This window comes from Burkholderia sp. Cy-637 (assembly GCF_011753175.1).
GTDB lineage: Bacteria > Pseudomonadota > Gammaproteobacteria > Burkholderiales > Burkholderiaceae > Burkholderia > Burkholderia gladioli.
Map to the genome: position 1 here is coordinate 1 of NZ_VWWC01000016.1, position 57,671 is coordinate 57,671.

At 69.9% G+C, this 57,671-nt stretch carries 35 protein-coding genes (1 of these 35 running past the window's edge); 17 read left to right on the forward strand and 18 right to left on the reverse strand.

From position 1 onward, the window contains the following. A partial coding sequence (locus F3J10_RS07435; protein WP_167241788.1) for an MFS transporter occupies positions 1 to 1,204 on the reverse strand: 1,204 nt, incomplete at its 3' end. Between the two features lie 79 nt (positions 1,205 to 1,283). Next, complete coding sequence (locus F3J10_RS07440; RefSeq protein ID WP_167241789.1) at positions 1,284 to 2,255, reverse strand: LysR family transcriptional regulator; 972 nt, start codon at positions 2,253 to 2,255, stop codon at positions 1,284 to 1,286. Between the two features lie 307 nt (positions 2,256 to 2,562). Here F3J10_RS07440 and madL point away from each other — a divergent pair, with 307 nt between their 5' ends. From madL to F3J10_RS07460, 4 genes are all read left to right on the forward strand, one after another. Then, positions 2,563 to 2,946: a malonate transporter subunit MadL gene (gene madL, locus F3J10_RS07445; RefSeq protein ID WP_013691177.1), complete on the forward strand. Its 384-nt coding sequence runs from the start codon at positions 2,563 to 2,565 to the stop codon at positions 2,944 to 2,946. 12 nt (positions 2,947 to 2,958) lie between these two features. After that, positions 2,959 to 3,726, forward strand: coding sequence for a malonate transporter subunit MadM (madM, locus tag F3J10_RS07450; RefSeq protein WP_013691178.1), 768 nt, complete (start codon positions 2,959 to 2,961; stop codon positions 3,724 to 3,726). Positions 3,727 to 3,812: 86 nt separating this feature from the next. Continuing rightward, the gene (locus F3J10_RS07455; RefSeq protein WP_240155427.1) at positions 3,813 to 4,316 is read left to right on the forward strand and encodes a hypothetical protein; all 504 of its coding nucleotides are present in this window, start codon (positions 3,813 to 3,815) and stop codon (positions 4,314 to 4,316) included. A 493-nt stretch (positions 4,317 to 4,809) separates the two neighbouring features. After that, positions 4,810 to 5,865, forward strand: coding sequence for a helix-turn-helix domain-containing protein (locus F3J10_RS07460; protein ID WP_025100675.1), 1,056 nt, complete (start codon positions 4,810 to 4,812; stop codon positions 5,863 to 5,865). 109 nt (positions 5,866 to 5,974) lie between these two features. Here the strand turns inward: F3J10_RS07460 and F3J10_RS07465 are convergent, their stop codons facing one another. From F3J10_RS07465 to F3J10_RS07475, 3 genes are all read right to left on the reverse strand, one after another. Further along, the gene (locus F3J10_RS07465) at positions 5,975 to 6,985 is read right to left on the reverse strand and encodes a hypothetical protein (protein WP_166912979.1); all 1,011 of its coding nucleotides are present in this window, start codon (positions 6,983 to 6,985) and stop codon (positions 5,975 to 5,977) included. Between the two features lie 108 nt (positions 6,986 to 7,093). Then, on the reverse strand, positions 7,094 to 7,912 hold the full coding sequence (locus F3J10_RS07470; RefSeq protein WP_025100670.1) for a hypothetical protein: 819 nt from the start codon (positions 7,910 to 7,912) through the stop codon (positions 7,094 to 7,096). A 124-nt stretch (positions 7,913 to 8,036) separates the two neighbouring features. Next, positions 8,037 to 8,624 (reverse strand): SEL1-like repeat protein, encoded by a 588-nt coding sequence (locus F3J10_RS07475; protein ID WP_025100669.1) that lies wholly within the window; start codon positions 8,622 to 8,624, stop codon positions 8,037 to 8,039. A 669-nt stretch (positions 8,625 to 9,293) separates the two neighbouring features. Between F3J10_RS07475 and F3J10_RS07480 the strand changes: the two genes are divergently transcribed. After that, on the forward strand, positions 9,294 to 10,043 hold the full coding sequence (locus F3J10_RS07480; RefSeq protein ID WP_345791193.1) for a hypothetical protein: 750 nt from the start codon (positions 9,294 to 9,296) through the stop codon (positions 10,041 to 10,043). Between the two features lie 172 nt (positions 10,044 to 10,215). Further along, entirely contained in the window at positions 10,216 to 11,595 is a 1,380-nt protein-coding gene (locus tag F3J10_RS07485) for a DHA2 family efflux MFS transporter permease subunit (RefSeq protein WP_167241791.1), read from the forward strand. A 39-nt stretch (positions 11,596 to 11,634) separates the two neighbouring features. On the opposite strand, the gene argE is transcribed toward F3J10_RS07485, so the two are convergent. From argE to F3J10_RS07520, 7 genes are read right to left on the reverse strand one after another with little or no spacing between them, the layout of a single operon-like run. Then, positions 11,635 to 12,804 carry an acetylornithine deacetylase gene (gene argE / locus F3J10_RS07490; RefSeq protein ID WP_025100666.1) on the reverse strand — a complete coding sequence of 390 codons (1,170 nt, stop codon included), beginning with the start codon at positions 12,802 to 12,804 and terminating at the stop codon, positions 11,635 to 11,637. Further along, a complete protein-coding gene (locus F3J10_RS07495) occupies positions 12,801 to 13,208 on the reverse strand; it encodes a RidA family protein (RefSeq protein WP_025100665.1) in 408 nt (135 codons plus the stop codon). The genes argE and F3J10_RS07495 overlap by 4 nt, the downstream gene beginning before the upstream one ends. A gap of 59 nt (positions 13,209 to 13,267) precedes the next feature. After that, positions 13,268 to 13,996 carry an amino acid ABC transporter ATP-binding protein gene (locus F3J10_RS07500; protein WP_167241792.1) on the reverse strand — a complete coding sequence of 243 codons (729 nt, stop codon included), beginning with the start codon at positions 13,994 to 13,996 and terminating at the stop codon, positions 13,268 to 13,270. A 17-nt stretch (positions 13,997 to 14,013) separates the two neighbouring features. Continuing rightward, positions 14,014 to 14,979, reverse strand: coding sequence for an agmatinase (locus F3J10_RS07505; protein WP_166912976.1), 966 nt, complete (start codon positions 14,977 to 14,979; stop codon positions 14,014 to 14,016). Between the two features lie 55 nt (positions 14,980 to 15,034). After that, complete coding sequence (locus tag F3J10_RS07510; protein WP_025100662.1) at positions 15,035 to 15,697, reverse strand: amino acid ABC transporter permease; 663 nt, start codon at positions 15,695 to 15,697, stop codon at positions 15,035 to 15,037. Further along, complete coding sequence (locus F3J10_RS07515) at positions 15,687 to 16,358, reverse strand: amino acid ABC transporter permease (RefSeq protein ID WP_025100661.1); 672 nt, start codon at positions 16,356 to 16,358, stop codon at positions 15,687 to 15,689. The genes F3J10_RS07510 and F3J10_RS07515 overlap by 11 nt, the downstream gene beginning before the upstream one ends. Positions 16,359 to 16,368: 10 nt before the next feature. Then, positions 16,369 to 17,217: a transporter substrate-binding domain-containing protein gene (locus tag F3J10_RS07520; RefSeq protein WP_025100660.1), complete on the reverse strand. Its 849-nt coding sequence runs from the start codon at positions 17,215 to 17,217 to the stop codon at positions 16,369 to 16,371. A gap of 124 nt (positions 17,218 to 17,341) precedes the next feature. Here F3J10_RS07520 and F3J10_RS07525 point away from each other — a divergent pair, with 124 nt between their 5' ends. After that, positions 17,342 to 18,229 (forward strand): LysR family transcriptional regulator, encoded by an 888-nt coding sequence (locus F3J10_RS07525; protein WP_167241793.1) that lies wholly within the window; start codon positions 17,342 to 17,344, stop codon positions 18,227 to 18,229. Positions 18,230 to 18,311: 82 nt separating this feature from the next. On the opposite strand, the gene F3J10_RS07530 is transcribed toward F3J10_RS07525, so the two are convergent. Together F3J10_RS07530 and F3J10_RS07535 are read right to left on the reverse strand one after the other, a co-directional pair. Then, on the reverse strand, positions 18,312 to 19,553 hold the full coding sequence (locus tag F3J10_RS07530) for an FAD-dependent oxidoreductase (RefSeq protein ID WP_167241794.1): 1,242 nt from the start codon (positions 19,551 to 19,553) through the stop codon (positions 18,312 to 18,314). Between the two features lie 313 nt (positions 19,554 to 19,866). Continuing rightward, positions 19,867 to 20,643, reverse strand: a complete 777-nt coding sequence (locus F3J10_RS07535) for an HAD family phosphatase (protein WP_240155431.1) — start codon at positions 20,641 to 20,643, stop codon at positions 19,867 to 19,869. A 318-nt stretch (positions 20,644 to 20,961) separates the two neighbouring features. Between F3J10_RS07535 and F3J10_RS07540 the strand changes: the two genes are divergently transcribed. From F3J10_RS07540 to F3J10_RS07560, 5 genes are all read left to right on the forward strand, one after another. Continuing rightward, a complete protein-coding gene (locus F3J10_RS07540) occupies positions 20,962 to 21,435 on the forward strand; it encodes a hypothetical protein (protein ID WP_025100656.1) in 474 nt (157 codons plus the stop codon). 13 nt (positions 21,436 to 21,448) lie between these two features. Next, a complete protein-coding gene (locus F3J10_RS07545; RefSeq protein WP_167241795.1) occupies positions 21,449 to 22,333 on the forward strand; it encodes a sel1 repeat family protein in 885 nt (294 codons plus the stop codon). Between the two features lie 308 nt (positions 22,334 to 22,641). Continuing rightward, entirely contained in the window at positions 22,642 to 23,493 is an 852-nt protein-coding gene (locus tag F3J10_RS07550; protein ID WP_167241796.1) for an alpha/beta hydrolase, read from the forward strand. A gap of 130 nt (positions 23,494 to 23,623) precedes the next feature. After that, entirely contained in the window at positions 23,624 to 24,310 is a 687-nt protein-coding gene (locus F3J10_RS07555; RefSeq protein ID WP_025100653.1) for a response regulator transcription factor, read from the forward strand. Further along, positions 24,297 to 25,598 carry a HAMP domain-containing sensor histidine kinase gene (locus tag F3J10_RS07560; protein ID WP_167241797.1) on the forward strand — a complete coding sequence of 434 codons (1,302 nt, stop codon included), beginning with the start codon at positions 24,297 to 24,299 and terminating at the stop codon, positions 25,596 to 25,598. The genes F3J10_RS07555 and F3J10_RS07560 overlap by 14 nt, the downstream gene beginning before the upstream one ends. Positions 25,599 to 25,632: 34 nt before the next feature. Here the strand turns inward: F3J10_RS07560 and F3J10_RS07565 are convergent, their stop codons facing one another. Beyond that, the gene (locus tag F3J10_RS07565) at positions 25,633 to 26,313 is read right to left on the reverse strand and encodes a Fe2+-dependent dioxygenase (protein WP_025100651.1); all 681 of its coding nucleotides are present in this window, start codon (positions 26,311 to 26,313) and stop codon (positions 25,633 to 25,635) included. Between the two features lie 80 nt (positions 26,314 to 26,393). Beyond that, positions 26,394 to 28,877, reverse strand: a complete 2,484-nt coding sequence (locus F3J10_RS07570) for a TonB-dependent siderophore receptor (protein WP_240155433.1) — start codon at positions 28,875 to 28,877, stop codon at positions 26,394 to 26,396. Positions 28,878 to 29,170: 293 nt separating this feature from the next. Here F3J10_RS07570 and F3J10_RS07575 point away from each other — a divergent pair, with 293 nt between their 5' ends. Together F3J10_RS07575 and F3J10_RS07580 are read left to right on the forward strand one after the other, a co-directional pair. After that, complete coding sequence (locus F3J10_RS07575; RefSeq protein WP_025100649.1) at positions 29,171 to 29,398, forward strand: hypothetical protein; 228 nt, start codon at positions 29,171 to 29,173, stop codon at positions 29,396 to 29,398. A 40-nt stretch (positions 29,399 to 29,438) separates the two neighbouring features. Next, complete coding sequence (locus F3J10_RS07580; RefSeq protein ID WP_025100648.1) at positions 29,439 to 29,786, forward strand: HrpB1 family type III secretion system apparatus protein; 348 nt, start codon at positions 29,439 to 29,441, stop codon at positions 29,784 to 29,786. 43 nt (positions 29,787 to 29,829) lie between these two features. On the opposite strand, the gene F3J10_RS07585 is transcribed toward F3J10_RS07580, so the two are convergent. Both F3J10_RS07585 and F3J10_RS07590 read right to left on the reverse strand, forming a co-directional pair. After that, positions 29,830 to 30,564 (reverse strand): hypothetical protein, encoded by a 735-nt coding sequence (locus tag F3J10_RS07585; protein WP_152554493.1) that lies wholly within the window; start codon positions 30,562 to 30,564, stop codon positions 29,830 to 29,832. A gap of 754 nt (positions 30,565 to 31,318) precedes the next feature. After that, on the reverse strand, positions 31,319 to 32,299 hold the full coding sequence (locus tag F3J10_RS07590; RefSeq protein ID WP_167241798.1) for a cupin-like domain-containing protein: 981 nt from the start codon (positions 32,297 to 32,299) through the stop codon (positions 31,319 to 31,321). Positions 32,300 to 32,691: 392 nt separating this feature from the next. On the opposite strand from F3J10_RS07590, the gene F3J10_RS07595 reads away from it, so the two are divergent. From F3J10_RS07595 to F3J10_RS07605, 3 genes are all read left to right on the forward strand, one after another. Beyond that, complete coding sequence (locus F3J10_RS07595) at positions 32,692 to 34,011, forward strand: diaminobutyrate--2-oxoglutarate transaminase family protein (protein WP_025100645.1); 1,320 nt, start codon at positions 32,692 to 32,694, stop codon at positions 34,009 to 34,011. Positions 34,012 to 34,132: 121 nt separating this feature from the next. Next, positions 34,133 to 50,350: a non-ribosomal peptide synthase/polyketide synthase gene (locus tag F3J10_RS07600; RefSeq protein ID WP_167241799.1), complete on the forward strand. Its 16,218-nt coding sequence runs from the start codon at positions 34,133 to 34,135 to the stop codon at positions 50,348 to 50,350. Further along, on the forward strand, positions 50,343 to 57,671 hold the 5' portion of the coding sequence (locus F3J10_RS07605; protein WP_167241800.1) for a non-ribosomal peptide synthetase. Its footprint extends 5,955 nt past the window's final position; only the first 7,329 of its 13,284 coding nucleotides appear in the window; its start codon is at positions 50,343 to 50,345; its stop codon lies off the right edge, out of view. The genes F3J10_RS07600 and F3J10_RS07605 overlap by 8 nt, the downstream gene beginning before the upstream one ends.

The window sequence follows — 57,671 nt, forward strand, 5'->3', positions numbered from 1 at the left end:
CCATCATCATCAGGAAGCTCAGGATGAAGCTCAGGCCGCCGATCATCAGCAGTCCCAACTCACCGACCACCGGCAGCAGGTTGGTCAGGAAGCCCGTCACCACCCAGGCGATCGCCATCACGGAACCCGCGACACCGAGCGCCCAGCCCTGCCGCTCGACCGCCACCGCGTCCGAGTAGGCGGTGTACATGGTGGTGTAGGCCACCATGTCGAAGCAGCCGACCACCATGCCGAGCCCCCAGAGCATGCCCTCGTGCGGCAGCAGGGCCGACAGCACCTGGCCGATGCCGGCGATCAGCAGGCCGAGCTTGGCGATGTCCACCACGCTCCAGACCTTCAGCATCAGGCGCACGATCACCATCAGGCCGAACACGAAGCAGATGCCGATCAGGCCGCTGAACAGGCCGAGCTGCGAGCTGGTGTAGCCGAAGCGGGTCTGCAGCACCAGCATGATGGTCTGCAGGTAGAGGCCGTAGCCGACCTGCATCAGGAAGAACACGATCGACAGGAAGGCGACGCGATGATGGCGGCCGGCCTCGTAGATGATGCGCAGCGGCAGCAGGATGTCGACGTGGGTCTTGCCCTTGGGCGGGCTCGCGTCGCGATAGGTCCAGAAGGTCCACAGGCCGCAGAACACCGACAGCGCGGCAACCAGCAGGAACGGCGTGCCGTAGTTGAAGATCGGCAGGATCGTGCGGTCCGAGGTGATGCCGCCCAGCACCGGGCCGACGATCACACCGGCGCTGAAGGCCATCGACATGATGCTCATGTTGTAGGCCTTGGTTTCCGGCGTGCTGAGGTCGGTGATGGCCGCCTGCGCGATGCCCTGGCAGCCCGCCATCAGCCCGCTCAGACCGCGCCCGACCAGCAGCAGCGCGATGCTCGGCAGCAGCGCGCCGAGCGCCATCAGCAGGTAGCTCAGCGCCAGGCCGAAGATGCAGAGCAGCAGGATCCTGCGGCGCCCGTAGCCGTCCGACAGCTCGCCCATCAGCGAGGAGCCGAAGAACATGAAGAACGGATAGACGCCGTAGCCGAGCCCCAGGTAGAAGTTGCGCAGCGAGACGCGGGTGCCGGCGCCGATGATGCCCGAATGCGGATCGGAGAAGATCGCCGCCATGATCGGGTAGACCAGGCCGAAGCCCATGGCGTCGATCGCGATCGCCAGCAGGCAGGGGCCCAGCAGCTTGAGATTGAGTCGGGACATGAGGCGGCCTCGCGGCAAGTGGAGTTGCCGCCCAACTTAACGAGCGCCGCACCCGGGGAGTAGCGCCGCCGCCTCGATATCAGTCATCGGTAAACCCGATCGATGCGCTCCGGTCCCGCGCGGCTCGTGCCTCGGGCGGCGGCTTCGCCAGGCGCACCGCGTCGGGCAAGTGCGCCTCGAGCAGTTCGAGCACCGCCTGCGTCCTGGCCGGCACCGGGCGCGTCACCGGCAGCAGCGCGTGCAGCTCGAAACCCGGCACGGTATGGCCGGGCAGCAACTCGACCAGCCTGCCCGTCGCCAGCGCCTCGGCACAGACGATCTCCTGCAGCACGCCGATGCCGCAACCGGCCAGCAGCAACTGATGGACCGGGCCCCAGTGGCTGACCGTGGTCACGATGTTGATCGGCGCGGCGGACGAGGCCGGATGCGGCGAAGCGGCAGCGAAGCGCAACTGGCCATCGGAGAACAGCCCCGCGACCCGGATGAATGGATGCCGGACCAGGTCGGCGGGCTCCTCCGGGCGGCCAGCCGCATCCAGGTAGCCGGGCGAGGCCACCAGCACGCGGCGCACATGGCCGAGCCGCCGCGCGATGAAATTGCCCTCGCCGATGCGACCCAGCCGCAGCGAGAGATCGACGCCCTCGGTCACCGGGTCGGTCGGTTCGTCGTTGAGGACCATCTCGACGTGGAGCTGCGGATGCTGCTCGCGCATCACCGCGACCACGCCCGGCAGCAGGGCATCGCCCACCCCGTGCGGCGCCGCGATGCGGATCCGGCCGCGCACCGCCCGATCGCCGGGCGCAACCGCGACGCGCGCCTCCTCGGCGGCATCGAGCACCAGCTTGCTCTTCTGGTAGAACAGCGAGCCCTCGTCGGTGCATGAGACGGCGCGCGTACTGCGCAGCAGCAGACGCACGCCGAGGTGCTGCTCGAGCCGCTCGATCCGGTCGCTGACGGCGGGCTGCCCCAGGCCCAGGTCCCGCGCGGCGCGCGACAGGTTTCCGCGTTCGACGACCCGCACGAAGACGCGCATTGCGGCCAGCAGATCCATGTATGCCTCGTTGTTGTCCGGATACCGGGCCCGCGAGCCTCGGCGGAATGGAGCCCTGGATTCTACCGGTCGACGCCGCGGATCCCGCCGGCATCGACCATGCTTTCTGACAAACCGAAAGCTTTCGAGCGCCAGGCATTGCCGTTCCCACTGAATCCTCCGGACAACTTCATAAATGGGCGATTTCGGCCGGACTAGACTGTCCGCACCGGATACCCGGTCAACATCCCCCCGAGAACGCCGGCGCATCGACGCCGGCACCGGGCGGCGGCCCCGGCCGCCGATTCCTATCAGACAGGAGACATGCATGATCATCTACGGAACCGCCCTGCTCGCGTTCTGCCATCTCGCCGGCCTGTTCCTCGGCGACCTGCTGGGCGCCGCGATCGGCGTCAAGACCAATGTCGGCGGCGTCGGCATCGCGATGCTGCTGCTCATCGCGCTGCGCATCTGGCTGCACCGGCGCGGCTGGCTGCCCAAGGAGTCCGAGGCCGGCGTGACCTTCTGGGGCGCCATGTACATCCCGGTGGTGGTGGCGATGGCGGCCAACCAGAACGTGGTGGCCGCGCTCAAGGGCGGCCCGGTGGCGCTGCTGGCCGCGCTCGGCGCGGTGGCGATCTGCGCCTGCTGCATCGCGGTGCTCTCGCGCCTGGGCAACGACGACTCGGCACTCGTGCCGGCCAAGCAATAAGCGGAGGCCGGAATGCTTGCCATGCTCGAGAAAGTTCTCTCGCACAACGGCCTGGTGGCCGCCTTCGCGCTGGTCGGGATCGTGATGTGGATCTCGATGATGCTGTCGAAGACGCTCACGCGCGGCCGCGTGCACGGCTCCGCCTTCGCGATCCTGATCGGCCTCGCGCTGGCCTGGGTGGGCGGCACGCTCACCCACGGCGAGAAGGGCATCGCCGACGTGCCGCTGTTCGCCGGCATCGGCGTGATGGGCGGCGCGATGCTGCGCGACTTCGCGATCGTCGCCACCGCCTTCGAGGTGCAGGCCAGCGAGGCGCGCCGCGCCGGCATGATCGGCGTGGTCTCGCTGCTGCTGGGCACGGTGCTGCCCTTCATCGTCGGCGCGCTGGTGGCGCGTGCCTTCGGTTATACCGACGCGGTCAGCATGACCACCATCGGCGCGGGCGCCGTCACCTACATCGTCGGCCCGGTGACGGGCGCGGCGATCGGCGCGAGCTCGGACGTGATCGCGCTGAGCATCGCCACCGGGCTGGTCAAGGCCATCATCGTGATGGTCGGCACGCCGCTCGCGGCCGGCTTCCTCGGCCTGCGCACGCCGCGCTCGGCGATGATCTTCGGCGGCCTGGCCGGCACCGTGAGCGGCGTGACGGCCGGGCTGGCCGCCACCGATCGGCGGCTGGTGCCCTACGGCGCGCTGATCTCGACCTTCCACACCGGCGTCGGCTGCCTGCTCGGGCCCTCGGTGCTGTTCTTCGCCACCCGGGCCATCGTCGGCGGTTGAACGAGACGGGCGCGGCCGGCGGCACCCCAGTGCCGCGCCGGCCGCGCCCGCGTCCACCTCGCCCCTGCCCGCGAGCCTGCCCTTCCTTGCACCGGCACCGCGTCATGCGCCATCCCATTCCCCTCCAGGGCCCGCTGCCCGAACACGAGCGGCGCGCGCTGCAACTCAGGCATCATCTCGCGCTCGCCAGGCTGCTCGGCCGCTGCCACGACCCGGCGCCGCTCGGGGTGCTGGCCAACGTGATCCGGCTCGCGCAGGCGCTGCGCGGCACCGCCTCGATGCCCTCGCTCGCCGCCTGCTGCCGGCGCGCCGACCTCGCCCTGCAAGGCAGCTTCGCGCGCGGCGCGCCCTACCGGCTCGACCGGGCCGCGCGCGATGCGCTGGAGCCGCTGCTCGCGCTGCACGACGCGCAACTGGCCGCCGTCACGGTCGGCGCCTACCTCGGCGCCTGGCGTGACATGCGTGAGGCGCAATCGGTCATTCCGTATTCTCAATCGATAAACCGCGACACGCCGATCGACATTCATGCGCGACACCTTAATTGGCGATGCGATTTGATATCCGCCACCTTAAATGGGCGGCGCAATTAATATCCGAAATCCGGATTCGAATAGATACAGATCCGTATCATCGTTGCCGCGATACGACGATCCGGCATTCGACTTGCCAAGTCGATTGAAAAACACCTGAAAAACAATGCGATTGCCCGATCGGCACTCGTTCGCATTTACCACACAATATCCGGTCCGAATTCGACGACTCGGTCGCCGGCGCCCGGAATCCCGGCCCAGGCGCAGGCTGGGCCGGCTTTTCCCGCCACACGCCCGGATCCTCGGCCCGGTCGATACAAGAAAAATGTCACCTGCCGGATAAGCCGACTGTGTACCATTCAAAAAGATACACACCAAGATACACACCATAAGCCGGCGCAATTCCAGGTGAATCGCGCGATTCCGGCCGACCGCATTGGCGTCCCTGTTTTTCCGGCGAGGCAGTACCGCGTGGGCCGGACGGATTTCCCTTTGGGGGTGAAATCCGGCGCCAGCATTTCGATAATAAGCAACGGGTGATGACAAGATCACGATGAGCACGACTTCCGAGGGTTTGAGCTATCGGTTCTCGACGTCCTATGCGCCGGCGCGCGAGCGTTTCGACGCCTGGCGCGCCGACACCGGTGCGCTGTTCGACATCGGCCTGCTCGAGGACGAGCATGTCCCCTACGATTCGCAGTTCGATTTCACGCTGCTCGACCAGATCATGTTCGGCGGCCGCCAATGGCTGCATCCCGAGCATCGCGTCGAGCACGCGATGAGCCGTTCCGCGCAGCGGATCCGCTCGGACGGGCTTGACGGCTACTACCTGCAACTGCAGATCAGCGAGACGCTGTCCGGCTCGGCCGGCCGCGACCCGGTGCTGATCGGCCCCGGCGACATGTGCGTGCTCGACCTGGCCACGCCCTTCGACCTCAAGGTCAGCACCGGCGACACGATCTGCATGGTGATCCCGCGCGACTTGCTGCCGGCGGGCGCGGCGGCGCTGCACGGCCGCTCGCTGTCGCACGGCATGGGCTCGATGCTGGCCGACTACCTGCGCTCGCTGCGCCGGAACATGTCGGTGGTCTCGGCCGGCGAGATGCCCTATGCGGTGCAGGCCACCAAGAACATGCTGCTGGCCTGCCTGGCGCCGACGCTCGACACGCTCAAGCAGGCCGAGACCGAGCTCGACGCGATGTTCGTGAACCGCGTGCGCGACTACATCGAGCAGCACCTGCTCTCGCCCGACCTGAGCCCGGACCGCATCTGCAAGGCGATGGGCATCTCGCGCTCGAAGCTCTACCGGCTGTTCGAGCCGACCGGCGGCGTGGCGCGGCTGATCCAGCACAAGCGCCTGCATCGCGCGCGCAACCTGCTGATCGACCCGACCGCGAAACGCATGCGGATCTCCGAGGTGGCGTGGCGGCACGGCTTCGTCAACGAGAAGCACTTCAGCCGCCTGTTCAAGGAGAAGTTCGGCTGCACGCCGAGCGAGGTGGCCGCGCGCGAATTCCGCCGCGAATCCGAGTACGCGCATGCCTCGCCGGAGCAGTCGGCCGCCTCGACCAACTTCAGCGACTGGATGCGCTCCTTCGTGTCGCTGTAGGCCGGGGCAGGCCGACGCGGCGCGGCCATGAAGCCAGGACGCCACGAAAAAAAACGCGGCCGTCGAAGGACGGCCGCGTTTCTTGCGTTGCCTGCGATGGCTCGCGCGCTCAGTTCTGGATCAGCGGATTGAGCGTGGTGCAGAGGAAGCCCGTGCAGTTCGCCGGCTTGAAGTAGAACGAACTGACCGCCGTGCCGAAGGCGAGATCGCCGAAATAGGCATTGCCCTGCGTGCCCAGCGTGTTCGACTGCGTGACGAAGCCGCTGTTGGTGGTCTGCACGGCCGCGCTCTGGTACGTGAAGGTCGGCGATTGCGTCTGGTCCTTCACGTAGACCGTGGCCGAGGCGCTGCCGAACACCTGCGTGCCCTTGGCGCGGAAACCGCGCGCGCCCTCGCTGTTGGCCTGCGTGACGAAATCCGCGGCCGACGCGCTCGGTGCCACCGCCTCGTAGGTGTAGGTCGCGTTCGAGGCATTGTTCTTCATGTACAGCGTCACCTCGGTCGAATCGAGGAACAGCGGCGAGACCTGCCAGTAACCCGATTGCCCCTGCCCGTTGGCCTGCGTGACGAAGTCGGCCGGGCTGCCGACTGCCGGCGCGAGCTGGTAGCTGTAGGTCGCCGACGTGCCGTCGCTGCGATACAGGTTGCCGAATCCCAGCTCGCCTTCGTAGCGGAAGCCGCGCGCGCCTTCCGCGTTCACCTGCGTGAGGAAGGCCGCCTGGCCCGATTGCGCGCTCTGCAACTCGTAGGTATAGACCGCGCCCGCGCCGTCGTTGACGAAGATCGAGCGGATCGTGCTGTCGCCCGCGAACGACAGGTCGGCGAGATAGTGAAAGCCCTTGGCGCCCTCGCCATTGACCAGCGTGAGGAAGCTGGCGCCGTCGGCGGCCGTCGCGATCGCCTCGAAGCGCGGCGTGAGCGTGCTGCCGGTTCCGCTGGTGCCGCTGGTTCCGCCGCTGGTGCCGCTGCTGCCGCCGGTGCCGCTGGTCGAACCGCCGCCGCCCGACGAGGAGCCGGCGGAGCTGGAGGAACCCGCCGAAGCGGACGAGACATCGTCGTCCCCGCCGCAGGCGGTCAGGGCGAGACAGGCGAGCGCGATCAGCGCGGCGGCTTTTTTCATGGCGACCTCGGGAAGCGAATCAAAGGGAAGACGACGCGAAGGGCGCGGCCCGCCTGACGCGGCGCGGGCCGCGCGGCGGCCGGCGGCCGCCGCGTCGAAGCAGCTTGCTTAGTTGACCTTCAGCGTACCGCCGCGGCCCAGGCCGCCGCTGACGTCCTGCGCCTTGTAGCTGCGCAGTGCCACCACCATCTTGTTCCAGGCGTCGATGAAGGCGACCACGGTGGCCTTGCCTTCCGGCGTCGACGAGAAACCGCCGAGCGCGCCGCCCACGCCACCGCCGAAGCCGCCCAGCGCGGCGCCCCAGTTGGTGGCCGTCGAGCTGCCTTCGGCCGCCGCGATCTGCACGGCCGAGCGCACGTCGAACAGCGTGAGCGTGACCACCGAGGCCTTGCTCTTGAGGCTGCCGGCCAGCGCCGAGATCGCGCCGTTGCCGATCAGCCCGCCGATCGCGCCGCCGATGCCGCCGATCGCCGAATCGTTGACCACGATGGTCGGCTCCATGTAGTAGTCGGCCGCCACGCGCTGGCCCTTCTGCTGCTTCGAGCCGGCGCGGTATTCGCCGGAGCTGCGCTGCAGCGCGGTGATGCGCTGCAGGCGCGCGTCGGTCTTCTGGTTGCCGACCGAGGTGATCACGAAGCAGTTCGATTGCTGGACCGCCAGGCGCAGCAGCGGATCGATGCTGGTGACCTTGGTGGCGCTGCCGAACGGGCCGAACCAGTCCGCGTTGCGGCCGTCGTCGACGGCGATCGTGCCGAGCGGCTGCGCGCAGTGCTCGAGCTTGGTGTCGGCGCCCGCGCTGGCCGCGCCGCCCGCGGCGCCGCTCACGCCGATGTCCTGGCCGCCCGGCGTCACCATGCCGCCGCATGCGGCGAGCGAGGAGACGATGGCGGCGGCCGCCGCGATCCTGGTGATGGGATAGGTTTTCATATCGTTGTCGAATCAAGTGAGACGATGTACGGCTTACACGTCGGTGCGAACCTAGATAAGCCCCCCGGCATGGTTCGCGAAAGGATTGGTCTCCCCGTCGCGGCCCCCCATGCTTCGGAATTCGTCAGTACCAGTACCAGGTGGTCTGTTGCCAGGTGCCGTAGTACGGATAGCCCGAATTCCAATAGCCGTAATAGACGTCACGCCAGCGCGTGCGCCACTTGAAGTCTTCCTCGTCGGCCTTCTTCGCTTCGCGGGCCTGCTGCAGCAGCTTTTCTGATTCCTTATCGCCGCGGCCCACCGCGATCGACAGCCATTTTTCCGCTTCGCGCGGGTCCGGGCCCATCTCCTCGAGGCCGAACAGGTAGTAGGCGCCGAGCGCCTTCTGCGCGCGCAGGTCGCCGCGCTCGGCGGCGCTGCGCATCCAGTTGAGCGCCTGGTAGCTGTCCTGGCGCACGCCGTCGCCGCGGAAATAACGCAGGCCGAGATCGTAGGCGGCCTTCGGCTGCGCCTTCGCGCTCTCCTTGAGCGCCGCGATGCGAGGGTCCTCGCGATCGTTCACGCCGTCCTTGAATTCCGTGGTGACCTGGTTCTTCGGGCGATCGGAACAGCCCTGGCCGTCGCAGATACGGACCATGTCGCTGGGCTGGGGCTGCGCGCAGGCAGCCAGCAACAGCAAGGACAGCGACGGCACCAACAGACGGCACTTCATGACTCCCCCCGGCTCGAATCGAGTCGCATCGACTGCCGGTTTCCGACGCCCGCCCCGAGGCGGTGAAGCGCTCACGCGCCTCGCGGCGCGTGAGCCAAACGTTTCAACTTCGGCAGGCATGCGGCCCGCGGTTTCTCTCTATGCCGGAACGTCTCGCCCGCCAGCCTGGTTCTCATGATGTTTCGGCTCGCGAGCGCCGGCCTTCCGTGCCGGATTGGGTGAGCCATCGACAGACGATCCCCCCAAGGGATTCCACGCGATTCGGCGCCATCGGGGGCGACGATAAATTTATGAGATTTCAGCGCGAGCCGTGTCTTTCCGGCTGTTCGTGAAGACGAATCCTAAATTCTCCAGCCGAAAAAACGAGTGCCTCGCCGTCCACGATTGGTTACTGTCCGTCTCATCGAAAATTCGACAGGAACTTTGTCGGTATGAACCCTGCCCCGGTTTTGGGGCATCATGGCCTCGCCCGCGGCCGGCCGCGGGCGCCCAAACCGTCCTTTTCCGGAGACTCGCAGCATGCTGCATGCCCTTCAGCCGACCTTCGCGGCGCCGACATCCGCGCGCGCATCCCGTCGCGGCTTGGCGGCCGCCATGCTTGCGTGCGCATCCATCTTGTCGGCGATCGCGCCGGCGGCGACGGCTCAAACGCCAAGCACCGCTTCCGAGGTGACGGGTGCCTCGCTGGTGCCGCTCGCGGTGCTGCCGCCCTCGCCCGAGCACGGTGCGCCGGCCGAGTTCTGCGCGCATTACCGCGAGCCCGCCGATGCACTGTCGGCCGCCGGCCGCGAGGTCGAGAAGCTCGGCTGGTTCGTGATGTCCGAGGCACCGCTCGGCCCTTACCGCGCGGTGTCGTTCGCGAGCGGCTTCGAGCCCGGCACCAGCGCGATCTGCACGCCGCGCAACGCCAATATCGGCATCTTCGAGGGCACGCGCCTGATCGCGCTCGCCTATACCGCGCGCAAGGCCGACTGGCAGCTCGGCAGGCTCGAGCCGCTGGAGACGGGCGGGCTGCTGGTCGGCGAGGGGCAAGGCGTCGGCGGCCCGGTCGCCGAATTGCATCAGCAGGACGAGGGGCTGCGCCTGACCGCGGTGGCCGCCTCGCGATCGTTCTGCCAAGGCCGCGCGAGCGTGCCCAAGGTATTCGGCAAGTCGATCGCCGAGGCGCGCAAGATCCTCATCGCACAGGGCTGGAAGCCGGTGCGTGCGAAGCGCGGCGACCCGCTCCACGACGTGGCGGCCGATCTCGCCAGGCACGGCGTGATCGAGGTGAACGACTGCTCGGGCACCGGCGTGGGTTATTGCAGCTACACCTATCGCAACGCCGTCGGCGTGCTGTCGGTGGTCACCGTCGGCGGCGATCCCGATCCGCGCAACGACAACGTGGTCGGCGCCACCGCCCGCTGCGCGGCGAAATGACGGGCGCCGAACGCAGTCGATAGCACCGCCGGGGCCGCCAAGACCGCGGCGCGGGGCTGTCGCGTCTCCGTAAGCTTGCTCTGGCAAACTGCAAGCCTCGGCGCAAGCGCCGGGGCCCGGCGCACGGATCCGCCGCGCGCTCGTTTTCCTTATCGACTCCCGCTCTCCCGACATGACGCGTTCTGTTTCCCAATCGGCCCTGCTATGGATCGTGGCCGGTGGTTTCTTCATGCAGGCGCTCGACACCACCATCGTCAATACCGCCCTGCCCTCGATCGCGCATGCCTTCGGCGAGGACACGCTGTCGATGCGCTCGATCGTGGTGGCCTACACGCTCACCATGGCGATGCTCACGCCCGCCTCGGGCTGGCTGGCCGACCGCTACGGCACGCGCTCGGTCTATTTCGCGGCGATCCTGGTGTTCGCGATCGGCTCGCTGGCCTGCGCCGGCTCGCATACCTCGACGCAGCTGGTGGTGGCGCGCGTGGTGCAGGGCGTGGGCGGCTCGATGCTGCTGCCGATCGGCCGGCTCGCGGTGCTGCGCAGCGTGCCGGGCGAAGCCTACGTGGGCGCGCTGGCCTTCATCTCGATCGCCGGCCAGGTCGGGCCGATCGTCGGCCCCACGCTGGGCGGCTGGTTCGCGCAGGCGCTGTCGTGGCGCTGGATCTTCTTCGTCAACGTGCCGATCGCGGCGGTCGGCCTGCTCGCGGTGCAGCGCTACCTGCCCTCCGACCGGCTCGACGAGCGGCAGCCCTTCGACCTGATCGGCTGCACCCTGCTCTCGCTGGCGATGCTCGGCAGCTCGCTGGCGCTCGACATGCCGGGCGCCGCCTCGCACGTGGGCTGGATCGTGCTGGCCGCGCTCGGTTCGGCGCTCGCGGTGCTGGCCTATGTCGCGCATGCACGCCGCCGCGAGCAGCCGCTGTTCCGGCTCGGCCTGTTCGAGCGCCGCTTCAGCGTCGGCCTGGTCGGCAACCTGGTGTGCCGGATCGGCAGCAGCGCGGTGCCCTTCCTGCTGCCGCTGCAGATGCAGCTCGGCTTCGGCTACTCGCCGCTGCACGCGGGGCTGGTGATGCTGCCGGCCGCCGTCGCCGGCGTGATCACCAAGCGCATGATCGCGCCGCTGGTCAGGCGCTACGGCTACGTGCCCTTCCTGAAGGTCAACACGCTGGTGGTGGGCATCTCGATCCTCGGCTTCGCCACGCTCTCGCCGCACACGCCGCTGCTGCTCGACCTCGCGCTGATGGCCTCGTTCGGCGGCGCCACCTCGATGCAGTTCGCGGCCATGAACAGCGTCACCCTCAAGGATCTGTCCCATCGCGACGCGAGCAGCGGCAACAGCCTGTTCTCGATGGTGCAGATGCTGGCCACCGGCCTGGGCGTGTCGATCGGCGGCGGCTTCGCCAGCCTGCTGAGCGCGCACGGCAGCTCGACCTTGTTCGGCATCCAGATGAGTTTCCTGCTGGTCGGCGCGATCACGGTGCTGTCGACCTTCGTGTTCGGCAAGCTGGAAAGCAAGCCCGCCGTCGCCGGCACGCGCGGCAGCCACTGAGCGGCGAGTCGCGGCAGCCCGGCCACCGCGCGGCTCGCCTCAGCCGGGCGCGCGGCAGTGCTCGGTGAAGCGCGCCAGGAAACTCATGCAGGCCGCCAGCTCGTCACGGCGCACGTATTCGTCGGCGCGATGCGCGCGCGTGATCGAGCCCGGGCCGCAAACCACCGCCGGAATCCCGATCGACTGGAACAGCCCGCCCTCGGTGCCGAACGACAGCGTGGTCTCGCGCTCGTCGCCGAGCCAGCCGGCGCACAGCGATTTCAGCTCGAGCGAGCCGGCATCGTCGCGCAGGCCGGGATAGGCGGACAAGGGCTCCAGCTCGATGGCCGCCTCGGGCGCCACGCGCCGCATCTCCGGCAGCAGCGTATCGCGCGCGAGCGCCGTGAGCGCCTCGATCACCCGCTCGCCGTCGCGCCCCGGCAATTCACGAATCTCGAAGTCGAACGCGCAACGGTCGGGCACCACGTTGACGGCCACGCCGCCCTCGATGGTGCCGGTCTGCACGGTGCTCCAGGGTGGATCGAAGCGCGCGTCGCGCGCGCCTTCCGTCTCCAGCGCGCGGGCGCTGCCGCGCAGCGCCGTGACCAGCTCGGCCGCGTACTCGATCGCATTGACGCCGAGCTGCGGCTGCGCCGAATGCGCCGCCAACCCGCGCACGCAGCAGCGATACGCGCGCTTGCCCTTGTGCGCCGAGCCGAGCCGCATGCCGGTGGGCTCGCCGATGATGCAGCCCAGCGGCCGCGCCGCATCGCGCGCCAGCTCGTCGAGCAGGTCGCGCACGCCCACGCAGCCGATCTCCTCGTCGTAGCTGATCGCGAGATGGATCGGCACCGCCAGCGGCTCGGCGACGAAGGCCGGCACGGCGGCCAGCACGCAGGCCAGGAAGCCCTTCATGTCCGAGCTGCCGCGTCCATACAGGCGGCCGTCGCGCTCCACCAGCTCGAACGGATCGCTGCTCCAGGGCTGGCCCGCCACCGGCACCACGTCGGCATGGCCGGACAGGCACAGGCCGCCGCGATCGCGCGGGCCGATGGTGGCGTAGAGATTGGCGCGCGTGCCGTCGGCGTGCGGCACCAGCCGCGATTCGACGCCGTATCCGCGCAGGTAGTCGGCCACGAAGCCGATCAGGTCGAGGTTGGGCTGGCGGCTGATCGAGCGGAACGCCACCAGCCGCGCCAGCAGCTCGACCGGATCGCGCGGCGCGCTCATGGCTTGACGGCGATCACGTCGATCTCGACCAGCCATTCCGGGCGCGCCAGGGCCGTCACGGTCAGCCCCGTCGAGACCGCGTGCACGCCCTTCAGCCAGCGCCCGATCACGCGATAGACGGCCTCGCGATAGCGCACGTCGGTCAGGTAGACGGTGATCTTGCAGATGTCCTCGAGCTTGCTGCCGGCTTCCTCCAGCAGCATCTGGACATTCGCCATCGCGCGCTCGGCCTGGGCCGCGGCGTCGCCGATGCCGACCGATTGCGAAGTGTCGAGATCCTGGCCGATCTGGCCGCGCAGGAAGACCATCTTGCCGGCCACCACGCCTTGCGCGAGGTCGTTGTCGAGCGACTGCTCGGGGTAGGTGTGCTTGGTGTTGAACGGGCGGATGCGGATATGTTCCATGGGGAATCAGGCAGTGGCTGGGTTGGGAAAAGCGGCGAGGCCGCCGCAATGCGTGAGGCTCAGTGCGTGAGGATGCGGGACAGGAACAGGCGCGCGCGCTCCGAGCGCGGCGCCTCGAAGAAGGCGTCGGCGGCGGCATCCTCGACGATCGCGCCGCGCTCCATGAAGATCACGCGATCGGCCACGCGCCGCGCGAAGCCCATCTCGTGCGTGACCACCATCATCGTCATGCCCTCGCGGGCCAGGTCGGTCATCACCTCGAGCACTTCGTTGACCATCTCGGGGTCGAGCGCCGAGGTCGGCTCGTCGAACAGCATCGCGGCCGGGTCCATCGCCAGCGCGCGCACGATCGCCACGCGCTGCTGCTGGCCGCCCGACAGCGCCGCCGGATACTTGCCGGCCTGCGCGCGCAAACCGACGCGATTGAGCAGCGCGAGCGCGCGCGCCTCGGCTTCGTCGCGGCGCCGGCCCAGCACCTTGAGCTGGGCGAGCGCGATGTTGTCGAGCACGCTCATGTGCGGGAACAGCTCGAAGTGCTGGAACACCATGCCGATGCGCGCGCGCAGCGCCGACAGGCGCGTGCCGGCCGCGCCCACGCTGATGCCGTCGACCACCACCTGCCCGGACTGGAACGGCTCCAGCCCGTTCACGCACTTGATCAGCGTGCTCTTGCCCGAGCCCGACGGCCCGCAGACCACCACCACCTCGCCCTTGGCGACGCTGGCGGTGCAGGCGTCGAGCACCTGGAACGCGCCGTAGTGCTTGCCGAGCTGCCGGATCTCGATCATCGAAGCCTCCCTTGCGCTCAGCGTTTGCCGTCGAAATAGCCGGCGCGGATCGCGCTGCCGATCAGGTTCAGGATCAGGCGGCCGGCGGTGATGCAGGAGATCTGGTTGACGTCCTTCTCGGGCTGGATCTCGACGATGTCCATGCCGACCACGCGGCCCTTCTTCACCAGGCCGTGGATCAGCTTGCGCGCCTGCAGGAAGGTCACGCCGCCCGGCGCCGGGCCGGCCACGGCCGGCATCACGGAAGGGTCGAGCCCGTCGGCGTCGATCGTCAGGTAGTAGTTGCCGTTGTCGGGAATGCGCGCCAGCACGGCATCCATGCCGACGTCGTGCAGCTCGTAGGCGCTCACCAGCTCCGAGCCGTAGGCCTGCGCCGCGCGCAGTTCCTCGGGCCGCGCGCTGCCCTGCGCGCGCAGGCCGATCTGCACGATCTTCGCCACGTGCTTCATCTCCGAGGCGCGGCGGATCGGGCTCGACAGGCCCTCGCGCACGCCGTTCACCTCGTCGCGCCAGTCCAGGTGCGCATCGACATGCACCAGGGTGATCGGCCCCAGCGTATCGAAGGCGCGCAGCACCGGCGTGGTGATGCCGTGGTCGCCGCCCATCACGATCGGCAGCGCGCCGGCCGCGAGGATCTTGCGCACCGCGGCCTCGACGCGCTGGTAGTGGCTGCCCGGCGCGGCCAGGTCGGCGATCACGTCGCCGCAGTCGACGAAGCGGATGTCGTCGCGCTCCTGCAGCAGCGGGCCGTCGATATCGAAGTCGTAATGGCCGGGCGAGCGCACCACGCGGTCGGTGGCCTGGCGGATCGCGGCCGGCGCGTTGGTCTGGTCGTTGGTGAAGTCGGAGGCCGAATAGGCCGCGCCATAGGGCATGCCGAGCACGGCGATGTCGGCCACCAGATGGTCCAGGTCGAGGGCGAGTTCCGAGTACAGCAGGGTCTTGTGGCCGGTGCGCGGCGCGACCGTCAGGGCTTGCGTCATTTTCAGTATTCCTCTTTATGTGGATGATGCGATGAGCGCTTCGTCGGGAATGGAATCAGGCGTGGCGGTAGCGCGTCGCGGCGCGCTCGGCCCACTGCCCGGCGATGTCGAGCAGCACGCTGCACGACCAGTAGATCAGCGCCGTGGTGCCGAGCACCTCGACGTAGGCGAAGGTATCGGCGGTCAGCAGGTTGCTCTGGTAGGTCATCTCGGCCAGGCTCATCACCGAGAAGATCGAGCTGTCCTTGAACATCATGATGGTCAGGCTGGTGGTGGCCGGCGCGAGGAAGCCGAAGATCTGCGGCAGCACCACGTGGCGCTGCACCTGGAAGGCGTTCAGCCCCAGCGAGCGCGCGGCCTGCACCTGCCCGTGCGACAGGCTCGCCAGCGCGGCGCGCAGGATCTCGCAGAAGTAGCCGCCGGTATAGAAGGCGGTGGCGGCCACGCCGATCGCGAAGGCGGGCACCCGCAAGCCGAGCTTGGGCAGGCCGAAGAAGCTCAGGTAGACCAGGATCAGGAAGGGCACGTTGCGCACGATCTCGACATAGGCGAGCGAGAGCGCGCGCAGCAGGCGCGAGGGCATCGCGCGGCAATAGGCGGCCAGCGTGCCGGCCACGATGCCGAGCGGGATGCCGAGCACGCAGACCTGGGCCGTCACCTTCAGCCCTTCGAGCAGCGGCCCGATCGAGGCGGTGATGATGGAAACGTCAATGGACATGGGACAGCCTGCGTTCGAGCCCGCGCGAGGCGGACGAGACCAGGAACAGGATCGCGAAGTAGACCGCCGCCGCCGCGCTGAACACCTGCAGCGGCTGGTTGGTCTGCAAGGTGGCGTCGCGCGCCACCGTCGCGAGGTCGTGCACGGCGATGATCGACAGCAGCGAGGAGGCCTTCAGCAGCATGGTGAACTCGCTGGTCAGCGGCGGGATCGAGCGCAGGAACAACTGCGGGAACACGATGTGGCGCCACACCTGCACCGGGGACATGCCGAGCGCGCGGGCCGCAGGGATCTGTCCGCGGCCCAGCGAATGCAGCGCGCCGCGCAGGATCTCCGAGATGTAGGCGGCGGTGTTGAGCGCCAGCGCGAGGATCCCGGCCTGCAGGGGCGAGAGCGTGATGTCCAGCAGCGCGGGCAGCACGTAGTAGGCGACCAGCATCTGGATCAGCGCTGGCACGCCGCGGATCAGGCTCACGTAGGCGAGCACGCAGGCCGCCGCCACGCGCCCGCCGTGCTGGCGCGCGAGCAGCAGCAGCGCGCCGAGCACGATGCCGATCGCGAACGCGGCCACGCTCGCGATCACCGTGGTGGCCGCGCCGGCCGCCACGTCGTGCAGGAACGGCCCGAGCATGGCGCCGTCGAGGAAGGATGCCGATGCCATCGCGCGCGCCTCAGACCGCGCCTTCCGGCAGGTAGCCGCTGGTCGGCAGGTTCATGGTGTAGCCGAACCACTTCTTCTGCAGCTGGGCCAGTTGCCCGTTCTTCTCCAGCTCGCTCAGCGAGGCGTTGATGAAGTCGCGGATCTCCTTGTCCTGCGGATTGGCGACCCAGGCCAGCATCTTCGGCTCGCCGATCTTGCCGACCACGCGGAACTGCCCCGGCTCCTTCTTCATCAGCACCGCGACGATGTTCGACGGCATGATGCCGATGTCGAGCGTCTTGTTCTGCAGCGCCACCATCACGTCCGGATAGGCCTGGAACAGCTTGATGTCGGCATAGCCGGCGCCCTTCGCCTTCAACTGCGTATCGAAGGCCTGCGCGATCGGCTGCGAGGACGAGCCCATCTGGGTGCCGACGATCTTGCCGCCCGCGTCCTCGGGCTTGCCGACCGCCGTGTCGCCCGCGCGCACCACCAGCACCGTGTCGACCACGCCCACCGGCTGGGAGAAGGCGAAGCGGCGCGCGCGCTCCGGATTGATGCCGACGCTGGTGGCGACGAAATCGAACTTGTGCGTCATCAGGCCCGGCAGCAGGCCCTGGAACGGCAGGTTCATCTGGTTCAGCTTCACGCCGAGCTTGCCCGCCATGTATTCGAGGATGTCGTGGCCGTAGCCGGTCACCTTGCCGTTCTCGACGAATTCGAAAGGTTCGTAGGCCGCCTCGGTGCCCACCGTCAGCACGCCGCGCTTGCGGATGTCGGCCAGCGTGCCGCCCTCCGCGAAGGCGATCGACGGCGCGGCCAGCGCGAGCGTGGCGCTGCCCGTCAGGGCAAGGAATTGACGTCGGTTCAGCGGTCTCATGGCGGTGCTTCCTGGTAGCGGTGGGGGGTGGTTGAAGGCCAATGTAGACACGCCAAATAGTTTTGGAAATTCATTTTTTTATTGATATGGTTTCGGAAACCGAAACTTTCGCGGGGCGCGATCGATGAAGAAAATGGACCTCGACGAGCGCGACCTGCGCTCGTTGCGCGTGTTCTGCGCGGCCGCGCAGGCCAGCGGTTTCGCCGCGGCCGAGCGCGTGCTGGCGATGTCCAAGGCCTCGATCAGCCGGCACATCAACGAGGTGGAGGCGCGCCTGGGCATCAAGCTCTGCGAGCGCGGGCCGGGCGGCTTTCAATTGACCGAGGGCGGCGAGGTGGCGCTGCGCGTGGCCTCGGAAGCGCTGGAGGCGCTGGAGCGCATCAAGCCCGAGGTGGACGCGGTGCGCGGCGTGCTGTCGGGGCCGCTGCAGTTGGGGATGTCGGAGCATGTGCTGAGCCACGAGGGCTGCCGCGTGCCGCAGGCGCTGGCCGAGCTGCACCGGATCGCGCCGCTGGTGCGCCCCTCGCTGTCGGTGATGACCTATCGCGATCTCAGCGCCGCGCTGATCGAGCGCCGCGTGCAGGTCGCGATCCGCGGCGCCTACAAGCGCGCGGCCGGGTTTCGCCACTATCCGCTGTTCGAGGAAACCCATCGCGTGTTCTACCGGCCCGACGTGGCCGGCGAGTTGCGCGCGGCCGGCGATACGCGCCGGCTACCGCTGGTCTATCGCTCGCATCCGTTCGTGGAGGACGCGCTGTCGAGCCAGGGGTTCGCGCAGGGGCCGGAAGTCGTCGGCCTGGAGGCCGTGGCGATGATGGTGGCCACCGGCCATTGCGTCGGGCTGCTGCCCGAGCAACTGGTGGCGCGGCTCGCGCCGCGCTACCGCTTCGAGGTGCTGCCCGATTCGCCGGCCTATTCGGTGTCGTTCTGCGCGATCGTCGAGGAGGCGCGGCCGGTCACGCGCAGCGTCGAGGCGTTCCTGAACCTGCTGCTGGAAACGCATCGGCCTTGAAATCGGCCTTGAAGTCAGCCTTGAAACGAGCCTCGAAGGGCGGCACGGCCTTGCACCGTGCCGCCGCGCGGCGGCGTGCTGCTCAGGCGCTCGCCACCGGCATGCGCGCCTGCAGCGGCACCGAGAGATCCTCGAGCTGCTCGCGCGTGAGCGTGACGTCGGCGGCCAGCAGCGCACGGCCCTGCACGTAGTCCTTGGTAGCGTTCACGGCGTCGAGCGCGATCAGGCGGCCGCCTCGCAGGTAGAGCACCAGGAACGAGCGCGCGGCCAGCTCGCCACGCACCGCCACCTCGTCATAGCCGTCGGGAATCCCGGCCATCTGGATGCGCAGGTCGTACTGGGTCGACCAGAACCAGGGCACGCCCGGCTTCGGCGAGGGTTTGCCGGTGATCGAGGCGGCCACGATCTGCGCATGTTCGAGCGCGCTCGGCACGCTCTCGATGCGCAGCGCGGCGCCGGCCACCAGCGGATGCGCGCGACGCGCGCAATCGCCGATCGCGTAGACGTCGGGCAGCGTGGTGCGGCACTGCGAATCGACATCGACGCCGTTGCCGCCCTGCGCACCCGCATCGAGCAGCCGTTGCGCGGTCGGCACGATACCGATGCCGGCGATCACCAGGTCGGCCGCGATCGAACGGCCATCGGCCAGCTCGACCGCGCTGACGCGCCCGTCCTGCCCCTTCAGCGCGGCGACCTGCGCGCCCGTGACGATCTCCACGCCGCGCGCGCGATGCTCGCCCTCGATGAAGGCCGACAGCGGCTCGCCGGCCACCCGCGCGAGCAGGCGGTCCTGCGCTTCCACCACGGTCACGCGCACGCCGCCGAGCTTGGTCAGCGAGGCGGCCGCCTCCAGGCCGACGTAACCGCCGCCGACGATCACGACATGCTCGCGCCCGGCCAGGTCGGCCTTCAGTGCATCGATATCGTGCTTGGCGCGGATCACGTGCACGCCCGCCAGCGTCGCGCCTTCGCAGGCGAGCCGGCGCGGCGCGCCGCCCGCGGCCCACACCAGCTTGCCGTATTGCAGCGTGGCGCCGTCGGCCAGGCGCACGCGATGCGCCTCGGGCTCGATCGCCTCGACGCGATGCGCGAGCCGCACCTCGATGCCGCGTTCGAGCCAGGCCTCGGCGGTGCGAAAGCGGATCTGCTCGCCGCCGCGATCGCCGGTGAAATAGTCCTTGGTCAGCGGCGGACGCTCGTAAGGCAGCTCGGTTTCGTCGGACAACAGCATCACGCTGCCTTCGAAACCGGCCTTGCGCAGCTCCATCGCGCAATTGGCGCCGGCATGTCCGGCACCGACGATCAATACATCCACTACGTCCATCTGGCGTTCCTCTATTTTGTTATCCGGTCGATGCCGCGCGGGCGGCGCCGGAATGGGCCGGCGGCGTTTGAAACGCGCCGTCGCGTGCAGGGCGGCCCGCGTGATCGCGAGCCCTGGAGAATCGGCGTCCGTGAGTATCGCCGTTCATTGCGCGCGCGGCAACGCCCGGGCCGATGATTTCGCGCCGTGCCCTGGTCGGCCGATCGACACCGCGGGCTCGACGTCCGGCCATCCCGGCGCATGCGGTCTTCTCGGCTATCGCAGGCTGGTCCGCCATCAGCGGCGAGGCCGCCGAGCGCCGCTAGCCAGCCGATCAAGCCTCGCGATCGATCGCCAGGCCCAGCGCATCCGCCAGTTCCTTCGCACTCCGCACCACCCGCGCCTCGCGCGGATAGGCGCGCGCATCGCTCGCGGCATCGAGCCAGGCCAGCACGCGCATGCCGGCGGCCACGCCCGCCTGCGCCCCGAGCGGGCTGTCCTCGACCACCACCGCCTCGGCGGCGCTCACGCCGAGCCGCGCGGCAGCGAGCCGATAGCCGTCGGGCGCGGGCTTGCCGGCCGCCACGTCGTGCGCGCTGATCGATACCGTCAGCCAGGCATCCAGGCCGAGCGCGCCGATGCCGGCGTCGAGCGTGCCGCGCCCCGCGTTCGACACCACGGCCTGGCGCAAGCCCGCGCGCTGGGCGGCACGGCACAGCGCGAGCGCGCCCTCGCGTGCGCGCAAGGTTCCGAGGCTCGCGGCGAAGGTATCGGCGCGCAGTTGCGACCACCGCGCGAAATCGAATGCCTGCCCGTAGCGCTCGACGCAGAAGCGGTAGGCATCGCGCCCGGTCATGCCGACGGTCAGCGCATGGAGCGCCTCGTCGGCCTGCACGCCGAAGTGATGCAAGGCAGCCGCCAGCGAGGCGAAATGCAGCGGCTCGCTATCGGCGAGCGTGCCGTCCATGTCCCAGAGGATCGCCCGGCAAGCGGGCTCGGAAGAGGATCGGTCGAGCTTGCCGCTCGCGTCGGCGGCATGGAACGAATTGCCGGTGTCGGTGGAATCGGAGGCGGGCATGAGAGCAGCGGAATTGAATACGGAATCGGCCATGAAGGCCTCGATTGTAAATCGGAGCAGGCTTCACTCCGCACCGGCGCGATACGAATCCCGCATCGATCGCGAGCATCGTCGATGCTTGGCGACGCAATCATTTTGTCGCTCGCATAAGCCACGCGCAGCGCCTATTGTGCTGAGACCGATGCGCATGTCCGGCCATCCGGCGACGCATGCGAAATGATCGCGATCAGGGCCCGCGAATTCATCGCGACGTCATCGAGGCTTCGTTACCGTAGTCGCCGACATCGCGTCGCGCGCCTCGGCATCGGTGCGATGTCCGTTCGACATTCCATTCCTGAGGGGGAATCCAGATTGAAAAAAATCCTGATCGGCCTGGCACTGGCCGCCGCTTCGATGTCCGCTTCCCTGACCGCCTCGGCGGCTGATCTCTGCCAGGGCGGCTCGCTGCTCACCGGCACCGTGTTGAGCGCGCCCGTGTTCGTGTCGGGCTCGCAGCGCCAGGGCATCTATCTCTCGCACACGCACGTGAACCTGCGCGGCACCGACGGCCGGACCTACGACGTGGCGATGGACAACGTGTTCGCGAACGGCTACCGCCGCAACCAGAAGAGCGTGCCCGATCCGCTGACGCAGATCCGCGTCGGCGACCAGCTCGAGCTGTGCGGCCAGCTCTATACCGGCGGCGACGTCGGCATCCACTGGGTGCACACCAACTGCGGCGACACGCCGACGCCCGACGAGCCGAACGGCTGGGTGAAGGATCTCTCGCAGCCGGCGCTCGGCAACAACCTCGAGAGCAACGAAACCTACTGCTATCTCTGGTAAGCAGGCCGCCGCCATGAGCACACGACGAGCACGCCGCCTGGGAACGCCGGCGATCATGCTGGCGGCGCTCGCGCTGGTGCTCGCCTGGTGCTTCGCGCGCGGCGGCAAGCCGGTGGGAAGTCCGGCGCCGGTCAGCGCGCCGGTGGCCTCGAAGCTCGGGAGCACCGGCGCCTCGAGCTTCTCGAATCCCGAGGCGCCGGCCGGGCGCGCCGCCGTCGACGACGCGGGCGCGCAACTGGTGGGCAGCAGCGGGCGCCTGGTCGATCTCGGCGGCAAGACCGTCGCGCAATATGTGGACCAGTACGCGGGCGCGGCCCGGCGCGGCGACGCCGATGCGGCCTGGCATGTGTACCTGGCCGAATCGGTCTGCGCCGAGGCGGCCACGCGGCAGCCGGCAGACAACGCGGCTGCATCGGACTCCCGAGCATCGGCGAGCCGCGAGGCGCGGCTTTGCGCGAACGTCAGCGCCGCGCAGGTCGACGAACGCCTGCAGTTCCTGGCCCAGGCCGCCCGCGCCGGGCGCGGCGACGCGCAAGTCGACTACTTCATCGAAGGGCCGTTCGGCCAGGGCAGCGCCGCGCTCGGCGACAACGCCGACGACCCGCGCGTGCGTCAATGGCGCGGCGAGGCACGCGAGCACCTGCGCGATGCCGCCGGCAATTGCGATCCGCTGGCCGCCGGGCTGCTGGCCAGCGCCTATGGCAGCGGCCAGTTCGGCGCGCAGGATCCGGCGACCTCGATCGCCTATGCCCTGCTCGCCGCGTCGGCCGGCAACGGCAAGTGGCCGCGCGAGCGGCTCGCGGCGCGTTTCGGCGCCACGCTGTCGGCGGCCGATTTCGCCGCCGCCTACGACCAGGGCATGCAGCAGGCCCGGCAAGCCTGCCCGAAAGCCGGTTGATCGCCGTCAGCCTTCAAAAACCTTTCAATAAGTCAAGCCAGCTTCCGTGCCAGCGTCGCGAAACGTGCACACGCGGCGAAACGCCCCTTGCATTCCCTAATTACTACAAATTCAAACAACAATCTCGCCTTCCGTTGCGAGGGCGATCCCGCATCGCAACAACATAAATAATCCAATTAAAAACAAGCACTTATTATTTATCAGACGGAATTGGATGCTGCACCCACGTCGTTGTCGTTTTTTCACACAGACGCGACATATCAGGGAAATCCATTATCATGACGCCCGTAACTCCACCAAGAACGATCGTGAACCCCGTCGCCTCTCTCGCCGCACCCGTTTCGCTGGACCTGCCCGGTCCCGGCCCCATCATCAAGATGCCCTACGTCCAGACGGGCGAAGGCGATCTCGTCGTGTTCGTGCACGGCTCGCTCTGCGACTTCCGCTTCTGGCAGCCGCAACTGTCGGGCCTCGCCCCGCAGTTCGCCTGCCTCGCGCCGAGCCTCACGCACTACTGGCCGGCCGAGCCGTCCGAGGCGCTGCCCACCTTCAGCTGGAGCACCCACGCCGACCAGCTCGGCGCCTTCGTGCGCCAGCTCGGCGCCGGCCCGGTGCACCTGGTCGGGCATTCGCGCGGCGGCTGCGTGGCCTTCTACATGGCGCATCGCTACCCGGAACTGGTGCGCTCGCTGACGCTGTGCGATCCGGGCGGCTCGCTGAGCGGCGTGCCGAACCTGGCCGCGCCCACCGCCTCGCTGGAAACCAAGCGCCTGCGCACGCGCGCCGTGACGCTGATCGCCAATGGCGAGGTGGCCGCCGGCCTGGAGCTGTTCGTCGATTCCGTGAGCCGTCCCGGCACCTGGCAGAAGAGCACGCCGGGCTTCCGCACCATGGCCACCGACAACGCCCGCACCCTGTCGATGCAGTTGCGCGACCCGCTGCCGGCCTACTCGGCCGAGCTGGCCGGCGGCATCGCCTGCCCGACCCTGCTGATCGACGGCGAGAAGAGCCCGGCGATGTTCCGCGAGAACGTCGGCGCGCTGGCCGACTGGATCCCGAATGCCTCGCGCGTGACCATCGAGGGTGCCTCGCACGGCATGAACCTCGCGCGCCCGAGCGCCTTCAACCGCCACCTGACGGCATTTCTCAAGGGCGCCTAAGCATCGCCCGGCCGGCGGCGCGGCACGATTCCCGCGCCGCCGGCTTTCAACTTCCCCAGCACCGCGCGCAAGCGCCTGCCGCGCGATAGAATCGGCGACGATTCCCGTTCGCCCCTTCGCGGCACCGCCCATGCGTATCCTCGTCATCGAAGACGATCCCGACATCCTCGCCAATATCTCCGGCCACCTCGGCAATCGCGGCTACATCGTCGATTGCGCGTTCGACGGCCAGCAGGGTTATGCGCTCGCCACCGCGCACGAATTCGACCTGATCGTGCTCGACCTGATGCTGCCCCGGCTCGACGGCTACAGCCTGTGCCGCAAGCTGCGCGAGGAGGCGCGGCTGGAGACGCCGCTCATCATGGTGACCGCGCGCGACACGCTCGACGATCGCCTGCAGGGCTTCGACGCCGGCGCCGACGACTACCTCGTCAAGCCCTTCGCGCTGGCCGAGCTGGCCGCGCGCGTGAAGGCGCTGCTGCACCGCTCGCGCCGCCCGGCCGCGCGCACGCTGCAGGTGGCCGACCTGGTCTACGACACCGAAACGCGCGCGCTGACGCGCGCCGGCGACACGCTGCGGCTGCCGCCCGCGCCGCTCAAGCTGCTGCAGATCCTGATGCAGGCGAGCCCCGCCGTGGTCCATCGCGCGCGGCTGGAGGAAGCGCTGTGGCTCGATTCGCCGCCCGACAGCGACAGCCTGCGCACCCACGTCCACCTGATCCGCCAGGTGATCGACAAGCCCTACGCGGTGCCGCTCCTGCGCACCGTGCACGGCATCGGCTACCAGTTGCAGGACCCGCAGCGTGCGCAAGCCTAGGCGCACGCTGGCGCGCCAGCTGCTGCTCACCTACGTGCTGCTCGCGGCGGTGGTGGGCACCCTGCTCTCGCTCGCCTCGCTGTGGACCATCGACACGCTGGAGGTGCACCTGCAGCGCATCGACATGGGCATGGCCGTCAAGCGGATCCGCGACGAATACCTGAGCGGCCGCGACGTGGGCCGCGAGGACCGCTTCTTCCACGGCGCGCCGGGCAGCGACGCGTTTCCGCCCTGGCTGCGCGCGCTGCCGCTCGGCTTCAGCAAGATCGAGCACGAGGGCCGCGAATGGCATGCGATGGTCGACGACCAGGACCAGGTGCGCTACCTGCTGCTGCGCGACTACACCGAGTTCGAGCAGCGCCAGCAGCATTCGCACTGGATCGCGGTGGCCAGCATGGCCGGCGCGCTGATCCTCGCCTTCCTGCTGGGCGGCGTCACCACGCGGCGCTTCGTCGGGCCGCTGCTGCGGCTGGCCGCGCAGGTCGGCGAGCGCCCCGCGCTGCCGCCGCAGACGCGCCTCGCGCACGAATACCCCGACAACGAGATCGGCCAGTTGGCGGCCGCCTTCGACGAGACCTACAACCAGCTCGAGGCGGCCCTGCAGCGCGAACGGCTGTTTACGGCCGACGTGGGCCACGAGCTGCGCACGCCGCTGATGGTGATCTCGAGCTCGGCCGAGCTGCTGCTCGACGATCCGGCATTGGCCGAGGCGCAGCGCGCGCGCCTGCAACGCATGCAGGGCGCGGCCCGGGAAATCGACCAGCAACTGGCGGCCTATCTGATGCTTTCGCGCGGCGCCGGCGACACGCACGGCTTCGCGCATGCCGAGGCGATCGGCGTGGCGCGCGACGAGACGCAGCGCTGGCAGGCGCGCGCCGCGCAACTCGGCTTCGCGCTGGAACTGGCGATCGACGAGCCGGAGGTGCCGGCCGCGCCGCGTTATCCGTCTGCACTGCTGCGCATCGTGCTGTCGAACCTGATCCGCAATGCCCTGCAGCATGCCGGCGGCGGCACGCGGATCCGCGTGCGCGCCGCCGCGCGCTCGCTGGAAGTCGAGGACGACGGCCCGGGCATCGCGCCCGAGGCGCAGGCCGCCATGTTCGCCCCCTTCGTGCAAGGCACCAACGCCGGCGCCGACAATCTCGGCCTCGGCCTGTCGCTGGTGCAGCGGATCTGCCAGCACCAGGGCTGGCGCGTGACGCTCGATTCGGCGCCGGGGCGAGGCTGCCGGTTCCGCATCGACCTGCGCGACGAGCCGGCCGCGCCGGGCGCCTCGAACCACGCCTGACAGCGCGTGCAAGGTCCGGTGCCCCGCCCGCGGCTCAGCTATCGGCCCACATCCGCAGCAGGTTGTGATAACTGCCCGTCAGTTGCAGCAGCGAGGCCTCGTCCGCGCCCTGCTGCGTGAGCCGCTGGATCGCCACATCCATCTCCAGCAGCAGGCTGCGCTGCGCATCCTCGCGCACCAGGCTCTCGACCCAGAAGAACGAGGCGAGCCGCTCGCCGCGCGTGACGGGCGCCACGCGATGCAGGCTCGAACCCGGGTAGAGCACCAGGTTGCCGGCCGCGAGCTTGACGGCATGCTCGCCGAAGGTGTCGCGCACCACCAGCTCGCCGCCCTCGTAGCTGTCGGGCTCGCTCAGGAACAGCGTGGCCGACAGGTCGGTGCGCACGCGCTCGCGCGATTCGCGGATGCCGCGCACGGCATTGTCCACATGGAAGCCGAAGGCCTCGCCGCCCGCGTAGCAGTTGAACAGCGGCGGATAGATCTTCCTGGGCAGCGCGGCCGACATGAACACCGCATGCTGCGCGAGGCGCCGGATGATCTCGTCGCCGATCTCGCGCGCCAGCGGGTCGTCGCCGGCCAGTTGCCGGTTGTCCTTCACGCGCTGCGACTGCGCGCCGGCCGTGACGCGGCCGTCCACCCATTCGGCCGCGCGCAGCCGCGCCGCGATCGCCCTCGCTTCCTCCGGGCTGAACACGCCCGGTACCTCGACCATCATGCTCATCCTCCTTGCTGGTTCGACACGGCGGCCACGCCCTGGGGGCGGGGCCGCCCGTCATTGACTCGGCGACGCGCCGCTCAGAACTTCAGGTCGGCGGTCAGGATCACGGTGCGGCCCGCGCCGGGCACGCCGTAGATCTGGTAGCCGTCGAGCGAGGCGCCGATCGCCGAGTAGTAGAACTTGTTGAACAGGTTCTGCACGTTCAGGCTCAGCGTCAGGTGCTTGTCCACCTCGTAGCGCGCGGCCAGCGAATGCAGCCAGAAGGCCGGCGCCTTCTCGTTGTCGGCCACGTACACGGGGTGCTTGCCGTTCGGGCCGTTCACCGTGCTGCTGTTGTTGTTCTGGCCACCCACGTAGGCGTTGTCGGTGTAACGGCGCGTGCCGACGTACTGCACGCCGTAGCTCAGCGCGAGCTTCGGCGTGAGCTGGTACGAGGTCCACAGGTTGAAGGTGGCGTTCGGCACGTTGCCGGGCCGCGCGCCCGCGTTGGCGCCCTTGGTGATGCGCCCGCGCATGCCGGCGAAACCGGCGAAGGCCGTCCATTTCTCGGTCAGGTTGCCCGACAGGCCCAACTCGATGCCGTCCACGCGCTTGGGCGGCAGCTCGCGCACCACCGTGGTGGTGCTGTCGCCGTAATCCCAGGAATCGCTCAGCTCGGTGCGGAACAGCGCGCCCGTCAGCGACAGGCGCCGCTCGAACAGGTCCCACTTGGTGCCGACTTCCCAGGTCTTGGCGGTGGCGGGCTTCACGCTCTGGCTGGTGGTGTCGCCGTAGATCACGTTGTTGGTGGTGCCGCCCACCGCCGAGGGCTGGGTCGCCTGGCTGTAGGAGGCATACAGGCTGCCGTAGGGCACCGGCTTGTAGGTCAGGCCGGCGCGGCCGCTCCAGGCGCCGTCGTTGCTGCGCTGGATCGTGTGCGCCCCCGCCGCGCCGTTCACCTGCCTGACCGAGAAGCGGTCGTAGCGGATCGCGCCGTCGACGATCCACTTGGGCGTCAGCGTGACGGTGTCGCGCAGGTAGACGCCGCCGTCGTTGACGGCCGCGTAGTCGCCGGCGCCGCCTTCCAGGGTCGGCACCGAGCCCATGCTGGTGCCGTAGGGGTTGGCCAGCGACATCACCGGATTGAAGGCGGGGCCGTCCACCACGCTGGTCAAGTCGCCGTAACGCTCGTGATAGAACTCGGCGCCGGCCACCACGTCGTGGTGCACGTGGCCGGTGTCGAACGCGAGATTCAGGTTGGTCTCGTTGGCGAGGATGTCGTAACGCTTGGCAGTCCCGAAGTTGTTGCCGCGCAGGACCGCCTGGCCGCCGGCGATCGGGGCCGGCGCGAAGCCGCTGTATGAGAGCACGCCCGAGCCGCTGGTGATCAACGGCCCGCTGCCGACGTAGCCGAGCGAGGTGCCGGCCGTGCTGTTGAAGCGCGCCGGCGAGAGCACGGTCACGCGGTCGGTCTGCTCCCAGCGCGTGATGTTGGACAGGTGCACGTTGTCGTTGACGTCGTGCGCGACCTTCACCGTCACGCGGTTGGTCTCGGTGCGATCGGTGTAGAGGTTCGGGTCGCCGTACCAGGCGTTGCGCGCCACGCCCGGCATCGGCGCGCCGCCGGTGCCGCGCTGGATCGGGATGCCGCCGTCGGGCACGTTGTCGTCGTGCTGGTGCAGGTAGTCGATCGTCACCGTGGTGGGCGTGCCCAGGCCCATCGCCAGCGAGCCGGCCACGCCCCAGCGGTCGTAGTTGGTGACCGCGCGGCCGTCCACGTCGTTGGCGTGGCGCATCAGGTTCAGGCGCAGCGCGGTGTTGTCGCCCAGCTGCTTGTTGAGATCGGCCGTCACGCGGCGGTAGCTCGCGCTGCCCAGCGAACCCTGCAGGTGGTAGGCATCGCCCAGGTGCGCTTCCTTGGTCACCAGGTTGACGCTGCCGCCCGGCGCCGCCACGCCCGACTCGATGGTGCCGGTGCCCTTGAAGACCTCCACGCTCTCGGTGTCGAAGGTGTCCATGCGGCTCGCCAGCCCGGCATCGCGGATGCCGTCGACGGTGAAGCTCTGCTCGGACGAGAAGCCGCGAATCGTGAACATGTCGCCCCAGCCAAGGTTGCCCTCGCCCGAGGTGAAGGTGATGCCGGGCACGTTGCGCAGGATGTCCTGCAGGCTCTGCGCCTGCTGCTCGTCGAGCACCTTCTTCGGGATCACCGAGACGCTCTGCGCCATGTCGAGGATCGGCTGCGTGAACTGCTCCGAGTGGACGAACTCGGCCTGGTAGGCGGAGCGCCCGCCGTGGATCGTCATGGCCGGCAGCGCGGCGGCGGCCTGGCTGGTGCCCTTGGCGGTGGCTTGGGAGGTGGCTTGGGCGGTGGTTTGGGCGCCGCCCTGGGCGGCCGTGGTTGGGGCGACGGCCTGGGTCGTCGCCCCGGCGGTGCCCGGCGTCGCGGCCGCTTGCGCCGCCGCCCCGTTCGTGCCGGCTGCGGCTCGTGCCTGCGACGGCGCCGGCGGCTCCGTTCGCGTCTGTGCCTGCGCACCCGACATCATGGCGATGCCGAGCGTGGTACCCAGCAGCCCGCTCAACAAGCCCGACGGCCGGCCACGCCTTCCCCGATACGACAACATGCTGATCCTTACGCGTAAATGAAAATGATTGTTGTTTGCGATTCGGATTCTAGGGAGGCGGATGTCAAGGAACTGTTAAGGTCGGCCGCGCGCCGGCGGCCCGGCCGGCGGCGCGCGGCCTTCGGGCAGTCTTCATCCGGCTTTCAGGCGGCTATCGGTTTCGGCTCGCGGGCCGCGCATTCGCCCGCGGCGAGGACCGGCGCGGCCCGCTCGGCTGTAATGCCCTGGCCTGTCTATCCCAAGGAGGAATCATGGCAACCGCAATCAGCGGCAAGATCGATATCTCGGCACTGGCCTCGGCCATCGAGGAAAAGAAGGGCGGCGGCGCGCTGCCCAAGGATGCCGGCATGCAGGCGCTCGGCGCCCTGATGCAGGGCCTGGGCAAGGGCATCGCGGAAAAGGGCAGCCCGCTGCCCAAGGACGCCTCGCTGGCCGACCTGTTCTCGAAGATGCCTCCGGGCTCGTTCCACAAGGCCTGAGCAGGCCCATTCGAGCCGCCTCGCGCGGCTCCTTCCCGACATGACCGATCCCAGCACGATCCACGACGCCTGGCAGGCGGCGCGCCAGCAAGGGCGCGAGGCCGAAGCCGAGGCGCTGCTGCAGCAGTTGCACGCCGAGGCGCCGGCCTCGCGCGAATCGCTGACGCTGAGGCTGTCCGCCTGCATCGAGCGCGGCGACTACCTCGACGCGCTGCATCTCGCGAGCAGCGCCGAAGGCGAGCGCTTTCCGGAACTGAAGGCGCTCGCGCTCTACTTCCTCGACGATCCGCTCTGGCGCGGCATCGCCCAGGGGCTCGCCGACGACGCGAATCCCCACGTCGCCACGGCGATGCGCAAGCTGCTGGAGGAGGCGCCGGCCGGCGCCTGAAGACAGGCCGCCGGCGCATGCCGGCGGCAAGAGGCGAGCGCGCTCAGGCGGTGCCGAGCATCCACTTCGCGAAGCCGTGGCGCCCGCTCAGGTTGAGCTTGATCCCGGCGCGCCGGAAGTAGGTGGCGGCGGTGCTCTCGCGCACGCTGAGCTGGCGCGCGATCGCGGGCAGGGTATTGCCCAGCAGGTGGGCGAGACAGACTTCGTACTCGCGGCTCGACAGCGTCACGCCGAGCCGGCTCAACCGCTCGTCGAAGCTGCGCTGCACCTGGGCGGTCTGGCTCTCGACCGGAGCGGCCGGCGCGGCCTCGCGCTTGGGCTTCTGGGTCTTCTTGCGTGCATGGTGGCCGACCGCCGGCAGGATCGCGTCGGACAACTGCTTGAGCGCGGACAGCTCCTGCAGCGAGAAATCCAGCGAACGCCGCGACGAGCGATACAGGGAGATCACATGCCGGCGGTTCTCCTCGTGATAGAGCAGGATGCACTGGCACACCCTGTCGCCGGAATCCTCGGCCTCGCCCGGCACGGCCCGCGGCCTCAGGTGAATCAGTTGGGAATCCTCCGCATTGACGATCTTGCCGAAGATCGACGAATCGGGCGCCTCGTCACGCCCCATGCTCACGCTCCTGCCGATGCCGTTCAGATTGTTGTCCGCGCCCCAGCTGCCGAGGCGCTGCACCGCTGTCACCGTCTTGTTCCTGTCGTCGAGAATCCAGTTGCTTGCCTCGGTCACGTCGACCGGCACGTAGTCATTGATCAGGCTGTGGATCCCTGCCATGAAGTTTTCGGTCCCGCTATCGGTGATCACCTGCCCAATCTTTGCAAAAAAATTGTCCACTTCTCACGCTCCTCGGAAACTGCATCAACGCACCCGCTTCTTTGACTTGTCTCGCCGGCGGGAAGCACGTCCGGATCGGCGCGACAACGTTTGCGCGTTGATCCGGCCCGCCTCCCGCGAGTCGATATCCCGCTGGCGAGACTGCATGCCGAGCCGATGTGGAAACCGCCATCGAAATGGTGTTCCGGTTCCCGCCGTGAAGCTCTCTCTTCACGCACCGCGTCGGCTGGGCACATCATAAGGTGCCCGACATAATCGACACCATTGAAATTTTTTATCTTTCGAATTGATTATTGCTATAAAACAATCAATCCCTGCCATACCGACCAGTCACAATCCCCGGAAAACGTAATAACAAAATAATTCCGTAATTCCGGCATATTGCCTGATCGCGGCCATCTCGATACGTCTCGTCGTGAGTCAGGCGGGGACGAAAATCGCGTGGCCGACAAAAAGCACCTATATTCCTTGCCGCACGAGGAATTTCACCGATCTTTCGAGCTCGTCGACGAAATGACGGTCAGCGAAAAAACCAGCAGTCGTCGTCAGAGGTCCGATGATTGAAAGCAAATTGAAATAACTTATATCTGGAATTGAATCCTGATCGCCGTCAAACCAGGCAGCCCGGTTTCAATCCTCAGTAATTCTAAACTCGCTAAATAACAAAATAAGCGGCAATAAAAACCGCCGCGCTTCAACCCGGTAAATTCGATAACACGGCGCATCGGCTCAAGGTCGCCGGCCGGCGCATCATGGTGTGGACGATGGCATAACCGATCGCGGACGCGATCAGGGACGCGAAGGGGCCGGCGGCGCCGGGCCGCCCGGGCGGCCTTCCGGCTACTCGGCCGCCGCGGTCGTCATAGCGCTGCAAGGGCGAGGCGAAGGCCCGCGCGAGCGTCACGCCGAACTGCTTGCCGACCGATTCGACGGCATGCCACCAGAACATCGGGACATAAAGGGCATCGCCGGGCTCGACCAGCACGCGATAAGGGCGGATCTGCGCGAACTCCGCGTGGCGCCGCAGATCGGCATCGAGCAGGCAGCCGGGCTCGTGGGCCGGCTGCGGCAGCGCCCGCCACGAGATGTCCTCGGGAGGCAGGATCAGCATCTCCTTGGCGCCCACCACCTGGGTCAGCAGCATCTCGTCGGCCGCTAGCAGGTACCAGTCGGAGCACGAGCCCCGATACAGGCTGGCGCGATACGGCGGGTTGGCGCGCGGCCGCCCGGCGCGGGCCAGGAAGGTATGACGCCCGATGTCCTGGCGCAGGTCGGCCAGCGAGGCGCCCTCGCCGAACTCGCAGCCCTCGACCACGAACTGCGCGTCGGTGTGCTTCATCCGCTCCAGGATCTCGTGGAGCGACATGCCCTCGGCCTCGCCCGCCGGCGCCTCGTCGGGCCGCCGCAGGTAGCGGCGCATCTCGAAGCGGCGATCGTTCGAGCCGCGCTTGAAGTAATCGGGATCGCGCCACCGGTCGAGCGCGGACCAGCCGAGCGCGGCGCCGCGCAGGCGGCAGGGGCGGTTGCGTATCACGTAGTGCCGGAAGAAATCCTCCTGCGTCAGTTCGCTGGCATCCAGCGAATCGATCTCCCGGGTCTGCTCGTAGCCGGACCCGCCCGCGAGGCCTTGCGGATCCTCGAACGGCCCGACCCGAACGTAACTCCGCTCTGTCATGACAAGTTCCTGGTAGCGGCCCGTCGGGACGCGCCTTCGCGGTGCAACTCGATGCGCGCGGCTCGCACGGACCCGGTGATCGGCGATTCCATCGACAGTCAAGCTTGCTCGCCCGGTCCGAGAGCAACCGGTCGCGCCAGGCATTGGACCATCGAAGCAGCGAATCGTCTGTCATGACAAACCGTGACAGCGAAGCCCGCCCCGCGGCCCCGGGGCGGGCGTGTCCCCGGTTGCCACGGCACACGTGATCGATGTCCCTCATTCCTCGTACAGACACTCGCGAGGGCCGATGCTCTAATCGCCAGGCAAAAGCTGCAAGAGCCGTCTTGCATGCCCCCGGCTCCACGATGCGCCGGTTTCCAACCCTCCTCTCGTCTGGCATCCAACCGCACATGGACACTCTCGACTATCTGCAACGCGTGGAATCGAACGCGAGAACCTACGCCAACACCTTCCGCAAGATGTTCGTGCGCGCGCAAGGCTCCCGCATCTACGACGCCGACGGGAAGGCCTACCTCGATTGCCTGGCGAACGCCGGCACGCTCGGCCTGGGTCACAACCATCCCGAGGTCAAGGAAGCGGTGCTGCAATACCTCGATTCGCAGCAATTGCAGCAGGCCCTCGATCTCGCCACGCCGGCCAAGCTCGCCTTCGTCGAGACGCTGATCTCGCAGCTGCCGGTCGGCATGCGCGAATCGAGCAAGATCCAGTTCTGCGGACCGAGCGGCTCGGACGCGGTGGAAGCCGCCATCAAGCTCGCCAGGCACCATACCGGCCGCTCCAGCATCATGGCCTTCCATGGCGCCTACCACGGCATGACGGCCGGCTCGCTGGCCGCGATGGGCAACCTCAATGCCAAGCGCGCGCCCGGCATGGCCACCTCGGGCGTGCATTTCCTGCCCTATCCGTATCGCTTCCGCTGCCCGTTCGGCACCGACGGCTCGTCGACCGACACGCTGTCGATCAACTACATCGACAACGTGCTGTCCGATCCGGAAAGCGGCATCGCCAAGCCCGCCGCGATCATCGTCGAGGCCGTGCAGGGCGAGGGCGGCTGCATCCCCGCCTCGGTGGAATGGCTGCGCGCGCTGCGCGAGCTGACCATCAGGCACGACGTGCCGCTGATCGTCGACGAGGTGCAGACGGGCCTGGGCCGCACCGGCAAGATGTTCGCGATCGACCACGCCGGCATCATCCCCGACGCGATCGTGCTCTCGAAGATGCTCGGCGGCGGCTACCCGCTCGCGGTGGTGGTCTACAACAAGGCGCTCGACACCTGGAAGTCGGGCATGCACGCCGGCACCTTCCGCGGCAACCAGATCGGCATGGTGGCCGGCGCCGCGGCGATCCGGATCATCGAGCGCGACAACATTCCCTATCGCGCCGAGAAGCTCGGCGCGCGCTTCGTGGAAGGGCTGCGCGGCGTCGCAGGCCGCCATGCCGCGATCGGCGACGTGCGCGGCCGCGGGCTGATGATCGGCGTCGAGATCACCCGCCCCGGCAGCGAGGGCCGCGCCGGCGCGCCCGACGGCGCGCTGGCCCGCGCCATCAAGCTCAAGTGCTTCGAGAACGGCCTGATCGTCGAGACCGGCGGCCGCGACGGCTCGGTCCTGCGTTTCCTGCCGCCGCTGGTGATGACCGAGGACGAGATCGGCGAGGCGCTCGAGCTGTTCGAGCGTTCGCTCGCCAGCGTCGAACACGCGGCCCGCTGAGCCGCCCCTCCCCCACCAGCCAGCCCGCGGTCTCGCGCGCGGGTTCGGAGTCAAGGATCGACGGCCCGCGCGAACCCGCGCGGCCGCCGGTTGTCGCTATCGATCGAAAGGTTTCCCGCTGATGATCCCGTCGTCCGCCTCGCCCGTCCAGCCCGCCTCCGCCACCCCGCAAGATGACGCCAGCCATGCACTGACGCTGGCGCAGCAGGCGGTATGGCTCGACCAGGTCTCCCATCCGCACGCGCCGCTCTACAACATCGGCATGACCTTCGAGATCGACGGCCCGATCGAGCCGGCCGTGCTCGAACGCGCGATGAACGAGGTCGCCAACGCCAACGACGCGTTGCGGCTGGTGCTGAGCGAGGGCGGCGCGGACGGCCTGGCGCGCCAGCGGGTGCTGCCGGCGGTGGACACCCGCATCGCCTTCGTCGATTTCTCCGGCCAGCCCGACGCCGAGGCGCGCGCGCTCGCCTACCTGAACGAGACCTTCCGGCAGCCCTTCACCGACCTCGGCGCGCTGCTGTGGGACACGCACCTGGTGCGCTCGGCGCCCAACCGCTACCACTGGCTGCATCGCTATCACCACCTGGTCACCGACGGCCTGGGCGTGGCGGTGATCAGCCACGAGGTCTCACTCGCCTATACGCGCCTGCTGGCCGACCCGGCGGCGACGGTCGAGCGCGGCCCGTCCTATCTGGGCCAGGTCGAGGACGATCGCGCCTACCTGCAATCGCCCCGTCACGAGAAGGACCGTCGATTCTGGCGCGAGCGCTTCGAGAGCCTGCCGCCCTCGCTGCTGCCGCGCGCGGCCGCGCTCGGCCAGGCGAGCCCGAGCCATCAGTCGCGCTGGATGCTGGGGCGCGACCTGTTCAACCGGCTGGCCGCGTTCGCGGGCGAGCACGGCGCCTCGATCACGCATGTCTTCATGGCGGTGCTGGCGGTCTATTTCTCGCGCGTGAACCGGCACGAGCAGGTGGTGATCGGCCTGCCGGTGCACAACCGCAGCAGCGCCCAGCTCCGGCGCACCGTCGGCGGCATGTTCTCCTCGGTCAGCCCGATCGGCATCCAGGTCGATCCCGAGCGCAGCCTGCTGGAGCTGATGAGCGCGATCTCGGCCGAGCTGCGGCTCGCCTATCGCCACCAGCGCTTCCCGATCGCCGAATTGAACCGCGGCCTGAACCTGGCGCAGCAGGGCCGCCGTCAATTGTTCGACGTGCGCCTGTCGATCGAGACGCTGGAGGGCGACCATCACTTCGGCGGCACGCTCGCGAAGGTGCGCGTGATGGACAACGGCCACGAGCAGACACCGCTGTCGATCTTCGTGCGCGACTACCATCCGAACGCGGACGTGCCGGTCGAATTCAACTTCAATGGCGACGGCTTCCGCCCCGAGGAGATCGAGCGCATCCGCGCCGGCGTCGAGCGGCTGCTGGGCATGGCGATCGAGCAGGCACACACCCGCGTCTCGCGCCTGCCCCTGCTCGACGAGGCCGAGCGGCACCGGCTGCTGGTCGAGCTCAACGACAGCGCAGTGGACTATCCGCGCGACCGGCTGGTCCATCAGCTGTTCGAGGACCAGGTCGCGAGCCGGCGCCGCGCCATCGCCCTCGAATTCGAGGGCGAGACGCTCAGCTACGACCAGCTCAACCGCCGCGCCAACCAGCTCGCGCACCGGCTGGTCGCGCTCGGCGCGAAGCCCGACGATCGCGTCGCGATCTGCATGGAGCGCAGCCTGGAGATGGTGGTCGGGCTGCTGGCGATCATGAAGGCCGGCGCGGCCTATGTGCCGATCGACCCGTCCTACCCAGCCGAGCGGCTTGCCTACCTGCTCGCCGACAGCGCGCCGATCGCCCTGCTCACGCAGGCCCGCCTGGCCCCGGCGCTGCCCGCCGGCACGCTGCCCACCCTGGTGCTCGACGAGCTGGCCACCGCCGCGAGCCTGGAGCGCGAATCCGAGGAGAATCCCGACCCGGCCGCGCTGGGCCTGAGGCCGGATCACCTGGCCTATGTGATCTACACCTCGGGCTCGACCGGCCAGCCGAAGGGCGCGATGAACGAGCACCTGGGCGTGGTCAACCGCCTGTGCTGGGCGCGCGACGAATACGCGCTCGGCGCCGAGGACCGCGTGCTGCAGAAGACGCCGTTCGGCTTCGACGTGTCGGTCTGGGAGTTCTTCCTGCCCCTGCTGGCGGGCGCGCGGCTGGTGCTCGCGCGGCCCGACGGCCATCGCGATCCGCGCTACCTGGCCGAGCTGATCGAGCAGCGCGGCATCACCATGCTGCACTTCGTGCCCTCGATGCTGCAGTTGTTCGTCGACGAGCTCGAGGCCGGCCGCTGCCCCACGCTGCGCCATCTGCTGTGCAGCGGCGAGGCGCTGCCCTACACGCTCCAGCAGCGCACGCTCGCCCTGCTGCCCCAGGCGCGGCTGTCGAACCTCTATGGCCCGACCGAGGCGGCGATCGACGTCAGCTTCTGGCATTGCCGCGCCGACGCGCATCCCGGCATCGTGCCGATCGGCCGCCCGGTCGCCAACACGCAGATCTACCTGCTCGACGAACTCGGCCAACCGGTGCCGATGGGCGCGATCGGCGAGCTTTACCTGGGCGGCGTGCAGGTCGCGCGCGGCTACCTGAACCGTCCCGAGCTGAGCGCCGAGCGCTTCGTGCGCGACCCGTTCCGCGACGAGGACGGCGCGCGGCTCTATCGCACCGGCGACCTCGGCCGCTACCTCGCCGACGGCAGCATCGAGTACCTCGGCCGCACCGACTTCCAGGTCAAGATCCGCGGCCTGCGCGTCGAGCTCGGCGAGATCGAGACCCGCCTGGCGGCCAGCGAGGGGGTGCGCGAGGCGGTGGTGATCGCCCGCGACGACGGCGAGGGCGCGCGCCTGGTGGCCTACCTGGTGGCGCTGGAAGGCGCGAGCCTGGTTCCCGCGGCGCTGCGCGAGGCGCTGGCCGCCGCGCTGCCCGACTACATGGTGCCGAACGCCTTCGTGGTGATGGAGGCCTTCCCGCTCTCGCCGAACGGCAAGCTGGAGCGCCGCGCGCTGCCCGCGCCCGACGCGGACGCGGTGGTCGCGCGCGCCTACCAGGCGCCGCGCGGCGACACCGAGGTGGCGCTCGCCGCGATCTGGCAGGAACTGCTCGGCCTCGAGCGCGTCGGCCGCCACGACAGCTTCTTCGATCTCGGCGGCCACTCGCTGCTGGCGGTCCAGCTGGTCTCGCGGCTGCGCAAGGCCTTCGGCGCCGAACTGCCGCTGCGCGAGCTGTTCGCGCGCCCGGTGCTGGCCGAGCTGGCCGCGCGCATCGAGTCCGGTGCCGAGGCCGGTGCCGCGCCCGCCGAGCTGCCGCCGATCCTGCCGCGCGCGCGCGACGGCAGGCTGCCGCTGTCGTTCGCCCAGCAGCGCCTGTGGTTCCTCGACACGCTCGACCAGGCCGCCGGCGCCGCCTATCACATGCCCGCCGCGCTGCGCCTGAGCGGCCAGCTCGACCCGGCCGCGCTGCGCGCCGCGCTGGACCGCATCGTGGCCCGCCATGAAGTGCTGCGCACCACCATCGATACCGTCGACGGCCAGCCGGTCCAGCGCATCGCCGAGGCGGGCGCCGGTTTCGCGCTCGACACGCAGGACCTGCGCGGGCTGGCCGACGAGGCTCGCCAGGCCGCCGTCACGCGCATCGCCGAGGCCGAGGCGCTGGCGCCCTTCGATCTCGCGCGCGGCCCGCTGATCCGCGGCCAGTTGCTCGCGCTCGACGACACCCAGCACATCCTGCTGGTCACCCAGCACCACATCGTCTCGGACGGCTGGTCGATCGGCGTGCTGATCGACGAGATCAGCACGCTCTACGCCGCCTTCCACCGCCGGCAGCCCGACCCGCTGCCGCCGCTCGCGATCCAGTACGCCGACTACGCCGCCTGGCAGCGCGACTGGCTGCAGGGAGAGCCCTTGCAGCGGCAGACCGGCTTCTGGCGCGACCACCTGGCCGGCGCGCCGGCGCTGCTCGAACTGCCGACCGACCGGCCCCGCCCGGCCGTGCAGAGCTATGCCGGCGGCCGCATCGCGGTGGCCTTCCCGCGCGAGCTGGGCGACGCGCTGCGCCAGCTCGGCCGACAGCAGGGCACCACGCTGTTCATGACCCTGTTCGCCGGCTGGGCCGCCCTGCTCTCGCGTCTCACCCACCAGCGCGACCTGGTGATCGGCACCCCGCTGGCCAACCGCCAGCAGGCCGAGCTGGAGCCGCTGATCGGCTTCTTCGTCAACACCCTGGCGCTGCGCGTGCGGCTCGAGGACGATCCCGACGTGGCCGGCCTGCTGCAACAGGTCCGACAGACCGCGCTCGATGCCTACGCGCACCAGGACCTGCCCTTCGAGCAGGTGGTGGAAGCCGTGCAGCCGCCGCGCAGCCTGAGTCATAGCCCGATCTTCCAGGCCATGATCTCGCTGAACAACACGCCGGCGCACGCGCTCGAATTGCCGGGCCTGCAGCTCGAGACCCTCGCGCAGGCGCATGTCACCACGCAGTTCGACCTGTCGCTGTCGCTGGTCGACGAGGACGGCATCATCTCGGGCGACCTCGAATACGCGAGCGACCTGTTCGACGCGTCCACCGTCGAGCGGCTGATCGCCAACCTGCAGACGCTGCTGGCCGGCATGGCCGCCGATCCGTCCCGCCGCCTCGGCACCCTGCCCCTGCTCGACGAGACGCAGCGGCAGCAGGTGCTGGTCGACTTCAATCGCAGCGAGGCGCCCTGGCCCGCCGAGCGCACCGTCCATCAACTGTTCGAGGCCGTGGTCGCCAGCCTGCCCGAGGCAATCGCCGTCGCACACGGCGAGCATGCGCTCAGCTACGACGCCCTCAACCGCCGCGCCAATCGCATCGCCCATGCCCTGATCGAGATCGGCGTGCGACCCGACCAGCGCGTGGCCATCAGCGCCGAGCGCGGCATCGATACCGTCGCCGGCCTGCTCGGCATCCTCAAGGCCGGCGCCGCCTATGTGCCGCTCGATCCCGCCTACCCGGCCGCCCGCATCGAGCACATGCTGCGCGACAGCGCACCCGTCGCCCTGCTCACCCAGGCCGCGCTCGCCGACAAGCTGCCCGCCCTCGACGCGCCCACCCTGCTGCTCGACGACGAAGCGCGCTTCGCCCGCTTCCCCGAGCAGGACCCCGTCACCGAGGTCACGCCCGGCAACCTGGTCTATGTGATCTACACCTCCGGCTCCACCGGCCTGCCCAAGGGCGTGATGGTCGAGCACCGTAACCTCGTCAACTACACCGTCGACGCGATACGCCTGTTCGCCATCACTCCCGAGGACGTCGTCCTCCAGCAAAACTCGCTGAACTTCGACCTCTCCGCCGAGGAAATCTTCCCAGCTCTGCTCGGCGGCGCCACCCTGATGCCCGCCACCGAGATCTTCGGCTATGGCGAACCCGGCGAGACGGAAGCCGCGCGCAAGCCGAGCTTCGTGCACCTGACCGCCGCGCACTGGCATACCCTGGTTGCCGAATGGGATCGCCAGCCCGAGCGCGCTCGCGAGCTGCTGGCCAGCGTGCGTCTCGTCAATGTCACCGGCGACGCGCTTTCCACCCAGAAGCTCGAACTCTGGGATCGTTTCCGCCCCGAGCACACCCGCCTGGTCAACACGTACGGCCCCACCGAGACCACCGTCTCCTGCACCGCAGCCTACGTCGGTTTCGACGAAGCCCGGCAACGCGGCATGGGCATCGCCACCATCGGCAAGCCGCTCGCCAATACCCGCATCTACCTGCTCGACGAACATCTCCAGCCGGTCCCCCAAGGCGTATCCGGCGAGTTGCACATCGGCGGCGACGGCGTCACCCGCGGCTACCTCAACCGCGACGAGCTCACCGCCCAGCGCTTCATCCACGATCCGTTCAGCCAGCGCCCCGGCGAGCGTCTCTACAAGACCGGCGATCTCGCACGCTGGCTGCCCGACGGCAGCCTCGAATACCTCGGCCGCAACGACTTCCAGGTCAAGATCCGCGGCTTCCGCATCGAGCTCGGCGAGGTCGAGGCCCGCCTGGCCGAATGCGAGGGCGTCGGCGAGGCGGTGGTGGTGGCGCGCAGGGAAGAGGACGGCTCGCGCCAGCTGGTCGCCTACGTGGTGCCCCAGAGCGGCGCCGAGCTCGGCGCCAAGCGCACCGAGAAGCGCGCGGTCACGCGCCTGCGCAACCGCCTCGCCAGCACGCTGGCCGACTTCATGGTGCCGCGCGCCTTCGTGGTGCTGAAATCGCTGCCGCTGACGCCCAACGGCAAGCTCGACCGCAACGCCCTGCCCGCGCCCGACGAATCGGCGATCCTCACGCGCGTGTTCGAGGCGCCGCGCGGCCATGCCGAGCTGGTGCTGTCGCAGATCTGGCAAGCCCTGCTCGGCGTCGAGCAGGTCGGCCGCAACGACAACTTCTTCGAGGTCGGCGGCCACTCGCTGCTCGCCATCACCCTGATCGAGCGGCTGCGCCAGAAGGACCTCAAGATCGACGTGAAGACCGTGTTCGCGGCGCCGGTGCTCTCCGAGATGGCGCTGAAGATCGGCGCGGTCGCGCCGCAGGCGGCACCGGCCGTCGCGCCCAACCGCATCCCCGAGGGCTGCACCGCGATCACGCCGGCCATGCTGCCGCTGGTGGAACTGGGCCAGGGCGAGATCGACCTGCTGGCGGCCGAGGTGCCGGGCGGCGCGGCCGCGATCCAGGACATCTATCCGCTGTCCTCGCTGCAGGACGGCATCCTGTTCCATCACCTGCTCGACACCGAGGGCGACGCCTACCTGATGCGCACGGTGCTGGCCTTCGACACGCGCCGCCGCCTCGACGAGTTCCTCGCCGCGCTGCAGACCGTGATCTCGCGCCACGACGTGCTGCGCAGCAGCGTGCACTGGAACGGCCTGCGCCAGCCGGTGCAGGTGGTGCATCGGCAAGCCGCGCTGGTGGTCGAGACGCCCGCGCTCGACGCCGGACGCGATACGCTGGGGCAGTTGCTGGCGCTGACCGATCCCGCGCGAGTGCGCCTCGACCTGTCGCGCGCGCCGCTGAGCCGGGCCTGGATCGCTCCCGATCCGCGCAGCGGCGAATGGCTGCTGTCGCTGCTCGACCACCACATGGTCAGCGACCACGTCACGCTCGAGCTGATGCTCGAGGAGATCCGCACCATCATGGACGGCCGCGCCGCGCAACTGCGCGCCTCGACGCCCTATCGCAACTTCATCGCCCAGTCGCGCGCGATCGAGCCGGGCGTCCACGAGCGTTACTTCCGGCAGCAGCTCGGCGACATCGAGACGCCGACCGCGCTGTTCGGCCGGTTCGACACCCAGGGCGACGGCGCCGACATCCACGAGGCCAGCCTCGCGCTGCCGGCCGAGCTGGCGCAGCGCATCCGCGACTGCGCGCAGCGCCAGGGCGTGACCGGCGCGGTGCTGTTCCACGCGGCCTGGGCCCTGGTGCTGTCGGCCTGCACCGGCCAGGACGACGTGGTGTTCGGCACGGTGCTGTCGGGCCGCCTGCAGGGCACCGAGGGCGCCGACCAGACCTTCGGCATGTTCCTCAACACGCTGCCGGTACGCGCCTCGTTCGGCGGCCGCAGCGCGGCCGATCTCACCGAGCAGATGCGCCTCAAGCTCAGCGCCCTGCTCGACCACGAACAGGCCTCGCTGGCGAGCGCGCAGCGCTGCAGCGCGGTGCCCGCCTCGGTGCCGCTGTTCAGCACCCTGCTGAACTACCGCCACAGCCCGGAGACGGCCCGCACCCAGCACGGCACGGCCGACGTGTTCCTCGGCGACGGCGTGCGCGTGCTGGCCGCCGACGAGCGCACCAACTACCCGTTCGACATGACGGTCGACGATCTCGGCGCCGGTTTCGCGCTGACCCTGCGCTGCCTGGACCAGGTCGACCCGAAACCGCTGCTGCACTATCTCGCCACCGCCATCGAGTCGCTCGTCGACGCGCTGGGCGAGGCATCGCCGCGGCCCGCCGCGCGCCTGGCGATCCTGCCGGCCGCGGAACAGCGCCGGCTGGTGGCCGCCGCAGGCTCGAGCGACGAATCGAGCGACGCGGCAAGCGCCGCCGCCGGCACGCGCCCGGCCGAACCCGTGCATCGCCGCTTCGAGGCGCAGGCCGCGGCCCGCCCCGACGCGCCGGCGCTCGACGACGGTCGCACGCGCCTGAGCTACGGCGAACTGGAGCGCCGCGCCAACGCGCTCGCGCATCGCCTGATCGGCGCCGGCGTGGTGCCCGACACGCGCGTCGCGCTCCATCTGGAGCGCGGCATCGACCTGATGATCGGCCTGCTCGCGGCGCTGAAGGCCGGCGCCGCCTACGTGCCGATCGATCCGTCCTACCCGGCCGAGCGGATCGCCTACATGATCGCGGACTGCGCGCCGGCCGCGATCCTGACCCACCTCGACGCCTTGCCGGAGGCGCTGCGCGACAGCGGCGCGCCCTGCCTCGATCCGCGCGAGGTGGCCGTGCCCGGCGACGATCCCGGCGTGCCGGAGGTCACGGCAGCGCCGGGCGATCTCGCCTACCTGATCTATACCTCGGGCTCGACCGGCGAGCCCAAGGGCGTGATGGTCGAGCACCGCGGCCTGTCGAACCTGATGGACTGGTATCTCGAGGACGTCGGCGTGGGCCGCGACGACGCGGTGCTGATCGTCACCTCGCCGAGCTTCGACCTGACCCAGAAGAACCTGCTGGCGCCGCTGATGACGGGCGGCATCCTGCACCTGGCCGAGCCGCGCTTCGATCCGCCCGCGATCCTGGCGCGGATCCGCCGCGACGGCATCGGCCACCTGAACCTGTCGCCGAGCGCCTTCCATGCCCTGATCGACGCCGACGGCGGCCACGACCTGTCGCGCCTGCGCCGCGTGGTGCTCGGCGGCGAACCGATCCAGGCCGCCAGGCTGGCCGCGATCCCGGCGCCGCGCCCGGTGTTCGTCAACAGCTACGGCCCGACCGAATGCAGCGACGTGGCCGGCTGGCATGTGCTGTCGACCGAGCTGGACCGCTATCGCGACGCGCCGGTGCCGCTCGGCCGGCCGATCCGCCATGCCCGCCTGTACCTGCTCGACGCGCACGACCGCCTGGTGCCGCCCGGCGTGACGGGCGAGATCTGCATCGGCGGCGCGGGGGTCGCGCGCGGCTACCTGAACCGTCCCGAGCTGAGCGCCGAGCGCTTCGTGCGCGACCCGTTCAGCGACGAGGCCGACGCGCGGCTCTATCGCACCGGCGACCTCGCCCGCTATCTGCCGGACGGCAATATCGAATACCTCGGCCGCAACGACTTCCAGGTCAAGATCCGCGGCCTGCGCGTCGAGCTCGGCGAGATCGAGGCGGCGTTGGCGGCCTGCGAGGGCGTCGGCGAGGCGGTGGTGATCGCGCGCCAGGACGACGCGAGCGAGAGCGCGCGCCTGGTCGCCTACCTGGTGCCGACGGAGGGCGCCGCGCCCGCGCCGGCCGAGCTGCGCGCGCGCCTGGCCGCCGCGCTGCCCGACTACATGGTGCCGAACGCCTTCGTCGCGCTCGCCGCCTTCCCGCTCACCCCCAACGGCAAGCTCGACCGCCGCGCGCTGCCCGCGCCCGACGCGGACGCGGTGGTGATGCAGGCCTACAGCGCGCCGCAAGGCGAGACCGAACCGCGGCTCGCCGCGATCTGGCAGGAACTGCTCGGCATCGAACGCGTCGGCCGCCACGACAACTTCCTCGAACTGGGCGGCCATTCGCTGCTGGCGGTCCAACTGGCCTCGCGGCTGCGCAAGGCCTTCGGCGTCGAGCTGCCGCTGCGCGAGCTGCTGGCGCGCCCGGTGCTGGCCGAGCTGGCCGCGCGCATCGAGTCCGGTGCCGAGCCCGCCGCCGAGCTGCCGCCGATCCTGCCGCGCGCACGCGACGGCAGGCTGCCGCTGTCGTTCGCCCAGCAGCGCCTGTGGTTCCTCGACACGCTCGACCAGGCCGCCGGCGCCGCCTATCACATGCCCGCCGCGCTGCGCCTGAGCGGCCGCCTCGACCAGGCCGCGCTGCGCGCCGCGCTGGACCGCATCGTGGCCCGCCACGAAGTGCTGCGCGCCAGCATCGCCGTCGAGCAGGGCGAGCCCTTCCTGCGGATCGGCGAGGCCGACCAGGGTTTCCGGCTGGCCGTCCACGACCTGCGCGGCATCGCCGCCGAGGCACGCGAGCTGGCGGTGGCGCGCATCGGCGAGGCCGAGGCGATCGAGCCCTTCGATCTCGCCCAAGGCCCGCTGATCCGCGGCCAGTTGCTCGAACTCGACGACGAGGACCACCTGCTGCTGGTCACCCAGCATCACATCGTCTCGGACGGCTGGTCGATCGGCGTGCTGATCGACGAGATCAGCGCGCTCTACGCCGCCTTCCACCATCGGCAGCCCGACCCGCTGCCGCCGCTCGCGATTCAGTACGCCGACTACGCCGCCTGGCAGCGCGAGCGGCTGCAGGGCGAGGCGCTGGCGCGGCAGGCCGGCTTCTGGAAGGCGCGCCTGGCCGATGCGCCGGCGCTGCTCGAACTGCCGACCGACCGGCCCCGCCCGGCCGTGCAGAGCTACCGCGGCGCGAGCGTGCCGCTGGCCTTCCCGCGCGAGCTGGGCGACGCGCTGCGCCAGCTCGGCCGGCAGCAGGGCACCACGCTGTTCATGACCCTGTTCGCCGGCTGGGCCGCCCTGCTCTCGCGCCTCGCCCACCAGCGCGACCTGGTGATCGGCACGCCGGTGGCCAACCGCCAGCAGGCCGAACTGGAGCCGCTGATCGGCTTCTTCGTCAACACCCTGGCGCTGCGCGTGCGGCTCGAGGACAACCCCGACGTGGCCACCCTGCTGCAGCGCGTGAAGGCCGACGCCCTGGCCGCCTACGCGCACCAGGAGCTGCCCTTCGAGCAGGTGGTGGAAGCCGTGCAGCCGCCGCGCAGCCTGAGCCACAGCCCGATCTTCCAGGCCATGATCTCGCTGGACAACACGCCGGCACGCACGCTCGACCTGCCGGGCCTGAAGCTCGCCCCGCTCGCGCAGTCCTACCTGAGCACGCAGTTCGACCTGTCGCTGTCGCTGGTCGATCGCGACGGCATCATCTCGGGCGAGCTGGAATACGCGAGCGACCTGTTCGACGCGTCCACCGTCGCGCGGCTGATCGCCCACCTGCAGACGCTGCTGGCCGGCATGGCCGCCGACACGGGCTGCCGCGTCGGCGCGCTGCCCCTGCTCGACGAGACGCAGCGGCAACAGGTGCTGGTCGACTTCAACGCGACCGGCACCGACTACCCGGCCGACCTGACGATCCACGCGCTGTTCGAGAAGCAGGTGCGCGCCACGCCCGAGGCGATCGCCGTGCTCCACGGCGAGCACGCCATCAGCTACGACGCCCTCAACCGGCAGGCCAACCGGATCGCCCATGCCCTGATCGAGACCGGCGTGGGCACCGACCAATGCGTGGCACTGTGCGCCGAACGCGGCATCGGGATGGTGGCGGGCCTGCTCGGCATCCTCAAGGCCGGCGCCGCCTATGTCCCGCTCGATCCCGCCTACCCGGCCGCCCGTATCGAGCACATGCTGCGCGACAGCGCACCCGTCGCCCTGCTCACCCAGGCCGCGCTCGCCGACAAGCTGCCCGCCCTCGACGCGCCCACCCTGTTGCTCGACGACGAGGCGCGCTTCGTCCGCTTCCCCGAGCAGGACCCCGTCACCGAGGTCACGCCCGGCAACCTGGTCTATGTGATCTACACCTCCGGCTCCACCGGCCTGCCCAAGGGCGTGATGGTCGAGCACCGCAACCTCGTCAACTACACCGTCGACGCGATACGCCTGTTCGCCATCACCCCCGAGGACGTCGTCCTCCAGCAGAACTCGCTGAACTTCGACCTCTCCGCCGAGGAGATCTTCCCCGCCCTGCTCGGCGGCGCCACCCTGATGCCCGCCACCCAGATCTTCGGTGCCGGCGCTTCCGGATCGCGGCCGCCCAGCGTGGTCCATCTCACCGCCGCGCACTGGCATACCCTGGTCGCCGAATGGGATCGCCAGCCGGCCAAGGCGCGCGAGCTGCTCGACAGCGTGCGTCTCGTCAATGTCACCGGCGACGCGCTCTCCACCCAGAAGCTCGAACTCTGGGATCGCTTCCGCCCCGAACACACTCGCCTGGTCAACACCTACGGACCCACCGAGACCACCGTCTCGTGTACCGCCGCCTACGTCGGCTTCGACGAAGCCCGGCAGCGCGGCATGGGCATCGCCACCATCGGCAAGCCGCTCGCCAACACCCGCATCTACCTGCTCGACGAGCATCTCCAGCCGGTCCCCCAAGGCGTATCCGGCGAGTTGCACATCGGCGGCGACGGCGTCACCCGCGGCTACCTCAACCGCGACGAGCTCACCGCCCAGCGCTTCATCCGCGATCCGTTCAGCCAGCGTCCCGGCGAGCGTCTCTACAAGACCGGCGATCTCGCACGCTGGCTGCCCGACGGCAGCCTCGAATACCTCGGCCGCAACGACTTCCAGGTCAAGATCCGCGGCTTCCGTATCGAGCTCGGCGAGGTCGAGGCCCGCCTGGCCGAATGCGAGGGCGTGCGCGAGGCGGCCGTGATCGCGCTCACCGAGGCCGACGGCGCCAAGCGCCTGGTCGCCTACGTGGTGCCGCAGGACGGCGCCGAGCCGAGCGCGGCCGATCTGCAAACGGAGCTGGGCACGCAACTGGCCGCCCACATGATTCCCTCGGCCTTCGTCTTGCTCGACGCCTTCCCGCTCACGCCGAACGGCAAGCTCGATCGCAGCGCGCTGCCCGCGCCCGACAGCAGCGCCGCCACGGGCCTCGCCTACGAGGCGCCCTGCGGCGACGTCGAGCCGAGGCTGGCGTCGATCTGGCAGGACCTGCTCGGTCTCGAACGCGTCGGCCGCCACGACGACTTCTTCGAACTCGGCGGCCACTCGCTGCTGGCGGTCAAGCTGATCTCGCAGGTCCGCCTCGCCACCGGCGTCGAACTGGGGCTGGCCGACCTGTTCGCGCATCCGCGCCTGGCCGAGCTGGCGCGGGCCGTGTCGCGCGCGGCGGCCAGCACGCTGCCGCCGATCGAGCCGATCGGCCGCGACGGCGCGCTGCCGCTGTCGTTCGCCCAGCAGCGGCTGTGGTTCCTCGCGCAGATGGACGGCGTGAGCAGCGCCTATCACATGCCGGCCGCGCTGCGCCTGAGCGGCACGCTCGACCGCGCCGCGCTGCAGGCCTCGCTGGACCGGATCGTGGAGCGCCACGAAGCCCTGCGCACCACCTTCGTGCGCGAAGGCAAACAGGTCGTGCAGCGGATCGGCGCGCCCGGCGGCGGCCTGCCGATCGCGTTCAGCGACCTGGCCGCCGAGCAGGCGAGCGAGCAGCTCGAAGCCCGGCTGGACCAGGCCGCGCACCAGCCCTTCGATCTCGAACGGGGTCCGCTGGTACGCGCCGAACTGTTCCGGCTGGCCGAGGCCGAGCACGTGCTGCTGGTCACCATGCACCACATCGTCAGCGACGGCTGGTCGATGGGCGTGCTCAGCCGCGAACTCGGCGCGCTCTACCGCGCCTTCCTGGCGCAACAGGCCGACCCGCTGCCGGTGCCGGTCCTGCAATACGCCGATTACGCCGCCTGGCAGCGCCGCTGGCTCGAGGGCCCGGTGATGCAGGAGCAGGCCGCCTACTGGCAGCGCGCCCTGGCCGATGCGCCGGGCCTGCTGACGCTGCCGACCGACCGGCCGCGCCCGGCGCAGCAGGACCATGCCGGCAGCACGGTGCCGCTCGCGCTGGGCAAGCCGCTCAGCGCCGCGCTGAAATCGCTCGGCAAGCGCGAGGGCACCACGCTCTACATGACGCTGCTCGCGGCCTGGGCCAGCGTGCTCTCGCGCCTGGCCGGCCAGGACGAGGTGGTGATCGGCTCGCCGGTGGCCAATCGCACGCATGCCGGCGTGGAGGGGCTGATCGGCTTCTTCGTCAATACGCTGGCGCTGCGCGTCGACCTGTCGGGTCATCCGAGCAGCTCGCAGTTGCTGCAGCGCGTGCGCCAGCAGACCATCGACGCGCAGTCGAACCAGGACCTGCCCTTCGAGCAGGTGGTGGAGCTGCTCAAGCCCGAGCGCAGCCTCGCGCACAGCCCGGTGTTCCAGGCCATGTTCGCCTGGCAGGGCACCGACACGGTCGAGCTCGACCTGGGCGGCGTGGCGCTGCAGTCGATCGAACCGCCGCAACGCACCGCGATGTTCGATCTCTCGCTGGACCTGGAGGAAGTGGACGGCGAGATCGTCGGCACGCTCGAATACGCCACCGCGCTGTTCGATCGCGCGACCATGCTCCGCTACACGGCCTACCTGCTGCGCGTGCTGGAGGGCATGGTGGCCGCGCCGGGCCGCGAGATCGGCTGCATCGCGATACTCGACGAGGCCGAGCGGCAACAGGTGCTGCTCGACTTCAATCGCAGCGAGGCGCCCTGGCCCGCCGAGCGCACCGTCCATCAACTGTTCGAGGCCGTGGTCGCCAGCCGGCCCGAGGCGATCGCCGTCGCACACGGCGAGCACGCACTCAGCTACGACGCCCTCAACCGCCGCGCCAATCGCATCGCCCACGCCCTGATCGAGATCGGCGTGCGACCCGACCAGCGCGTGGCCATCAGCGCCGAGCGCGGCATCGATACCGTCGCCGGCCTGCTCGGCATCCTCAAGGCCGGCGCCGCCTATGTCCCGCTCGATCCTGCCTACCCGGCCGCCCGCATCGAGCACATGCTGCGCGACAGCGCACCCGTCGCCCTGCTCACCCAGGCCGCGCTCGTCGACAAGCTGCCCGCCCTCGACGCGCCCACCCTGCTGCTCGACGACGAGGCGCACTTCGCCCGCTTCCCCGAGCAGGACCCCGTCACCGAGGTCACGCCCGGCAACCTGGTCTATGTGATCTACACCTCCGGCTCCACCGGCCTGCCCAAGGGCGTGATGGTCGAGCACCGCAACCTCGTCAACTACACCGTCGACGCGATACGCCTGTTCGCCATCACCCCCGAGGACGTCGTCCTCCAGCAGAACTCGCTGAACTTCGACCTCTCCGCCGAGGAGATCTTCCCCGCCCTGCTCGGCGGCGCCACCCTGATGCCCGCCACCCAGATCTTCGGTGCCGGCGCTTCCGGATCGCGGCCGCCCAGCGTGGTCCATCTCACCGCCGCGCACTGGCATACCCTGGTCGCCGAATGGGATCGCCAGCCGGCCAAGGCGCGCGATCTGCTCGACAGCGTGCGTCTCGTCAATGTCACCGGCGACGCGCTCTCCACCCAGAAGCTCGAACTCTGGGATCGCTTCCGCCCCGAACACACTCGCCTGGTCAACACCTACGGGCCCACCGAGACCACCGTCTCGTGTACCGCCGCCTACGTCGGCTTCGACGAAGCCCGGCAGCGCGGCATGGGCATCGCCACCATCGGCAAGCCGCTCGCCAATACCCGCATCTACCTGCTCGACGAGCATCTCCAGCCGGTCCCCCAAGGCGTATCCGGCGAGCTGCACATCGGCGGCGACGGCGTCACCCGCGGCTACCTCAACCGCGACGAGCTCACCGCCCAGCGTTTCATCCGCGATCCGTTCAGCCAGCGCCCCGGCGAGCGTCTCTACAAGACCGGCGATCTCGCACGCTGGCTGCCCGACGGCAGCCTCGAATACCTCGGCCGCAACGACTTCCAGGTCAAGATCCGCGGCTTCCGTATCGAGCTCGGCGAGGTCGAGGCCCGCCTGGCCGAATGCGAGGGCGTGCGCGAGGCGGCCGTGATCGCGCTCGCCGAGGCCGACGGCGCCAAGCGCCTGGTCGCCTACGTGGTGCCGCAGGACGGCGCCGAGCCGAGCGCGGCGGGCCTGCAGGGCGAGCTGTCCGAGCGCCTGGCCGGCTACATGATCCCCGATGCCTTCGTGATCCTCGCGGCGCTGCCGCTCACGCCGAACGGCAAGCTCGACCGCCAGGCCCTGCCGGCGCCCGACGCGGGCATCGCGCTGGCGCAGGACCACGAAGCGCCGATCGGCGAGGTGGAGGAGGAGATCGCGCAGATCTGGCGCGAGCTGCTCGGCACCGAACGGATCGGCCGTCACGACAGCTTCTTCGATCTCGGCGGCCATTCGCTGCTGGCCGTGCAACTGGTGATCCGCCTCGACGAGCAGTTCGGCGTCGAGGTCTCGCTCAACGCGCTGTTCGAACACCCCACGCTCGGCCAGCTCGCCGATACGGTGACCTCGCTGCTGCTGGTCCTGTACGCGGCCGACGATCTGCAAGACCTGGAACTGGAGTTGGGCAACCTGTCCGAAAGCGAATTGCTGGCTCAATTAAAGGATGCGCAAAGTGAATAAACGTAGTCCCGATGTCGAACAACTGAAGCGTGCTCTCCTCCTGCAACGGTTGCGCCAGCGCGGCGACGCGCGGCCGGCCGGCGAGGCCCGCCAGCCGATCGCGCGCGCGGATCGCTCCGCCAGCCTGCCGCTATCGTTCGCCCAGCAGCGCCTGTGGTTCCTCGACACGCTCGACCAGGCCGCCGGTGCCGCCTACCACGTGCCGACCGCGCTGCGCCTGGCCGGCGTGCTCGACCGCGCCGCCCTGCGTGCCGCGCTGGACCGCGTGGTGGCGCGCCACGAAGTGCTGCGCACCCGCTTCGCCACCGAACAGGGCGAGCCGTTCCAGCGCATCGCCGACGCCGACGCCGGTTTCGCGCTGCTCGAGCAGGACCTGGGCGAGCTGCCCGCCGCCGAGCAGGAAGCGGCCGTGGCGCGGATCCGCGAGGCCGAGGGCGCCGCGCCCTTCGACCTGGAGCAGGGCCCGCTGATTCGCGGCCAGCTGCTGCGGCTCGGCGCCGAGCAGCACATCCTGCTGATCACGCAGCATCACATCGTCTCGGACGGCTGGTCGCTGGGCCTGCTGGTCGAGGAAATCACCGTGCTCTACGAGGCCTTCCGCCAGCAGCAGCCCGACCCGCTGCCGCCGCTCGCGCTGCAATACGCCGACTACGCGGCCTGGCAGCGCGGCTGGCTGCAGGGCGAGACCTTGCGCCGCCAGGTGGCGTTCTGGACCGATCACCTGAAGGGCGCGCCGGCCCTGCTGGAGCTGCCCACCGACCGGCCGCGCCCGGCCGTGCAGCGCTATGCCGGCGGCAACGTGGCGCTCGCCTTTTCGGGCGCGCTCGGCGACGCGCTGCGCCGCCTGAGCCAGCAGCAGGGCACCACCCTGTTCATGACCCTGTTCGCGGGCTGGGCCGTGCTGCTCTCGCGCATCAGCCGCACCCGCGAGATCGTGATCGGCACGCCGGTGGCGAACCGCCAGCGCAGCGAGTTCGAATCGCTGATCGGCTTCTTCGTCAACACGCTCGCGCTGCGCGTCGACACCAGCGACGATCCCGACGTGGCCACCCTGCTGCAACGCGTGCGCAAGATCGCGCTGGACGCCTACGCCCACCAGGACCTGCCCTTCGAGCAGGTGGTGGAGGCGCTGGCGCCCACCCGCAGCCTCAGCCACAGCCCGATCTTCCAGGTCGGCATCACGCTCGAGAACACCCCGGCCGACCGCACCGTGAGCCTGGCCGGCCTGGACGTGCAGACCCTCGCCGAAACCGGCTCGACCGCCACCTTCGACCTGGCGCTGCTGCTCAGCGACGACGACCAGCGCATCGGCGGCAGCATCAGCTACTCCAGCGACCTGTTCGACGCGGCCACCATCGAACGCCTCGCCCAGAGCCTGCAGATCCTGCTGGCCGCGATGGCCGCCGACCCGACGCGGCGCGTCAGCACCCTGCCGCTGCTCGACGAGGCCCAGCGCCGCCAGGTGCTGGTCGACTTCAACGCGAACGCCACGCCCTATCCGCAAGCGCTGATCCACCAGCAGTTCGAGGCCCTGGCCCGCAGCCAGCCCACCGCGCCGGCCGCCGTGTTCGGCGCCCAGGCGCTGGACTACGACGCCCTGAACCGCCGCGCCAACCGCATCGCCCATGCGCTGATCGAGCGCGGCGTGCGCGCCGACCAGCGCGTGGCGATCTGCGTCGAGCGCGGCCTCGACATGGTGGCGGGCCTGCTCGGCATCCTCAAGGCCGGCGCCGCCTATGTCCCGCTCGACCCGGCCTATCCGGCCGCGCGCCTCGAGCACATGGTGCGCGACAGCGCGCCGGTGGCGCTGTTGAGCCAGCAGGCGCTGGCGCCGCTGGCCGGCACGCTGCCGGTGGGCGAGGCGCCCGTGCTGCTGCTCGACGACGGCGGCTTCGAGGGCTTGCCCGAGCACGACCCCGCGCTGCCGATCGACGCCTCGAGCCTGGCCTACGTGATCTACACCTCCGGTTCCACCGGCACGCCCAAGGGCGTGATGGTCGAGCACAAGGGCCTGTCGAACCTGGCCCAGGCGCAGATCCGCGTGTTCGACGTGCAGCCCGACAGCCGCGTGCTGCAGTTCGCCTCGTTCAGCTTCGACGCCTGCATTTCCGAGATCGCCATGGCGCTGTGCCGCGGCGCCACCCTCTACCTGGCCTCGCGCGAAGCCCTGCTGCCGGGCGAGCCGCTGCTGGCCACGCTGTCCTCGCACGCGATCACCCACGTCACGCTGCCGCCGGTGGCCGCCGGCATCCTCGCGCCCCATGCCGACAGCGAGGCGCTGCGCGCGCTGCGCACCCTGGCGGTGGCCGGCGAGGCCTGCCCGGCCGCCCTGGTGCGGCGCTGGGCGAAGGGCCGGCGCATGATCAACGCCTACGGCCCGACCGAGGCGACGGTCTGCGCCAGCATGCAGGTCTGCGAGCCCGGCGAGACCGACGGCGCGGTGCCGATCGGCGCACCGATGGACAACGTGCGCATCCACCTGCTCGACGAGCTGGGCCAGCCGGTGCCGATCGGCGTGGCCGGCGAGATCCACATCGGCGGCATCGGCCTGGCGCGCGGCTACCTGAACCTGCCCGAGATGACGCGCGAGCGCTTCGTCGAGGACCCGTTCAGCGGCGCGGCGCAAGCGCGCCTGTACCGCACCGGCGACCTGGGCCGCTGGCTGCCCGACGGCAGCATCGAATACCTGGGCCGCAACGACACCCAGGTCAAGCTGCGCGGCTTCCGCATCGAGCCGGCCGAGGTCGAGGCGCGCCTGCGCCTGCACCCGCAGGTCAAGGACGCGATCGTGATGGCGCGCGAGGACGCGCCGGGCGACCCGCGCCTGGCCGCCTACGTGACCGCCACCGACCGCGTCGAGCTGTGGCCCTCGGTATCGGAGTTCTACGTCTACGACGCGCTGCTGTACCACGCGATGGCGAACCACACCACGCGCAACCGCTGCTACGCGAACGCCTTCGCGCGCCACCTGCCCGGCAAGACCGTGGTCGAGATCGGGCCGGGCCCGCACGCGGTGCTCTCGCGCATGGCGATCGACGCGGGCGCGCGCAAGGTCTACGCGATCGAGTTGCTCGAGCGCAGCTACCTGGCCGCGCGCGAGAAGGTGCGCTCGCTGGGCCTGGAGGACCGCATCGTCGTGCTGCACGGCGACGCGACCCGCATCGAGCTGCCCGAGCCGGTCGACTACTGCATCTCCGAGATCATCGGCAACATCGCCGGCAGCGAGGGCTCGGCGGTGATCATCAACAACGCGCGGCGCTTCCTCAAGGACGGCGCGCACATGATCCCCGAGCGCAGCCTGACCAAGATCGTCGCCGTCTCGCTGACCGAGGACCTGTTCGACTACGCCTTCACCGAGACCACCGGCCACTATGTACAGAAGATCTTCGAGGAGACCGGCTCGCCGTTCGACCTGCGGATCTGCGTCAAGGACCTGCCGGCCAGCGCGATCCTCAGCAGCGAGGACGCCTTCGAGGACCTCGACTACACGCGCCACATGGAGCCGGAGACGACGCACGCGATCAGCCTGCGCTTCGAGAAGGGCGGGCGCATGACGGGCTTCGTGGTCTGGATGCTGCTGTTCGTCGATGCCGACAACACGCTCGACACGCTGGCCGACCAGGGCAGCTGGCTGCCGGTCTATTTCCCGGCCTTCCCGGAAGGCCTGGCGGTGCAGGCCGGCGACGTGCTGGAAGGCCGCATCACGCGCAGCCTGGACCCCAACGGGCTGAACCCCGACTTCCATCTCGACGCGGTGCTGCGCCGCGTGGACGGCAGCGAGCTGGCGATCCGCCATGCCATGCCGCATCGCACCTCCGAATTCCGCGCCTCGCCGTTCTACGCGCGTCTGTTCGCCGACGGCGAGATCCCCGTGCAGGCGAAGCTGTCGCCGGGCCTGCTGCGCCAGCACCTGCAGGCCTCGCTGCCCGAGTACATGGTGCCGAACGCCTTCATGGTGCTGGACAGCTTCCCGCTCACCCCCAACGGCAAGCTCGACCGCCGCGCGCTGCCCGCCCCCGACGCGGCCGCGGTGGTGCGCCAGGCCTACGAGGCGCCGCTGGGCGATACCGAGCAGGCACTGGCCGCGATCTGGCAGGAGCTGCTCGGCCTCGAACGGGTCGGCCGCCATGACGGCTTCTTCGACCTCGGCGGCCACTCGCTGCTGGCCGTGCAGCTCGGCTCGCGCGTGCGCAAGCAGTTCGGCGTGGAGGTCTCGCTGCGCGACCTGTTCGCGCGCCCGGTGCTGGCCGATCTCGCCGCGCAGATCGCGCAGGGCGAGGCCGGCCCCGAGCTGCCGCCGATCGTGGCCCTGCCGCGCTCGGCCCAGCCGCTGGCGCTGTCCTTCTCGCAGCAGCGGCTGTGGTTCCTCGACACGCTCGACCGCGCCGCCGGCGCGGCCTATCACATGCCGGTCGCGCTGCGCCTGACGGGCGCGCTGGACCGGGCCGCGCTGCGCGCCGCGCTCGATCGCATCGTCGCGCGCCACGAGATCCTGCGCACCACCTTCGCGACCGCCAAGGGCCAGCCGTTCCAGCGCATCGCCGATGCCTCGGCCGGCTTCGCGCTGCTCGAGCAGGACCTGCGCGAACTTCCCGCCGGCGAGCAGCAGGCGAGCGTCGCGCGCCTGGGCGAAGCCGAAGCCGCCGCGCCCTTCGACCTGGCCGCCGGCCCGCTGATCCGCGGGCGCCTGCTCGCGCTCGGCGCCGAGCAGCATGTCCTGCTGATCACGCAGCACCACATCGTCTCGGACGGCTGGTCGATCGGCGTGCTGGTGGAGGAACTCGCCGCGCTGTACGACGCGTTCCGCCAGCAACGGCCCGACCCGCTGCCCGCGCTGCCGATCCAGTACGCCGACTACGCCGCCTGGCAGCGCGACTGGCTGCGCGGCGACGCGCTAGCCGGGCAGGTCGCGTTCTGGCGCGGCCACCTGCAGGGCGCGCCCGCCCTGCTGGAGCTGCCCACCGATCGCCCGCGCCCCGCCGTGCAGAGCTACGCGGGCCGCAGCCTGGCCTTCACCTTCCCGCGGCCGCTCGGCGACGCGCTGCGGCAGTTGAGCCAGCAGCACGGCACCACCCTCTTCATGACCCTGCTGGCGGGCTGGGCCAGCCTGCTGGGCCGCCTCTCGGGCCAGGACGACGTGGTGGTCGGCACGCCGGTGGCGAACCGCCGGCGCGCCGAGCTGGAGCCGCTGATCGGCTTCTTCGTCAATACCCTGGCGCTGCGCGTGCGCATCGACGAGGATCCCGACGTCGCGGGCCTGCTGCGCCAGGTCAAGGCCAGCGCGCTGGCCGCCTACGCGAACCAGGACCTGCCCTTCGAGCAGGTGGTGGAGGCCGTGCAGCCGCCGCGCAGCCTGAGCCACAGCCCGATCTTCCAGGCCATGATCTCGCTGAACAACACGCCTTCGCGCGCGCTCGAGCTGCCGGGGCTGCAGCTGGACACGCTGCCCGAGGCCCGCCTGAGCACGCAGTTCGACCTGTCGCTGCTGCTGGTCGAGGAAGACGGCCTGATCTCGGGCGAGCTCGAATACGCGAGCGAGCTGTTCGACGCGAGCACCGCCGAGCGCATCGTCGCCTGCCTGCAGACCCTGCTGGCCGCAATGGCGGCCGATGCCGGCCAGCGCGTCAGCACCCTGCCGCTGCTCGACGCGGCCGGGCGCGAGCAGGTGCTCGAACTCAATGCCGCGCTGGCCGACTACCCCACCGACCTGACCATCCACGCGCTGTTCGAACAGCAGGCGCGGCAGGCGCCGGACGCGCTCGCGGTGACCCACGGCGAGCACTCGCTCAGCTACGACGCCCTGAACCGCCGCGCCAACCGCGTCGCCCATGCGCTGCTGGAACGCGGCGTGGGCGCCGACCAGCGCGTGGCGATCTGCGTCGAGCGCGGCCTGGACATGATCGTCGGCCTGCTCGGCATCCTCAAGGCCGGCGCCGCCTACGTGCCGCTCGATCCGGCCTACCCGGCCGCGCGCCTCGAGCACATGCTCGGCGACAGCACGCCGGTGGCCCTGCTGACCCAGCGCGAGCTGGCCGGCTCGCTGCCGGCCAGCGACGCCGCCGTGCTGCTGCTCGACGCGCCCGAGAGCCTCGCGGCCTATTCCGAGCAGAACCCGGACGTGCCGGTCGCGCCCTCCGACCTCGCCTACGTGATCTACACCTCGGGTTCGACCGGCACGCCCAAGGGCGTGATGGTCGAGCACCGCAACGTCACGCGCCTGTTCGATTCGACCCGCGTGTCCTTCGGCTTCGGCCGCGACGACGTCTGGACCCTGTTCCACTCGTTCGCCTTCGACTTCTCGGTGTGGGAGATCTGGGGCGCGCTCACCCATGGCGCGCGCCTGGTGGTGGTGCCGCACGCGATCAGCCGCTCGCCCGAGGACTTCCACGCGCTGCTGTGCCGCGAACGGGTGACGGTGCTGAACCAGACGCCGAGCGCGTTCCGCCAGCTGATCGCAGCGCAGGGCGCGAGCGGGCTCGCGCACGGCCTGCGCCACGTGATCTTCGGCGGGGAAGCGCTGGAGGTCGCGATGCTGGCGCCCTGGAACCAGGACGCGCGCAATCGCGACACCCGGCTGGTCAACATGTACGGCATCACGGAAACCACCGTCCACGTCACCTACATGGCCCTGAACGGCGCGAGCGCGACGCCGCTGTGCATCGGCCGGCCGCTGGCCGACCTGTCGGCCTACGTGCTCGACCGGCATCGCAACCCGGTGCCGGTGGGCGTGACCGGCGAAATGTGGATCGGCGGCGCCGGCGTCACGCGCGGCTACCTGAACCGGCCGCAACTGACCGAGGAGCGCTTCGTCGCCGATCCGTTCAGCGACCGGCCCGGCGCCCGGCTGTACCGCACCGGCGACCTGGCGCGCTACCTGCCCGACGGCCAGCTCGAATACCTGGGCCGCAACGACGAGCAGGTCAAGCTGCGCGGCTTCCGTATCGAGCTCGGCGAGATCGAGGCGCGCCTGGCCCTGCACGAGGGCGTGCACCACACGGTGGTGCTGGCGCGCGAGGACGCCGCCGGCAGTCGCCAGCTGGTGGCCTACTACACGGTGCGCGAGGACCTGGCCGAGCCGGCCGCCGCGCCCGACGCCGAACGGCTGCGCGCCTACGCCGGCACGGTGCTGCCGGACTTCATGGTGCCCTCGGCCTACGTCAGGCTCGACACGCTGCCGCTCACGGCGAACGGCAAGCTCGACCGGCGCGCCTTGCCGGCGCCCGACGCCGCCGCCTATGCCGCGGGCGTCTACGAGGCGCCGCGCGGCGACACCGAGATCGCCCTGGCGGCGATCTGGTGCGAGCTGCTGCAGCTCGAGCAG

Excerpts from the sequence above, each read along its gene's own strand:
- F3J10_RS07440 (WP_167241789.1), bottom strand. The coding sequence starts at position 2,255 with ATGGATCTGCTGGCCGCAATGCGCGTCTTCGTGCGGGTCGTCGAACGC.
- madL (WP_013691177.1), top strand. The coding sequence starts at position 2,563 with ATGATCATCTACGGAACCGCCCTGCTCGCGTTCTGCCATCTCGCCGGC.
- madM (WP_013691178.1), top strand. The coding sequence starts at position 2,959 with ATGCTTGCCATGCTCGAGAAAGTTCTCTCGCACAACGGCCTGGTGGCC.
- F3J10_RS07460 (WP_025100675.1), top strand. The coding sequence starts at position 4,810 with ATGAGCACGACTTCCGAGGGTTTGAGCTATCGGTTCTCGACGTCCTAT.
- F3J10_RS07465 (WP_166912979.1), bottom strand. The coding sequence starts at position 6,985 with ATGAAAAAAGCCGCCGCGCTGATCGCGCTCGCCTGTCTCGCCCTGACC.
- F3J10_RS07470 (WP_025100670.1), bottom strand. The coding sequence starts at position 7,912 with ATGAAAACCTATCCCATCACCAGGATCGCGGCGGCCGCCGCCATCGTC.
- F3J10_RS07475 (WP_025100669.1), bottom strand. The coding sequence starts at position 8,624 with ATGAAGTGCCGTCTGTTGGTGCCGTCGCTGTCCTTGCTGTTGCTGGCT.
- F3J10_RS07485 (WP_167241791.1), top strand. The coding sequence starts at position 10,216 with ATGACGCGTTCTGTTTCCCAATCGGCCCTGCTATGGATCGTGGCCGGT.
- argE (WP_025100666.1), bottom strand. The coding sequence starts at position 12,804 with ATGAGCGCGCCGCGCGATCCGGTCGAGCTGCTGGCGCGGCTGGTGGCG.
- F3J10_RS07495 (WP_025100665.1), bottom strand. The coding sequence starts at position 13,208 with ATGGAACATATCCGCATCCGCCCGTTCAACACCAAGCACACCTACCCC.
- F3J10_RS07500 (WP_167241792.1), bottom strand. The coding sequence starts at position 13,996 with ATGATCGAGATCCGGCAGCTCGGCAAGCACTACGGCGCGTTCCAGGTG.
- F3J10_RS07505 (WP_166912976.1), bottom strand. The coding sequence starts at position 14,979 with ATGACGCAAGCCCTGACGGTCGCGCCGCGCACCGGCCACAAGACCCTG.
- F3J10_RS07510 (WP_025100662.1), bottom strand. The coding sequence starts at position 15,697 with ATGTCCATTGACGTTTCCATCATCACCGCCTCGATCGGGCCGCTGCTC.
- F3J10_RS07515 (WP_025100661.1), bottom strand. The coding sequence starts at position 16,358 with ATGGCATCGGCATCCTTCCTCGACGGCGCCATGCTCGGGCCGTTCCTG.
- F3J10_RS07520 (WP_025100660.1), bottom strand. The coding sequence starts at position 17,217 with ATGAGACCGCTGAACCGACGTCAATTCCTTGCCCTGACGGGCAGCGCC.
- F3J10_RS07525 (WP_167241793.1), top strand. The coding sequence starts at position 17,342 with ATGAAGAAAATGGACCTCGACGAGCGCGACCTGCGCTCGTTGCGCGTG.
- F3J10_RS07530 (WP_167241794.1), bottom strand. The coding sequence starts at position 19,553 with ATGGACGTAGTGGATGTATTGATCGTCGGTGCCGGACATGCCGGCGCC.
- F3J10_RS07535 (WP_240155431.1), bottom strand. The coding sequence starts at position 20,643 with ATGGCCGATTCCGTATTCAATTCCGCTGCTCTCATGCCCGCCTCCGAT.
- F3J10_RS07545 (WP_167241795.1), top strand. The coding sequence starts at position 21,449 with ATGAGCACACGACGAGCACGCCGCCTGGGAACGCCGGCGATCATGCTG.
- F3J10_RS07555 (WP_025100653.1), top strand. The coding sequence starts at position 23,624 with ATGCGTATCCTCGTCATCGAAGACGATCCCGACATCCTCGCCAATATC.
- F3J10_RS07565 (WP_025100651.1), bottom strand. The coding sequence starts at position 26,313 with ATGATGGTCGAGGTACCGGGCGTGTTCAGCCCGGAGGAAGCGAGGGCG.
- F3J10_RS07575 (WP_025100649.1), top strand. The coding sequence starts at position 29,171 with ATGGCAACCGCAATCAGCGGCAAGATCGATATCTCGGCACTGGCCTCG.
- F3J10_RS07580 (WP_025100648.1), top strand. The coding sequence starts at position 29,439 with ATGACCGATCCCAGCACGATCCACGACGCCTGGCAGGCGGCGCGCCAG.
- F3J10_RS07585 (WP_152554493.1), bottom strand. The coding sequence starts at position 30,564 with ATGGCAGGGATCCACAGCCTGATCAATGACTACGTGCCGGTCGACGTG.
- F3J10_RS07590 (WP_167241798.1), bottom strand. The coding sequence starts at position 32,299 with ATGACAGAGCGGAGTTACGTTCGGGTCGGGCCGTTCGAGGATCCGCAA.
- F3J10_RS07595 (WP_025100645.1), top strand. The coding sequence starts at position 32,692 with ATGGACACTCTCGACTATCTGCAACGCGTGGAATCGAACGCGAGAACC.
- F3J10_RS07600 (WP_167241799.1), top strand. The coding sequence starts at position 34,133 with ATGATCCCGTCGTCCGCCTCGCCCGTCCAGCCCGCCTCCGCCACCCCG.